The following is a 54499-nucleotide window of genomic DNA, read 5'->3' on the forward strand; positions in this document are numbered from 1 at the left end:
CTGGTAGTAGCGCGCGGCGCTCATCCCCAGCTGCGTGCGGATGACCTCTTCTTTCGCCCCGTCATGCCGGGGCCAGGTCCCTTCCAGGGCGAGGATCGCGCGATCGCGCTCCGTGAGGTCTCCGATCATGGGTACAGGTTAGGACGCGTTCGCAGGCAGAGCCGCTCGCCACTCCCACCAGCGCCCGAGCGGATCCGCGGCAGCGCGCACTCGACCGTCCAGCGCGACCACGAAACCCGGCCAGTCGTCTGCATCGATGGGCGGCTCCCAGACGTCGAGCACACCCGGCGGATCGATCGTGATCCAGCGCGCGTCCAGGCCGTGGATGGTCGCGACGAGCGCGTTCCGGGACGCCCGCGGGATGTGCACGAGCACCCCCGGCGTCGTGATGACGAGGGTGGCGTCGTGCGGGGCGGACGCGGCGAGCGCCTCGATGGACGCCAGCGCATCTCCGGCGACGAGCTTCGGAGGATCGGCCGCGACGATGTCGAGGGCGGCGGCGATGCGCTCATCGCGCCCCGTCTCGCCGGGCCACACGAGCCCCCGCAGCCAGCGACGGTCACGCTCGTCCCCCGCGTCGAGCGGAGCCAGGTCGATTCCGGCACGCCAGACCACCTCCGGTACCCGCAGGGGCGGCAGGGGCCCGGACACGCGGGTCTCCAGCACGACCGAGGACGGTCCGTCCACCGGATCCAGTGCGACACGCACCTCCCCGTGCTCATCGGCGACGCGGTACGAATACCGATCCGGATAGAGACAGAGCCCGGCTGCCGCGCCGACCTCGAGCAATGCCACCGGGCCGGGTATCTCGGAGAGCACGGGAAGGAGGGCGGCGAGTCGAAGCGGCTCGTTGGTCTGCAGCGACCGGCGGGCGCACTCGGCGACGATGGCATCCGCATGCTGCAGCACGAAGCGCCGCCACTGCGGGTATGCGGCCAGCGGTACGCCGAGCATCCGGGTGACGGCGAACACCAGCGGCGGCTGCCTCCTCGTCTCCGGGATCCGGCGGAGGACCGCACGCACCGCATCGTCCTCCGCGACGCCGCTCGCCCATTCGACGTAGAGGGCGCTGCGACCCGGCGCCTCGTCACGAGCGAAGCGCGCATACCGCTCCTGGACAGCATCCGTCATCCGTCCATTCTGACGCGAAGCACCCGAGAGGCCGTTGCAGGAGGGAGAATGGAGGCGACTCAGGAGGACACATGTCGTACAGCGTGGACAAGACCGAAGACGAATGGCGCGAGGAGCTCGGCGATGAGCGATACGCCGTGCTGAGGAAGGCCGCCACCGAGCGCGCGTGGACGGGAGAGCTTCTCGACGAGGAACGCGCGGGTCTCTACACCTGCGGCGCCTGCAACGCCGAGCTGTTCAAGAGCGGGACCAAGTTCGACTCCGGCTGCGGCTGGCCGAGCTTCTACGAGTCGATCCGCCCCGATGCGGTGGAGCTCCTCGAGGACGACAGCCTGGGCATGGTGCGCACAGAAGTCCGCTGCGCCAACTGCGGCTCGCACCTCGGCCACGTGTTCCCGGACGGGTTCGGCACGCCGACCGGCGACCGCTATTGCATGAACTCGATCGCGATGAACTTCACCCCCGACGCCTCGTGAGCGCCCTGGACGCCGTTCGCGCGCGTCAATCTTGGTCGAAGGTGGAAGACACGGCCCCCGGCCGCGAGGAGTTGCTGACCTTCGTGGCCGCCGCCGGTCGCGTGGCCGATCATTCCTCATTGCGCCCGTGGCGGCTCGTCGAGCTCCGGGGCGCGGACCGCGAAGTCCTCGGCGCCGCCATCGCGAAGGCCCAGGGCGACTCCTCCCCCTCCACTAAGCCGCTGAGAGCTCCGCTGCTGATCGCCGTCGTCGCGAGCTACCGTAAGAGCGAGAAGGTGCCGCGCTGGGAGCAGGAGGCCGTCGCCTCCGGCGTCGCGCACATGCTGAGTCTGCTGCTCGATGAGGCCGGGTGGGGCGTGATCTGGCGCACGGGTCACTACACCCGCACCAAAGCAGTGGCGAAGGCTCACGGCCTCGGCAAAGACGAAGAACTTCTGGGCTGGCTCTACGTCGGTGGCAAGCCGGAGGGCAAGAAGGCGGGACGCCGCAAGATGGTCGATGCGCGGAAGCTGCTCACGCGCATGCCCGCGCCCGGGTCGGCTTCCCCGAAGAAGTCGAGCAAGAAGAAGAAGGCCGAGAAGAAGAAGTAACGCGTCAGCGGCGCCACAGCCGCGGGACCGCGACGAGTACCGATGCGACCGCGACGGTGACCATCGCGATGACCTGCCAGAGGGCGGGCCCCGCCGCAGCCGGCCAGATCAGGTCTATCGCGACCGAGGTCAGAAGCTGTCCGAGCACGGACCCCAGCCCCATCAGGAGCACTCCGGTGTGCCCGACGATGAACGCCCCGAGGAGGATGTAGCCGGCACCGAGGAACCCGCCCAGATACAGCCACGGCTCGGCGGGGAGGGCATCGGGCATTCCCCGGAACGCGATGCTCGCTCCGGCCGCGAGCATCAGCACGACCGTTCCCGTGATGAAACTCATCAGAGTCGCCGCGAGCGGCGAGCGCACGCGCTGAGCGAGGCGTCCGTTGGTGGCCGCCTGCCACGCGATGCCGACGCCCGCGGCGAACGGCAGCAGCAGCATCCACAGCGGAGCGGCGGCGAGCACGTCCCCGGACAGGGAGATTCCGACGGCGGCGAGCGCGAGCACCCCACCGGCGACGCGCCCCGGCGTGACCGCCACGACACCGGCCGGCCCGAAGCCGATCCGATCGAGCACGAGTCCGTGCAGCGTCTGGCCCGCGACGACGCCGACGCTGAACAGGGAGACCCCCAGCACGCCGGCAGTCAGCCCTTGCGTCGAAACCGTGAGCGCTCCGCACGCGCCGCCCAGCAGCATCCAGAACGGGATGGTGTTCTCACGGATCCCGCGCCACAGACGCCCGACACCACGACGGGCCGACGGGATGCAGGAGATCACCGCGACGAGGGCCAGCAGGCCCACCGAGAACGAGAGCAGTCCCGCGACGATGCCGTCATCGACGCGCACCCCGAGCACACCGTTGATCCGCGCCTGGACGGCTGTCATGACCCCGATCGCGACAGCTCCGCCGAGTGCCAGCGGAGCGGGGAGGCGGCGGGGTTCTGGCACCCATCGACCCTACCCGAGCACGCACGCCTCGCCCGGTCGCCAGCGCGATGTCGGAGCCCGGGTCTACGCTGACGGCATGTGCGCGAGCTATGGCCTCGATCCCCGGTTCACCGACGACGCCTATCGGGATGCGCTCGATGCCGACGTCCTCGAGGGGCTCCGCTCGTGGGCAGCGGGCAACGACGGCGAGATTCTGCGCCCCACGGGAAAGAACCTGCGCAACCTGAACCCGATCATCACCGCCCCCTCCACTGTGCAGCTCGCCTGGTGGGGGTATCTGGTCAACGGTGCGCCCGCGAGCTTCGCGTCGATCAACACCCGATCGGAACGACTCGCCACTGCCAAGGGAGCACTCCCCGATCGCGCGATCGTGCCGGTCTCGTTCTGGCGAGAGATGGCCAAGCCGTCCCGCATCTGGCACCACTTCACCGCACCCGATGACGGTCTCCTCGGGCTGGCAGCGGTCACTCGGCCCGGACGCACCGCCGACGGTGTCGACTACACCTGCTACAGCATCGTGATGCAGCCCGCTGCGGGGCATCTGGCGCACATCCACGACCGGATGCCCTTGCTCATCAATCCGGGTTTCGCCGAAGAATGGCTCACGACGCCGAACGCACCCAGGGAGTTGATCAACGCGGCCGTCGCGGCTGCCGCTCCGATCAATGACCGGATCCGTGTGGAACCGGCCGACGGGCGATCCTCGTGATCTGACCGCCACGGTGACGAACAGGTGAACTCTTCCGGCATCGATTGCGCTTGATATCGACAGGCGTCAATATAGACACATGTCGATTCAAGAGGTTGAACTGGTCATCATCGGGTCCGGCCCTGCCGGATACACTGCCGCCGTGTACGCGGCGCGCGCGGGACTCACCCCCGTGGTGCTTGCCGGTTCCGTGACGGCCGGCGGCGCGCTGATGACCACGACGGAGGTCGAGAACTTCCCCGGGTTCGTCGACGGCATCCAAGGACCCGAGCTGATGGAATCGATGCGCGCGCAGGCCGAGCGCTTCGGTGCCCGCATCCTTCTCGACGACGCCGTTCTGGTCGACCTCGACGGCCCCATCAAGACGGTCGAGACGGGGGCTGGGGAGACATTCCTCGCTCGCGCAGTCATCCTGTCCATGGGCTCCGCGTACCGCAAGCTCGGCATCCCCGACGAGGAGCGACTCACCGGACGCGGGGTCTCTTGGTGCGCCACTTGCGACGGTTTCTTCTTCCGTGAGCAAGAGGTCGTCGTGGTCGGCGGCGGGGACTCCGCCATGGAGGAGGCGCTGTTCCTCACCCGCTTCGCGTCGAAGGTCACCGTCGTCCACCGTCGCGCCGAGTTCCGGGCCTCGAAGATCATGGCACAGCGCGTACTCGACCACCCGAAGATCGAAGTGGCATGGAACAGCGAAGTCGCGAGCCTCATCGGCGCCGAGAAGGTCGAAGCAGTCGCACTGCGCGATACCGTCTCGGGCGTCGAGCGGGAGCTGGCGGCAACGGGAGTCTTCGTCGCGATCGGTCATGACCCGCGCTCCGAGATTGTCACCGGCCTCGTCGGCACCGATGCTGACGGCTACGTGCTCGTCGAGCACCCCTCGACCCGCACAAACCTCGCGGGAGTCTTCGCCGCCGGCGATCTCGTCGACCACACCTACCGTCAGGCGATCACCGCCGCAGGTACCGGCTGCGCGGCAGCGCAGGATGCTCAGCACTACCTCGCCGCGCTTGACGAAGTCGCCCCCCTTTCGCGCCGGACCGAGGAGGTCTTCGCGTGATCGCGCCGATCGCTGAGGCCACCCTGCCGGCCTCCACGCCAACCGCCCGCCGACTGTCGACCCTCGATCGGTGGCTGCCACTCTGGATCGGGCTGGCCATGATCGGCGGCATCGTCATCGGCCGCTTCATCCCCGGGGTCTCCGACCTCCTGGCCCGCCTCGAGGTCGGTGGGATCTCGATCCCGATCGCCCTCGGCCTGCTGGTGATGATGTACCCGGTGCTCGCGAAGGTCCGCTACGACAAGGTCGCCGCCGTCACCGGCGACAAGAAACTCCTCATCTCGTCGCTGGCGCTCAACTGGCTCGTGGGCCCGGCGCTGATGTTCGTCCTCGCGTGGGCTTTCCTGCCCGATCTGCCCGAGTACCGCACCGGCCTCATCATCGTGGGGCTCGCGCGCTGCATCGCGATGGTCGTCATCTGGAACGACCTCGCCTGCGGCGACCGCGAAGCCGCAGCCGTGCTCGTCGCCATCAACTCGGTCTTCCAGGTCATCGCCTTCTCACTCCTCGGCTGGTTCTACCTCACCGTCCTCCCCGGCTGGCTCGGACTCGACTCGCAGGGCTTGGACATCTCGATCGGACAGATCGCGCTCAATGTCCTGATCTTCCTCGGCATCCCCCTCGTCGCGGGATTCGCCTCCCGCTTCTTCGGAGAGCGCACGAAGGGACGCGACTGGTACGAAGACAGCTTCCTCCCGAAGATCGGCCCCTGGGCGCTCTACGGCCTCCTGTTCACGATCGTTCTGCTGTTCGCTCTCCAGGGGGAACAGGTCACGAGTCGTCCCTGGGACGTCGCCAGGATCGCGCTCCCACTCCTGGTGTACTTCGGCGTCATGTGGTTCCTCGGCCTCCTCACGGGGAAGACTCTCGGCCTCGGATACGCACGATCGTCGACCCTGGCTTTCACCGCCGCCGGCAACAACTTCGAACTCGCGATCGCGGTCGCCATCGGCACCTTCGGCGCGACATCCGGCCAGGCGCTCGCCGGCGTCGTCGGCCCGCTGATCGAAGTCCCGGTTCTCGTCGGGCTCGTCTATGTCTCGCTCTGGGCGGCTCGCCGCTGGTTCCACACCGACCCGTACACCGCTGAGAGGATTCGGTCATGAATGTCACCCTGACGACCGCAGACGACACATGCAGTCCTGTCGCCACGCACGCCATCGGACTGGAGGCTGCCTCCTCGGTTGCCGCGACGTTGAAGGCTCTCTCGGATCCGCTGCGGCTGCGGATGCTGTCGGCCATCGCCTCCGACCCGCGCGGGGAGTCGTGTGTCTGCGACCTCGCCGAGCTCGCCGAGGTCTCTCAGCCGACCGTCTCCCACCATCTGAAGGTGCTCAAGGACGTCGATGTCCTCACCTCCGAGCGGCGAGGAACCTGGGTCTGGTATCGGATCACCCCGAACCGCCGCAGCGCGGTCACAGCTCTGCTGGAGTCGTTCGCGCCCGCGACGCTCGCACCCGGGGGTGTCACCGGCGACCACGATCACCCGCGACCGGACTTCGACGCCCGCGTGACCCGTCTCGCGGACGAGCTCGCGGCGGAAATCCCCGACCTCGACCCCGACGTGGTGCTCACCATCGTCCGAGAGTCGTACACCGCGCTCGCGCGCACCGCCAGGGTCACTTCCGCCCTCGTTCCTCTGACCGAGCGCTTCGCGCGTCAGCGACTCGCGGACCTCACTCGTGACCGCGATGCGTCCGTCCCCCAGGTGCTCTTCGTCTGCGTCGCCAACGCCGGACGCTCGCAGCTCGCCGCCGCGCTCGTCAACACGCTCGCCGCCGGCAAGGTCGTCGCACGCTCGGCAGGATCCGCTCCCGCGGACATCATCCACCCGCACGTCCGCTCGATCCTCGCCGAGATCGAAGGCGACCGGGCTGCCGAGCGCTTCCCGAAGCCGCTCACCGACGACGCCGTCCGCGCGGCCGACGTCGTCATCACGATGGGCTGTGGCGACGTCTGCCCGATCATCCCCGGCGTGCGCTACGACGACTGGGCCGTCGGTGATCCCGCCCTCGCGTCGCGGGAGGGCGTCGAAGCCATCCGCGACGACATCGCCGCCCGAGTGCGCGCGCTCGTTGACGACCTTCTCTCTTGACCACCCCCCTCGCACCAGGAGCAACCATGACTGACACGACCACCGCCAAGCCCTCCGTCCTCTTCGTCTGCGTGCACAACGCCGGACGCTCGCAGATGGCCGCCGGGTTCCTCCGCGACATCGCCGGCGACCGCATCGAGGTCCGCTCCGCCGGCTCCATGCCCGCCGACCAGATCAACCCGATCGCCGTCGAGGCCATGAGCGAGCTCGGCATCGACATCACCGCTGAGCAGCCCAAGGTACTGACGACCGAGGCCGTACAGGCGTCCGACGTCGTGATAACGATGGGGTGCGGCGACGCCTGCCCGTTCTTCCCCGGCAAGCGCTACGAGGACTGGAAGCTCGACGACCCGGCGGGCCAGGGCATCGATGCTGTCCGTCCGATCCGCGACGACATCCGCGCGCGCATCGAGCAGCTGGTGAACGAACTGATCTAGGCGAGGCCCGAGCCCGGGGTGTCCTCCGCGGGGAGGACGTCCGGAGCAGAAGACGGTACCTGGGGCGGATGCGGAGTCCGGAGGATGCTCCGTAGCGTGGATGACATGATCACAGCAGAAGGCCTCACGAAGAGGTTCGGAGACAAGACCGCCGTCGACGACGTGTCGTTCACCGTCAAGCCGGGCAGCGTCACCGGGTTCCTCGGACCGAACGGCGCGGGCAAGTCCACCACCATGCGGATGATCGTCGGGCTGGATCGCCCGACCTCCGGCCGCGCCGCCGTCGCCGGTCGTGAGTACCGCAAGTTGCGCGCGCCCCTCACCGAGGTCGGCGTGCTGCTCGACGCGAAGGCCGTGCACACCGGGCGCACCGCGCGCAATCACCTTCGCGCGATGGCGGCGACCCACGGCATCCCTTCCTCGCGGGTGGACGAGGTCATCGACCTTGCGGGCATCGGCTCCGTCGCCCGCAAGCGGGCGGGCAAGTTCTCCCTCGGGATGGGACAGCGCCTCGGCATCGCCTCGGCGCTGCTCGGCGACCCGCACACGCTGATCCTCGACGAGCCCGTCAACGGCCTCGACCCGGAGGGTGTCCGCTGGGTGCGCCAGTTCGTCCGGCATGCGGCTTCCGAAGGACGCACCGTGCTGCTCTCGAGTCACCTGATGAGCGAGATGGCGCAGACGGCGGATCACGTCATCGTCATGGGTCGCGGTCGGGTGCTCGCGGATGCGGCCCTGGCCGACCTCGTGCGTTCCTGGACCAGGAACACGGTGCGGGTTCGCACGCCCCGACCGGCTGACCTGGCGGCGGCCGTGGGCGGCCCGGATGTGGAGATCGTGAGCTCCGCTCCTGATCTGCTCGACATCGTGGGACTGCCCGCCGCACGCATCGGCGACCTGGCCGCCGATCGTGGCATCCCGCTACACGAACTCACCCCCACCACCGGTTCGCTCGAAGACGCGTACCTCGCCCTCACCGGCGACTCCGTCGAGTACCGCACCAAGGAGATCTCATGACCACGACACAGGCACCCGCTCCCACGAGGCCGCGCGTCGACACCGGTCGACGCCTGACGTTCGTGCGCGCGCTGCGCGGCGAGTGGATCAAGCTCGCCACCCTGCGCTCCACCTGGTGGTCCATCGGGATCGCCGCGGCTCTCACCATCGGGATCGCCGTGCTCATCGCACAGGCGGTCGACATGCCGGGCTTCGAGCCGATCCAGGCCGTCATCATGCCGATCCAGTTCACCATGTTGCTCGCCGGCATCATCGGCGCGATCTCGGTCACCGGGGAGTACTCCACCGGCATGATCCGCTCGACCCTGACGGCCAACCCGATCCGCGGATCCGTGCTGGCGGCGAAGTCGATCGTGCTCGCCGTGTTCCTGTTCCTGTCGTCGCTGATCATCTTCGCCCTCGCGGCCGCCGCGGTCTCTCTCGTCGTGGCACCGCGTGACCAGAGCATCGATTGGTCAGACCCATCGATGTCGCTGCTCCCGATCGTCGTGGCCTCGCTCTCGATGGCGGTCTTCGCCCTGATCGGTGTGTCGTTCGGATTCATCCTGCGCTCCGGCGCGGGTGCGATCGCCGCGACCGTCGGTGTGCTGTTCGTACTGCCGATCGTGGCGAGCTTCTTCACCTTCGCCGGCGAGACCTGGGCATGGCTCGTCGATGCCGCGAACTACCTCCCGGTGGCAGCCGCGCAGAGCGCCATCCTGCCGAGTGATGGCGCCCCGCTCGATACTCCTGTGGCCTTCCTGACGCTGGCCTGTTGGGTCGCCGGCGGCGCCCTCGTGGCCTGGGCGGTTCTGCGCACCCGCGACGCGTAGAGTCGGGTCCGTGAGGAGAACGCGAAGCCGCAGCGACTCGATCCGTGAGGACGAGGAGCTGCGGCTTCCGCGTGCTCCCGGGCTCTTCCGGCGCTTCTGGGCGCGGCACCCGGTTCTCGCCGATGTGCTGCTCGCGCTTCTCTGCCTCCTCCTCTCGCTCGTCCCCGCCGGGCGACTCCTGGACGATTCGATCCCCGAGGCGACCGCCATCGCGATCAACATCGCCACGCTGTCGATGGTGGTCCTCGCCTGCAGTACCCTGCTCTGGCGGCGCCGGGCGCCGCTGGCCCCCTTCGTCGCGTCGGTGGTCCTGGGCACCGTGGGCCTGTTCACGGGGTTGTCCGGCGGGCTGATCCTTCTGCTCGTCGCCTGCTACGGTCTGGCGGTCTACCGCTCCTCCCGCGCCGCCTGGACCTGGTTCGGAATCGGGGCCGCGTGGTTCGTCGGCCTCACCACTCTGCTCATGCTCTCGGGCGGAATCGTGCTCCAGAGCGGGCTCGACACCGCCCTCAGCTACATCGTGCTCGGCTTGATCGGCACGCTCATCGGCGTCAACGTCGGAGGACGCAAGCGCTACCTCTCCGCCGTCATCGATCGCTCCCGACAGCTCCTCGTCGAACGCGATCAGCAGGCCAAGTTGGCGGCCGCCTCCGAGCGCGCACGCATCGCCCGCGAGATGCATGACATCGTGTCGCATTCGCTGACGGTGATCGTGGCGCTCTCCGAGGGCGGCGCGGCGACGTCGGACCGCGAGCAGGCGCGCAAGGCCGCGCTCTCGACGGCGGACACCGCTCGTGCCGCGCTCACCGAGATGCGGTCGATGTTAGGCGTCCTGCGTGGCGACGATTCACCGCTGCCTCTCGCGCCGCTGCATCCGGTACCGCCCCGGGACACCGTCGAAGCCGCGCAACGCGCCGGCTTTCCGGCCACGCTCACCGTGGTGGGGCAGCCCGATGTCTCCCCCGCAGTCGCACACGCGATCGGTCGCATCGTCCAGGAGGGCGTGACCAACGCGATGCGCCATGCACCGACCGCATCGGCGATCACCGTACGCCTGGACTATGGACCGGACACGGCGACGATCGAGATCGTGAACGACGGCGTCACGGGCGAGGTCGGAACCGCCGGTTTCGGTGTCCGCGGACTGTCCGAGCGTGCGGCCCATGTGCACGGCACGCTGCAATCGGGGCCGGCCGGTGAAGGACAGTGGGTGCTGCAGGCCGTGCTACCGACAGGAGGAAGCGCTCCCGGCGCCGGGAGCGAGTCGATGGAGGGCGACAGATGACAGACGCGATCAGAGTGCTCTTGGTGGACGATCAGGAGCTCATCCGAGTCGGGTTCCGCATGGTTCTCGAAGCCGAGGGCGACATCGTCGTGGTCGGTGAGGCCGCCGACGGGAGAGCCGCGATCATGCAGAGCAGGAGCCTCGCCCCCGACCTCGTGCTGATGGACATCCGCATGCCGGAACTGGATGGCATCGCGGCCACCGAGACGATCGTGCGCGAACATCCGCAGACGAAAGTGCTCGTGCTGACCACCTTCGACCTCGACGAATACGCCTTCGGCGCCATCCGCGCGGGCGCGAGCGGTTTCCTGTTGAAGGACGCGCAGCGACAGGAGATGATCTCCGCCGTGCGCGCCGTGCACCGCGGAGATGCCGCCCTCTCACCGCGCGTCACACGGATGCTGCTCGAGCACGTGACGCCGCACCTGGGACCCTCCGCGGCCCCGGCGCCCGACGCGGCGGAGAGCGCAGCGCTCGCCTCCTTGACCGAGCGAGAGCGCGATGTGTTCCTGGCGATCGGACGAGGCCTCACCAATGCCGAGATCGCCCAGACGCTCTACGTGGGCGAGTCCACCGTGAAGACGCATGTCGGCCGGGTGCTGACCAAGCTCGCCGCCCGCGACCGCATCCACGCGGTGATCCTGGCCCACAAGCTCGGTCTCGTCGGCGACTAGCGGCGTCGCGTCAGGCCTGGGCGGGACTCCACTCCGAGACCTGATCGAGCACGGCCACCTCTTCCGGGGAGAGTTCGAGGCGTGCTCCCGCGAGCAGGTCGGGCACCTGCTCGACCGAGCGGGCGCTGGCGATCGGTGCGACGACGGTGGGCTGCGCACGCAACCAGGCGAGCGAGGTCGCCGCGATCGACTCACCGTGGGCGTCGCCGATCTCCTCCAGCGCGTCGATGATCCGCAGGCCGGCCTCGGTGGCGTACTTCGCGGCACCCTGTGCGCGCGGAGAGGCCTGGCCCGCGGCATCCGTCGAACGGTATTTGCCGGTGAGGAACCCGCTCGCGAGAGAGTAGTACGGGACGAGCCCGAGCCCGAACTCCTCGGCGACCGGGATGATCGTCTCCTCGACCTCGTTGCGGTGCACGAGGTTGTAGTGCGGCTGCACGGCGACCGGCACGGCCGCTCCGGTGCGCCGGGCGATCTCGATCCACTCCCGGATCCGATCGGCGGAGTAGTTCGAGACGGCGACGTGCCGCACCAGGCCATCCGCGACGAGCTGGCCGAACGCGGCGACGGTCTCCTCCAGCGGGACGGTCTCGTCATCGAAGTGCGCGTAATACAGATCGAGCTCGTCGACGCCCAGGCGCATCAGCGATGCCTCGGCCGCCTTGCGGATGTTGCCCGCGGACAGCCCGCGGAACTGCGGGTGCTGGCTGACCTTGGTCGCGACGACGATGCCGGCGGGCTTGCGGGAGGCCAACCATTCGCCGACGATGGTCTCGCTCTCCCCGCCCTCATTTCCCGCCACCCAGGAGCTGTAGGAGTCGGCGGTGTCGATGAAGTCGCCGCCCCCGTCCACGAAGGCGTCGAGCACCGCGAAGGAGGTGTCGCGGTCGGCCGTCCAGCCGAACACATTGCCGCCGAGCGAGAGCGGGAGCACGTCAAGATCACTACTGCCGATACGAGTCATGTCGGTCATAACCGCCCGCGGTGCCTTGCGCATTCCCGCTCGCCCCCTCCTCCTCGAGCCGGACCTGCGACGGACGCCCGACGAGACGCGGATCGGGAGCATGAGCGATCAGGGGGTCCTTGCCGGGGTAGTCGAATCGGGCGAGAACGCATCTCATGGCTTCGAGCCGCGCTCGCTTCTTGTCGTCCGAGGCGATGACGATCCACGGGGCGGCCGATGTGTCGGTGTGGATGAACATCGCCTCCTCTGCCGCCGTGTACTCCGCCCGCCGATCGACGCCGGCGAGATCCGTCGGACTCAGCTTCCACTGTGTGACCGGATCCGCGCTGCGTCGCCGGAACCGCCGCCTCTGCTCCGTCTCACCGACCGAGAACCAGAGCTTGACGAGACGGATGCCGGACCCCACGAGCATCCGCTCGAACGAGGGAGCCGTCTGCAGGAACTCCTCGTAGTCGGCGGACGAGCAGTAGCCCATCACCCGCTCGACCCCGGCACGGTTGTACCAGGAGCGGTCCATCAGCACGATCTCGCCGCCGGACGGCAGGTGTGCGACATAGCGCTGGAAGTACCACTGGGTGCGCTCGACATCCGTGGGCTTGTCGAGAGCGACGACCCGCGCCCCGCGCGGATTGAGGTGTTCCATGAAGCGCGTGATCGCCCCTCCCTTGCCTGCCGCATCCCGCCCTTCGAAAAGGACGAGCACACGTTCGGAAGCGCTCTTGACATGGGATTGGAGCTTGAGGAGTTCGATCTGCAGCAGTCGCTTCTCGTATTCGTATGCCGCCGCGGAGAGCTTCTCGGTGGGCGGATAGCCGTGCTGCCCCTCCGTCGGGAACGCGGCCACGTCTGATGCGCTCATGAGGTACGTCCCTTCCGACCGGGCGATCCGAGCGCACCGCGCCTCACCGCGGCGCAGGTGGCCGGACCGGGGAGGCGGCCACCTGCGCCGTCTCCCCCGGTACGACTCCATCGGGCACCGGAGGATCGGCGTGGGTAACATATCACCCACTAAGGTGATATGTCAGGATACGAGATCACGCCGCAAAATCGGCGAACGGCGCGAATCGCGACTATCGTGCGGGGATGGGAACGATCCAGTACGGCAACGGCGAAGAGATCCACATCGAAGACCGCGCGCTCGCCCATCTGAAGGTGGTCATCGCGACCAAGCTCCGCCGCAACGAGAGCTTCACCCTGTCCTGGCGTCATCCCGATGGCGAACCCGCCGGACGCTCGACGATCTGGCTGCACCCGTCCATTCCGCTGCGTTTCACCTTCGAGGCACCCGAGGCACCGCAGCTGAATCCGACCTGGATCCAGAACCTGATGCACTCCGCGAGCTCGACGGGCGGGATCAGCCTCGTCGACGAGGTGCTCGACGTGCCGCAGGGGGTGTGACGCCATGGAATCTCGCGCACAGCACTTCAACAACGGCCACCCCACGGGGAATCCCGCGAATCAGGAGCGACACGTCGAGGTGAGACGACGAGCATTCCTGGCGGGTGCGGCCTGGTCGCTTCCTGTGATCGCCACGGCCGTCGCGACACCGCTCACCGCCGCATCGGTGGATGCCCGTGGGCGATTCGTGATCGAGTCGATGCAGGGCGGCACGTGGATCGACCCCCAGTACTACGGAGCCTCGATCCAGCTTCGCAACGACGATACGCGCGCGACCACGTTGCCTGTCGAGCCCATCACCAGCGGTGTCGTCGTGGTGACGTTCGCCTCGGTCGATGTCGGTGCGCTTCAGCCCGCCGTCATCGCGAACGCCGGAGGTAGCAGTCCTGTCGTCGCAGCACTGCCGGCGACCGACCCGACGTGGACGGCCGGAGGCGCGGTCGACAACGGCGACGGCACGACCTCCTACACACTGGTCTTCGCGGGGTCGGTGGCCGGGCAGGGCGTGACCCACGTCAGCTTCGGCATCCTCGGCTCGAGCCCGCTGCATTCAGGCATCACCGTGGAGGTCCGAGCCACGGGCGACCCGACGGACGGGACGACGAGCTCTCGCACGGTGACCCTGTTCTGAGTGCCATCGGGTGAGTGTGCCGCCGGTCACCCCGTCCGGGTGAGAAGAACGGCAGCGCCCGCGTCGAGGGCCGCAGAATCGGCTCATGCACAGAGGCGCCTCGGATGAGCCCACCCCCACGACACGTGTTCTGGACATCATCACGGTCGTCCTGCTCTCGGTGACCGCGGTCGTGACGGCGTGGTGCGGCTTCGAGGCCTCGAAGTGGGGCGGCGAGATGTCCATCGCGTTCAGCCAGGCATCCAGCGCTCGCGTTCAAGCGGCTTCCGCCCAGTCCACCGCCCAAGCTGCGCGACAGTACGACCTCACGCTGTACACGGAATGGGTTCTCGCGGAAGCCGACGGGCGGGACGATCTGGTGAGCTTCGTCGAGGAACGCTTCACCGAGGAGTTCGCGGTGGCTTTCGACGCGTGGACCGCAGAAGGACGCACCGCGCGCGGGCCGTTCGTGATGGAGGAATACGTGCCGCCGGGCACACGGGAAGCCGAGCAGTTGAGCGCGCGAGCGGATGCGAAGTTCGACGAAGCTCTCACAAACAATCAGCGCGGCGACAACTACTCCCTGCTCACCGTGCTGTTCGCACTCGTCCTGTTCTTCGCCGCGATCTCTCAGCACCAGGCGGTCCCCTGGCGACGCCGGGTGTTCCTCGGCCTGAGCGGCGTCATCGTGCTGTGCGGACTTGCTCTGTTGATCACGTTCCCGATCAAGATCTGACCCGGGTGGGCGCCGCCCCGACCAGAACCCCCGCCACCGCCGCCATCAAAGATAGGCGATGTGCACGTCGTCGATGAGGCCGTCGAAAGGAAACGGCATTCGATCCGCATACCGACGTGAGACGGGGCCGCCGTATGCACGCCCGATATCGAGGCAGTCGTTCGCACTGAACAGCAATGGCGCGCTGACCGGCACCACCCCGGACGCCACCTCGACGCCGTCGGCCCGGAGCACGACCTTTAGCGGACCGCCTGGTCGACGTTCCACGTAGTCCGTCACCACTTCGATCACCGACTCCCCTGGGGCGAGAGGCGACTCTGTCGCGATGGTGGTCCGTTGGATGAGGAAGAGGTTGTACTCATAGGTGAGGACACCGTCATCGAGGAAGCACGTCAGCCCGCCTCCCGAGCCCCCGAGCTTGTACAAAACCCCGTTCGCCCGCTCCGGAAGGGTGACGCCCAACCGGACCACGTTCGGCTTGTTGCCGAGGGCGGGAGCGCAGAACTCCGGAATGCGGAACGTGTCGCCGGTGAAACTCCACTCCGTGTACGGCGGCGCGATGCGCTGTTCCGGATGGAGGGCGACGACCCACAGTCCGCCCCCGACGGGCAGCACCTTGTTCTTGGCCGCTTCCATGGCGAAGAGCTCTTTGAGCTGCGCGAGCTTCTCCGGGTACTCCGACGCCACGTCGTGGGCCTGGCTCCAGTCGTGCTCGAGATCGTAGAGCTCCCACTGGTCCTCATCCGGGGTCCAGGTCCGGATACCCGCAGGCAGGCCTTGCACCCAGGGCAGACGCGGCCCGATCGCGGAGGCCATCCACCCGTCCGAGTAGATGGATCTGCTCCCCATGATCTCGAAGTACTGTGTGTGCCGGCGTCCTTCCGCCTCCGCATCGGCGAGCGAGTACGCGAAGCTGACGCCGTCGAGGGGCTCCTGGGGGATCCCGTTCACCACGTCGGGTTCGCTGATTCCCAGGATGTCGTAGATCGTCGGCACGACGTCGATGACGTGGTGGAACTGAGTACGCGGAGTCGCATCGGGCTGGAGCCGCGCGGGCCACTTCACGATGAGCGGGTTCCGAGTGCCCCCGAGGTGCGATGCCAGAAGCTTCATCCCTTGGTAGGGAGTGGAACCCGCCCAGGCCCAGCCTGCGTGATACTGGTTGTCGGTCGCGGGCGTGCCGATCGCATCCAGTCCTCCGAGCTCTTCGAGTGCGGCGATGTGATCGGAGACGTTGCTCGGGATGCCGTTCTGCGCGAGCAGCTCACTGATGGTGCCGTTCTGCCCCTCGCCGGACGAGCCGTTGTCGCCCCACAGGTAGAGGACGATGGTGTTCTCTCCGTAGCCGAGTCGTTCCACCTCGTCGATGACCCTGCCCGCCTGCACGTCGACGTGCTCGGCGAAACCGGCCGCGACCTCCATCAGACGACGTTGGAATGGCTTCTCGTCATCGGGAATGTCATCCCATGCGGCCATCTCGGGATGGCGGGGAGTGAGCTCGGCATCGGCGGGGATCCACCCTGCGCTCTTGGCCCGTTCATGGACGCGCTCACGGTACGCATCCCACCCGTCGTCGAACTTGCCCTTGTACTTGTCGGCCCAGTCTTTGGTGACGTGATGGGGACCGTGGATCGCTCCGCTCGCCCAATACATCAGGAACGGCTTCTCGGGCGCGAGCGCCTTGTGCGCGCGGAGCCAGCCGATGGCATCATCGGCGATGTCCTCGCTCAGGTGATAGCCCTCCTCCGGCGTCTTCGGCGGCAGCACGACCGTCGTGTTGCGCACCAAGTTCGGTTCATACTGCGACGCCTCCCCCGCGAGGAAGCCATAGAAGTACTCGAAACCGTATCCGGTGGGCCACCTGTCGAAGGGACCGGCAGCGGTGGTCTCCTCCGCGGGAGTGTTGTGCCATTTCCCCCACGCCGCGGTGGAGTAGCCGTAGTTGCGAAGCACCTCCGCGACGGTCGCCGTGCTCTTCGGAATGTGGCCAGAGTAGCCGTCCCAGTCGTTCGCCAGTTCGGCGATCTGGCCGTTCCCCACCCGATGGTGGTTTCGCCCTGTCAACAACGCCGCTCTCGTGGGCGAGCACATCGCCGTCGTGTGGAACCTGTTGTAGCCGACTCCCTCGTCACGCAGCCGGTCGAAAGTCGGCGTGCTCACCTCGCCGCCGAGCGAAGTCGGCAATGCGGGGCCCGCATCATCGATCAGAACGATCAGGATGTTCGGCGCCTCCGAGGGAAGATGCGACTCGACAGGCTTCGGAGAATACGTCGATTCCTGCATGATGCGCCCCGCGACGCTTCCCGATGGCGGCGGCGGAAAGGGCAGCACCCTCGCAGGCGGCAACGGTGCCGAACGAATCGGCCGAACTCCTTCGGATCCAGCAACCATCGACTTCTCCGAACTCCCGCCAGAGACGAAGGTCGGATCGATCCGAGCACCGCGCACTGGATGGCGCTCAAAGTAGCGCATCGCCCCCTCGGCGACAAGACCTCGTCGCGTCGACGGGAGGCCTCCCATCAGGGCTTTTCACTGCGTGTGCTGAGCCGACTACGGGACTCGAACCCGTAACCCCCGTATTACAAGTACGGTGCGCTACCAATTGCGCCAAGTCGGCGGATGCCATCAGCTTAGCGATGGCATCGACCCCCTCCGAATCAGGGGGCGGGTGTGGAGGTCGGTGTCGGGGTCGGCGTTTCGCGCGACGCGTCGCTGGCGACGCTGAGGACGAACTGCGAGAACTCGGCGGGATCGTCCATGGCGCCGACGTAGGCCTCGCCGTTCGCCACGATCATCGGGGTCGCGGTCAGCACCAGGTCATCGGAACCGGCGAGCGGGCCGTCCAGTGCCCGGGTCGTGGCTTCCTTGGCCCAGCCGACGAAGTCGCCGTCCTCGATGCACGAGCGGACAGCCTTGCCGTTGTCGACGCCGACCGCGAGAGCGAGATTCGCGAGGTCTTCGTCGGAGAGGCCGTCGCTGCCGACCTCGGGCTGATCGTCGAGCAGCTCGTGGTTGAACGCGTAGAACTGCTCGGGCGAATGCGTGGCGACGCACGCCGCAGCCGCAGCCGAACGCAGCGAGAACTTGGTGCCGTTCGAGCTCGCGGTGAGCAGGGCCACCGGGTGGTAGCTGACCGTGACCGCGCCTTCCTTGATCCATCCGGCGAGCTGGCGGGCGTTGGCACGCTCGAACATTCCGGCGTCGGGCGAGAGGTAGTCGACGTAGACGTGGATGTCGACCTTCTCGGACGCCGTCGGCTCCGGCGTCGGAGATTCGGAAGCGCCCGCGTCGGTCGACTCGGGCGTGGGGGTCGTGGGTACCGCAGCGGATCCGGCGAAGGCCTCGACGTCGGTGACGACGACGCCGTCCGATTCCATGCCGGTCGGCGTGAGCCGCGGCTTGGACACCTGCGATGACACCGCCAGCGTCACCGCCGTGCCGATCGCGCCCACCGCGACCAGCGCCACGGCGCCGATGATGATCCGTCGCATGAGGCGCGCCCGCGACTGCTGGGCGTGCACTCTCTGGGCCTTCTCCCGCACGACCTCGCGGGAATTGCGTGGCGTGGGGACGTTCGGCGTTTCGTCGCTCGACATCGTTCCTCTTGTAAGTCTCCAGGGGGGTCCGGGTTGGCCCCGACCGCCGCTCGGCGACGATCGCCGCAGCGCGCGGCCGAGTTCGATGCTAGCGATTCAGGCTGAGAAATACCCAGGTACCCCGGTTCATGCCATACTGATTCCGACCCAGAGTCGGGTCACGGCGGGTTCACTCCGCCGCTTCATCACTACGGATCGTCCGGCACGTACCTGCCGGTGAAGGAGAAACAACGATGGCATCTGTGACTTTCGACGAGGCCACCCGCCTGTACCCCGGCGGAACCCGTCCCGCTGTCGACAAGCTGAACCTCGAGGTCGGTGACGGCGAATTCCTCGTCCTCGTCGGTCCTTCCGGGTGCGGTAAGTCGACCTCCCTCCGCATGCTGGCCGGCCTCGAAGAGGTCAACGCCGGCCGCATCCTCATCGGCGACCGCGACGTGACCGACGTCCCGCCGAAGGACCGCGACATTGCGATGGTCTTCCAGAACTACGCGCTGTACCCGCACATGACGGTCGCCGAGAACATGGGCTTCGCCCTGAAGATCGCGGGCGTCGGCAAGGAAGAGCGTGCGGCCCGCGTGCTCGAAGCCGCCAAGCTGCTCGACCTCGAGCCCTACCTGACCCGCAAGCCGAAGGCCCTCTCGGGTGGTCAGCGTCAGCGTGTCGCCATGGGACGCGCCATCGTGCGTCAGCCCCAGGTGTTCCTCATGGACGAGCCGCTGTCGAACCTCGACGCCAAGCTCCGCGTGCAGACGCGTACGCAGATCGCCTCGCTGCAGCGCCGTCTCGGTGTCACCACGGTCTACGTCACCCACGACCAGACCGAGGCCCTGACCATGGGCGACCGCATCGCGGTCCTCAAGGACGGCCTCCTCCAGCAGGTGGGCTCCCCGCGCGACCTGTACGAGAAGCCGAACAACGTCTTCGTGGCCGGCTTCATCGGTTCGCCCGCGATGAACCTGTTCGCTGCTGACCTCGCCGACGGCGGCATCCGCTTCGGGTCGGAGATCGTCCCGCTCGACCGCGACACGGTCGGCCGCGCCAACGGCAGCCAGGTCACGGTCGGTGTGCGTCCCGAGGACATCACGGTCGGACCGGCCGACGGCAAGGGTCTTCCCGTCGTCGTCGACCTGGTCGAAGAGCTCGGCGCCGACGGCTACCTCTACGGCCACACCGAGATCAACGGCAAGCGCAGCGACATCGTCGCCCGTGTCGACGGCCGCAACCACCCGAACGCCGGCGAGACGGTCACGCTCGCAGCGAACCCGGGCCACGTGCACGCGTTCGACATCGAGTCTGGCGACCGCCTGAACGACAAGCCGGTCGTCTCCGTCTGATCGGATCCACAGACGCGGCGCAGGCTGACTTCGGTCGCCTGCGCCGCGTCTCTTTCTGTCTCCGTCGTCACCCCGCGTTCAGGGAGCACCATGCACGATTCACTGCGGATCACCGCGAGCAAGATCGATCCGGGTCTCCTGGCCCTCCCCTGGTCCACCACGCTCGCGAAGTGGCCCTCGGAGTACATCGTGTCGCTCCCGAAGGGTCTTTCCCGCCATCTCGTGCGCTTCGCCGACCTCTCCGGCCGCGTCATCGCGGTGAAGGAGACCACGGCCGAGATGGCCCAACGCGAATACGAGATGCTGGGCAACCTCGCTCGGCTCGATGTCCCCTGCGTCGACCGCGTCGCCGTGATCGCCGGACGTACGGATGCCGACGGGGAGCCGCTGCCGGCAGCCCTCGTGACAGCGCATCTGCGCTTCTCCATGCCCTATCGCGCGCTGTTCACCCGCGTCCTCCGTCCGGATACGGCCACCCGGCTCGTGGACGCCTTGGCGCTCCTCCTGGTGCGCCTGCACAACGTCGGCTTCTACTGGGGCGATGTCTCCCTGTCGAACACGCTGTTCCGTCGCGACGCCGGAGCCTTCGCGGCGTATCTGGTCGACGCCGAAACCGGGGAACTGCACGAGGAGGGGCTGACCGACGGCCAACGCGCCTACGACCTCGACCTCGCCCGCACGAACATCGCCGGGGAGATCATGGACCTCGCCGCCGGGGGCCGCCTGGAGCACGGTGTGGACGCCATCGCGATCGCCGACGGCATCGTGTCCTCGTATCGGTCCCTGTGGGCGGAGCTGACCGCCCAGGAGTCGTTCTCGGCCGCAGAGACGTGGCGCATCACGGAACGCGTCGAGCGGCTCAACGCTCTGGGCTTCGACATCGACGAGATGTCCATGTCGACGACGGCGGATGGCACGGTCGTCGAGATCCAACCGAAGGTGGTGGACGCCGGTCACCATCAGCGCCGCCTGATCCGCCTGACGGGGCTCGACGTCGAAGAGAACCAGGCACGGCGCCTGCTCAACGACCTCGACGAGTTCCGCGCCCGTTCGACGAAGCAGTGGTCCGACGAGGAGATGTACGCGCACGAGTGGCTCACGCGGGTCTTCGAGCCCGTCGTCCGCGCGATCCCGTACGAATTGCGCTCCAAGCTCGAGCCCGCGGAGGTGTTCCACCAGGTACTGGAGCACCGGTGGTACCTGTCACAGGCGCAGGGGCGTTCCGTGCCGCTCGCGGAGGTCCTGACGAGCTACATCAACGAGGTACTGCGCCACCGCCGTGACGAGGCCACCATCATGGGTCCGCCCACCGAGACGATGAGCCTGCCCGTCATCACCGGGGTGACTCCCGTCACCGACGACGACGAGGACATCGACTGGCGGGACCTGGTCTGAGCGCCGAAACCCCTCTTCATCGTCGATACCCCCGGTGGTCGGCGCCGGAGCCCGGGGGTTTCGACACGGCAGGGGGGTTTCGACCGCCCGAGACGGGGTCGCGCCCGGTACGCGCGGTTGCGCCGGTACGCGCGGTCAGTAGCCGACCGTGAAGCGCTCGCGGTGGTGATTCCCCTGCTCGATCTCGTCGACCAGAGCCATCGCGAAGTCCGCACCGGAGATGAACGACTTCCCCTCGGCATCGCGGACGATCACGTCACCGCCGTCGCGGTAGTGTCCGGTGCGCTCGCCCTCGGCCCAGGGACCGAAGACCTCTGCGGGGTGGATGAAGAACCAGTCGAGATCGTCGTCCGTGCTCTCCAGGAGCGCGAGGGAATCGATGCCGACCTGCGCTTCGTGCTTGTACTCCTCGGGGAAGTCCTGATCGAACAGACGCGGTCCGCCCGGAGCGACGAGGCTGCCACCTGCTCCTCCGACCACACCGAGACGCGTCGGCGTACCGGCGAGCTGAGAGACGACATTGGTCAACGCCTCCAACGCCCGATCGGCCATGTCCCCGCGCGGTGAGAGCGCCGAGACGACGGCGTCCGCACCGACGAAGGCGTCCGCGAGCGACGCCGGCTCCAGCGCGGAGCCCTGCACGTAGGCTGCGCCCGCCACCGGATCAGTCGCCTCCGAGCGCGAGATCGCGATCACGGCATGTCCTCGACTCACCGCCTCGGCGACGATATGACGACCGGCGTACCCGGTTCCTCCGAGGACGATGATGCGAGCCATGGTGAACCTCTCTCTGGACGTGCGCTAGGACTGCTTCGCGGCGCGGACCGTCGCCACCTGATACAGCGCGACCGACGTCGCGATACCGGCGTTCAGCGACTCCGTCGCGGCAGAGATCGGGATCGAGACGATCTGGTCGCACGTCTCGGTGACGAGCCGCGACAGCCCCTTGCCCTCCGAACCCACGACGATCACCACGGGACGATCGGCGAGCTGCAGGTCGGGAAGCGACACATCGCCGCCACCGTCGAGTCCGAGCACGAACACGCCCTGCTTCTTGAACTCCTTGAGCTGCGTCGTGAGGTTCGTCGCGAGTGCCACCGGGATCCTCGCGGCGGCGCCCGCACTGGTCTTCCAGGCCGCGGAGTTCACCCCGGCGGAACGGCGCTGCGGCAGGATGATGCCGTGACCGCCGAACGCGGCAGCGGATCGAATGATCGCTCCGAGGTTGCGGGGATCGGTGACACCGTCCAGCGCCACGAACAGCGGCACCTCGCCCTGGTCGATGACCTTCTCGAGGAGGTCCTGCGGGTGGGCGTACTCGTACGGGGGCACCTTGACCGCGACGCCCTGGTGCACGCCGTCGAAGCCGGCCATGCGGTCGAGCTCCTGCCGGGTGACCTCCATCACGGGGATTCCGCGATGGGTCGCGATCGACAGCATCTCCTTGACGCGGTCATCCATCTCCACGCGCTGCGCGATGTAGAAGGCCGTCGCGGGGATCTTCGCCCGCAGCGCCTCGAGCACCGAGTTGCGCCCGGTGACCGTCTCGGTGTCGGTGGTGTTGTCCTTCGCCCTGGCGGAGCGGTTGGGATTGCCGCCCGAGGTCTGGCGCTGTCCACCGGGCTTTCCCTTGCCCCCGGAGGCGGCATAGCGCTCAGCCGCTGCCTTGCGCTTGCCCGCGGGGTGCCAGGCGCGGTCCTCCGCCTTCGGGGTCGGACCGCGGCCCTCGAGTGCCTTGCGCCCGAGTCCACCCGTGCCCTTGGTCGGGCCCTTCTTCTTACCGTTGCTCGCGCCGGGGCGCTGTGGCTTAGCCATCGATACTCCAATGAGTTCCGGCCGGAGTGTCCTCCAGCGTGATTCCTGCGGCGGCGATCGCGTCTCGGATGCGATCCGCCGCCGCCCAGTCCTTGTCAGCGCGAGCCTGCGCGCGCTGGGTGATCATCGTCTGGACGAGGGCGTCCAGAGTGCGGTGCTCGGCGCGGTCTGCCCCACCGGACGGGAGTTCGTCGAATCCGAGGAGGCGGACCATCGCGTCCACCTGGACGAAAGCGGTCCAGGCCTCCTCCTTGGACCCGGCGTCGAGTGCCGAGTTGCCGCGGCGCACGGTGTCGTGCAGCACGGCCAGCGCCTGGGGGACCCCCAAGTCGTCGTCCATCGCGTCGGCGAACGCATCCGGAACAGCATCACCCGCGTCATCCGTCATGCCGGGAACGGCGCGGCGGACGCGAGCGGCGAAGGTGTCGATGCGCGCCAACGCGGCCTCGGCCTCCGCCCAGGACGATTCGCTGAGGTCGAGGCTCGATCGGTAGTGCGCGGCGGCAAGCGCATAGCGCACCACCCGAGGGTCATGCGCCGACAGCACGTCCGCCGCCAAGGTGAAGTTACCCAGCGACTTGGACATCTTCTGCCCGGCCACGGTCACGAGACCGTTGTGCACCCAGTAGCGGGCGAAACCGTCGCCCGCCGCCGTCGACTGCGCGAGCTCGTTCTCGTGATGAGGGAATCGCAGGTCGAGCCCGCCGCCGTGGATGTCGAACTCCGCTCCGAGGTAGCGCTTCGCCATGGCGGAGCACTCGATGTGCCACCCTGGACGGCCGGCGCCCCACGGGGAGGCCCACGTCGCGTCCGCCGGTTCCTCCGGCTTGCTGCCTTTCCAGAGCGCGAAGTCCTGCGGGTTCCGCTTGCCTCGGGGGTCGGCGTCCTCCGCGGGCTCCATGGCGTCGATCGACTGATGCGTGAGGGATCCGTACTCCGACCAGGAGCGCACGTCGAAGTACACGTCTCCCGAGTCGTCGGGGGCGGGGTAGGCGTGTCCGCGGGTGATCAGACCAGCGATCAGTTCCTGCATCTGAGGAACGGATGCCGTGGCGCGAGGCTCGTAGGTCGGAGGAAGGATGCCGACACCGGCATACGCGGCCGTGAACTCCTGCTCCATGCGGTAGGCCAGTGCCCACCAGGGCTCCGCATCCGTCGCATTGGCGAGCACCTTGTCGTCGATGTCGGTGACGTTGCGCACGAAGGTGACCCGACCATAGCGGTGGGCCAACCAGCGACGCAGCAGATCGAAGCTCAGGGCTGCTCGGACGTGCCCGATGTGGGGTCCGGATTGCACCGTGGGTCCGCACACGTACATCGTGATGTTCTCGGGATCGAGAGGCACGAAGTCGCGCAACACCGCAGCGCGGGTGTCGTAGAGGCGGAGAGTCACCGCTCAAGCCTACTCGGCGACTGCTGAGCGACCGCCCCGCGATGACGATTCATGCGGCGTGTGACGTTCTGAGCGTGGTGGACCGTCACCCGTCGCGCGGATCGACGGCCACCACGACCGCGACCGCCGTCACCGCGATGCCCTCGCCCCGCCCCGGAAAGCCCAGCCGGTCGGTCGTGGTCGCTGTGACGGACACGGGAGCGCCCAGCACGGAGGACAAGACACCTTCCGCCTCGCGGCGACGCACGCTGAAGCGCGGCCGGTTCCCCTGCAGCTGCACGGACACGTTGCCGATCTCGAAGCCCGCGTCTGCCAGCAGCTCACGGGTGCGCGCGAGGAAGACGTCCGCATGTGCGCCCGCGTACTCCGGGTGCGAGGTGCCGAAGTGCTCGCCGATGTCCCCGAGGCCGGCGGCGCCGAGGAGAGCATCGACGATCGCGTGAGCGACCGCATCCCCGTCGGAGTGTCCGGAGAGGGGCTGCTCCCCCGGCCATTCCACGCCGGCGAGCCAGAGGTTCCCCTCGCCGCCGAACGCATGCACATCGGTGCCGATGCCGATTCGAGGGATGACGGGACGAGTGATCGGCGCCTCCTGCGGTGCGTGCGCCGGCGTTGCGAACGCACCGAGCAGGTGCCGGGCGCGCTCGAGGTCATCGGGTGTGGTGATCTTGAACGCTCGAGCGGAACCGTCGATGTGCCGCACCGTGTTCCCGGCCGCGGCGAACAACGCCGCGTCGTCGGTGTACTCGACCCCCGCGGAGACGGCTGCCGCGTAGGCCGCTTCGAGCGCAGCGCGGGGAAAGCCCTGCGGCGTCTGCGCCGCGGCGAGCTCGGAACGGTCGACCGCGGCCACCACGGCACCTTCCGCCACCTTCTTGAGCGTGTCGACCACGGGGAGCGCGGGCACGACTCCTTCCTGCGCGGTGACGGCACGCGCGACCGCATCGATCTGAGAGGGTGGCGTGAGGGCGCGCGCCGCGTCGTGCACGAGCACGGTCTTCACGTCGCCCCAGAGAGCGTCGAGCCCCGCGGCGACGGACTGCTGCCGCGTCGCGCCGCCCGTCACGACGCGACCGAGGTCTCGCCGGTCTCCTGCGGCGGCTTCGAGTTCCGCCAACGCGTCGCCTTCATGCCCGGCGGGTGCGACGACGATCACCTGCGCAGGCAGGGCTGCGAACACGCCGTCCAGGGCATGTCGGAGGATTGAATGCGCGTCGATCCCCACGAGAGCCTTCGGCGCCCCCGCCTCCAGCCGAGTGCCGGAGCCGGCGGCGACGACGATGATCGCGATGTCGGGGACAGGAAGCAGGGTCACCCTCTCACGCTACCGCGTGGCAGGGACGACGAAGGGGCGGATGCCGCAGCATCCGCCCCTTCGTCGAGAACTCAGGAAGCGAGGACCTCGTCGAGCAGTGCGCCCGCCTTGTCCTCATCGGTCTTCTCCGCGAGCGCGAGCTCGGAGATGAGGATCTGACGGGCCTTCGCCAGCATCCGCTTCTCGCCCGCCGACAACCCGCGGTCCTGATCGCGACGCCACAGGTCGCGGACGACCTCGCTCACCTTGATGACATCGCCGGAGGCGAGCTTCTCGAGGTTCGCCTTGTACCGGCGGGACCAGTTCGTGGGCTCCTCCGTGAAGGGTGCGCGCAGCACCTCGAACACGTGGTCGAGGCCCTCTTTCCCGATCACATCGCGAACGCCGACCAGGTCGACGTTCTCAGCAGGAACCTCGATGATGAGATCGCCCTGGGTGACGTTGAGCTTCAGATATTTCTTCGCCTCACCCTTGATGATGCGCTCCTTGACCTCGATGATGGTCGCAGCGCCATGGTGGGGATAGACGACGGTTTCGCCAACCTCAAAAAGCATAAAAACGTGTCCTTTCGGCAACCTCAAGGATACCACAGGGCAGATGCGCTAAGGTTCGCGCCCCAGGGCCGCAGAGTCGCTCACGACTTACCCATAGAATGGATGCGGATATCCCGCCGGACCTCAGGAGGACCCGTGAAATCGCGCCTTGTTGCGTCTGCAGCCCTCAGCGCCTTCGTTCTGCTCGGCGCGACCGGGTGCACGTTCATCACCCCGCAGTCGACCAAGATCGAGTATCCGGCGTCCGACGGTGTGAACATCTCCGACGCCGACGGCCCGATCGACGTGCGCAACGCCCTCGTGATCGCGACGGAGGACGGATCGATCGGCAACTTCATCGCCGCCGTCGTGAACCCCACCGAAGAGAGCGCCACACTCACGATCTCCCTCGGAGACGGCAACGATTTCAAGGTCACGGTCCCCGCGGGCGAGACGAAGAGCCTGGGCGCCGACGAGGAGCCGCTGCGCATCGTCGGACTCGACACCAAGCCGGGCGCGACCGTCGAGATGCACTTCCAGTCCGGAGACTCCACCGGCGTCAAGGCCGACGTTCCCGTGCTCGACGGCTCTCTCCCCTACTACTCGGACCTCGTCCCCTCGGAGTCGGTGCGCACATCGGCACCGACGCCGATGCCGACCGACACGGCGGCGCCTGCTCCCTCGGAGTGACCCCCGCGTCGAACACAGAGGAGGCCGGCACCTTACGGGGTGCCGGCCTCCTCTGTGTTCAGCCCTCGAAGCGGTAGCCCAGGCCGCGCACCGTGACGAGCATCACCGGTTCGCTCGGGTTCTCCTCGATGCGCGAACGGATGCGCTTGATGTGCACGTCGAGCGTCTTGGTGTCGCCGAAGTAGTCGCTCCCCCAGACCCGGTCGATGAGCTGACCGCGGGTGAGCACGCGTCCGGAGTTGCGCATCAGGACCTCGAGGAGCTCGAACTCCTTCAGCGGCATGTTGATCTGCTCACCCGCGACGGACACGGTGTGCCGGTCGATGTCGAGTGAGACCCTGCCGCCGTCGAGCACGCGCTCGTCGAGCTCGCCGTCGGCCTGCACGACCCGGCGCAGCACGGCGCGCATCCGCGCGAGCAGTTCGCGCGACGAGTACGGCTTGGTGATGTAGTCGTCGGCGCCCAGCTCGAGCCCGACCACGATGTCGACCTCGGAGTCCTTCGCCGTGAGCATGATGATCGGCACGGCCGACGTCGAGCGGATCTGACGGCACACCTCGGTGCCCGGCATCCCGGGCAGCATCAGGTCGAGCAGCACGATGTCCGCGCCCCGCTCCCGGAACGCGGAGAGCGCGCCGGGGCCATCCTCCGCGATCTCCACCTCGTAGCCTTCACGGCGGAGCAGATACGCGAGCGGGTCGGCGAGGTCGGGCTCGTCCTCGACGAGAAGGATTCGGGTCATGTTCTCTCTCCGTTTCGAGCGCGCGCGGATGCCGCAGCCTTGGCAGCCTTGCGCGCACGCTTCTTCTTGCTCTTCTTGCCCGAGTCGCCGTGCTCCGGGGCGTCGATCCGAGGAAGCCGGATCGTGAAGGTGGAGCCGCGTCCGGGGCGGGACCACAGCCGCACCTCCCCACCGTGGCGCTGCGTGGCGTGCTTGACGATCGACAGCCCGAGTCCCGTGCCGCCCGTGCGCCGGGAACGGGCCTCATCCGCTCGGTAGAACCGCTCGAAGATGCGCTCACGGTCCGCTTCCGCGATACCGATGCCCTGGTCGGACACCGCGATCTCGACCACACCGTCCTCGGCGCGCACGCCGACGCCCACCCGGGATCCCCGGGGCGAGTAGACGATGGCGTTGGCGATCAGGTTGCCGACCGCCTCGATGAGGATCTGCGCGTCGCCGCGCACCCAGACGCCGCGGTCCCCGCCTCTGGCGAGCTCGACGCCGGCGGAATCGGCCTGTACCACGTGGCCCTCTATCGAGGACGCGATAACCTCGTCGATCGCCACGGGACCGACCTTGGTCAGACCGTCCTCGGCCTGGAGGCGGGACAGGCTCATGATCCGGCCCGTGAGCTGTCCGAGTCGACCGGCCTCCGCCGCGATGCGGGCGGCGAAGATGCGGACCTGGGCGGGGTCGTCGGCGGCGGACTCGATCGCTTCCGCCAGGAGGCTCACTGCGCCCACCGGTGTCTTCAGCTCGTGACTCGTGTTGGCGACGAAATCCCGGCGCATCTGATCGAGGCGTTCCTGCTCGGTGACGTCGCGGATGATCAGCAGCACCAGGCGCGTGCCGATCACGCTCGCGCGCGCCGACACGAGTCGCGGATCGAGGCTCAATCCTCCCCGCGTGATGCGCATCGACTCGGTGACGGAGCCTCCGGTGTCCCGCACGCCACGAACGAGCTGACGGAGCTCCGGGTTGTCGAGCGTCGCGCCGACCTCGATACCGAAGCGGGTCGCGGCCTGCGAGGAGGCGAGAACCATGCCGGAGCTGTCCACGATCGCCGCTGCATCGTCCATGCTGCGCAGAACGTCGGTGATACCGGCCGGGACGGCCAGCGACGTCTCCTCCTGCACACGTGCGCGTGCCCGGTATGCCCAGGCCACGAGCAGGGAGAGGCCGACACCGATCACCAGCCCGATGGCGAGCGAGGACAGCGCGAGCTGCGGCAAGGTCATGTCACAAGCGTAGAGTGCGTTCACCGTCCGTCCGGCGGGTTTCCGCGCCCTGGCGGGAACAGGGGAAGTACTATTCACGTGCTGGGCACCGTTCGTTAACCTTCGAAGCGGACAATCGCTTCGGGCTTGTGCGGGAGCACAGACCTGCTCTCGTGCGGACGACCCGCCGTCTCGCGCTGACACAGCCGAGATCCGAATGAAAGGTTGCGCCCCAACATGCGCGAAGTGTTCCACCAGTCCCTCGAGGATCTTCAGAACCGCCTGGTCGAGATCGCCGACCTCGTCACGGTCTCCATCGACAAGGCCACCCGGGCATTCGCCACGAGCGACGTGGCACTGGCCGAGGAGGTCATCGCCGACGACGCGAAGATCGACGAACTGGCCGTCGCCCTCGACGAGCAGGCGATCGAGATCCTCGCCCGCCAGCAGCCGGTCGCACGCGACCTGCGCATCGTCGTGACGGCTCTGCGCGTGAGCGCCTCGCTCGAGCGCATGGGCGACATGTCGGAGCACATCGCCCAGCTCGCCCGCCTCCGTTTCCCCGAGCGCGCCATCCCGAAGGGCCTCAAGGGCACGTTCGTGAAGATGGGCGAGCTCGACGTCGAGGTCGCGCGCACGCTCTCGGAGCTGCTGCGCACACAGGACCTGCGTTTCGCCGACGCCATCCGCAACGCGGACGACGATGTCGACGAACTGCACGCCACCGTCTTCGAGAAGGTACTCAGCGACAACTGGAAGGGCGAAGCCACGGCGACCGTCGATGCCACACTCGCCAGCCGCTACCACGAGCGTTTCGCCGACCACGCGGTGGCCGTCGCGAAGAAGGTCGTCTACCTCTCGACCGGCGACTGGGCGGTCGAGGAGGAGGACATCCCCCTCGCCGTCGAACAGCAGGAGCTGGAGCAGCAGGAACACGGCCACGCCTGACGCGTCGTCCCTCCAGTTCCTCCCCCTCCGGACATTTCGGTCGAGACCCCCTCTGCACGTCGGCGCCCCTCCTGATTCGCGTGAATCAGGAGGGGCGCCGACGGTGGGTGGGGGTCTCGACCTACTTCTTGCCCTGCGCGGCGACGGCGGCCGCGCCGGCAGCCGCAGCCTCGGGGTCGAGGTAGCGGCCGGGACCGGTCGGAACGTTGTTCTCATCGAGCTCGTACACCAGCGGGATGCCGGTCGGGATGTTCAGCTCGGCGATGTCTTCGTCGCTGATGCCCTCGAGGTGCTTCACCAGGCCGCGCAGCGAGTTGCCGTGCGCGGTGACGAGGACGGTCTTGCCGGCTTCGAGGTCGGGGACGATCGCGCTCTCCCAGTACGGCAGCAGGCGGTCGATGACGAGCTTGAGCGACTCCGTGCGGGGCACCTCGCCGTCGATGCCCTGGTAACGGACATCGTGCACCTGGCTGAACTCGCTCTCGTCGTCGAGCACGGGCGGAGGCACGTCGAACGACCGGCGCCACAGCTGGAACTGCTCGGGCCCGAACTCCTCGAGCGTCTGCGCCTTGTCCTTGCCCTGGAGCGCACCGTAGTGACGCTCGTTCAGACGCCAGGAGCGCGTCACGGGGATCCACAGACGGTCGGCGGCGTCCAGAGCGATGTTCGCCGTCTGGATCGCCCGGCTCAGCAGCGAGGTGTGCAGCACGTCGGGCAGGATGCCGGACTCGGCGAGCAGCTCGCCGCCGCGACGCGCCTCCTTCTCGCCCTGAGCGTTGAGTCGGACGTCCACCCAACCGGTGAAGAGGTTCAGTTCGTTCCACTCGCTTCGGCCATGGCGGAGCAGGATGAGGGTACGCGTCGCAGTCATGCCGCCAGTTTATCCACCTGGGACGTCCCGCCGAGTCGGATCCTGGGAGGATGGTGACATGGCGTCATCTCCCCTCGGCCGGCCGACCCGCGGCACGACGGGGACGAACCGACTCCGGCGCAACGACCGTTGGATCGCGCAGAGCGACGCGCTGCGCCGCGCGCACGATCCCCTGGTCGTCGACCTCGGCTACGGTGCCAGCGGAGTCACCGCGTTCGAACTCGCCACACGTCTCGTGCGCGTCCGCGACGATGTCGAGGTGCTCGGGCTCGAGATCGACCCCGCCCGCGTCGCCACGGCCGAGGCTCAGCTCGCGGAGGTGCGGGCCGGACGGACTCCTTTCGCCGCCGATCTCCCCGTGTCGTTCGCGCGGGGTGGCTTCGAGGTCCCCCTCCCCCGAGGACGCAGCGCTGCGGCGATCCGGGCCATGAACGTCTTGCGCCAGTACGACGAGGAAGACGTGCCGGATGCCTGGGCACGCATGACCGCACGCCTGTCCCCCGGAGGCCTGCTCTTCGAAGGGACCTGCGACGAGATCGGGCGCGTGTCGAGTTGGATCGACGTCGATTCGCAGGCCACACCGCTGCGCTTCACGATCTCGCTCCGTCTCGCCGATCTCGAACGTCCGAGCGTCGTCGCCGAGCGTTTGCCGAAGGCCCTGATCCACCGCAACGTCGCCGGGGAGCGCGTGCACGATCTGCTCATCGACCTCGACCGGGAGTGGGACCGCGCGGCTCCCCTGTCGACGTTCGGTGCCACGCAGCGTTTCCTCGCCGCGGTGACCGGACTACGGGATCAGGGCTGGCCGGTGCTCGGCGGGCGCACCCGCTGGCGTCTCGGCGAGCTCACACTGCCGTGGGCCGCGGTCGCGCCGCTGCCCGGCTGAGCTCAGCCTCCGGGGACGGCGTCACGCGGGTCCGGCGCCGTAGGTCTCCGAGACAGCCGGGTCAGGCGCGGGACGTCTGCCGTGGCCCCCGCGTCGGCCGGGACGATGACCTGCTGCGATGCGGCGATGTCGATGCCGTCGGCGCGAACCACCAGGTCGCCGACGGGCGCGCGCCGGGAGAGGATCGCGAGGGCGATCGGACCGTCTTCATGATGACGCGCCACCGAGGTCAGATGCCCGACCTCGTCGTCACCGGCGAAGACCGCGGTACCGGGCTCAGGCAGGACCGCATCGCTGCCGTCCAGGTGGAGCGCGGCGAGACGACGCGGCGGGTGCCCGAGGTTGTGGACCTTGGCGACGGTCTCCTGTCCGCGGTAGCAGCCCTTGCTCAGGTGCACCGCGCTGCGAATCCAGTCGGACTCATGAGGAAGCGAGCGCTCGTCGACCTCGGTCGTCCAGCGCGGGCGCCACGCCGCGACCCGCAGAGCCTCTGCGGCGAGAACGCCGGCGAACGCCTCCCGGTCGAGAGAAGCGGCGAGAGCGTCGGCCTGCTCCGCGGTGAGGATCGCCACCCGCCAGGCGTAGTCGGCTGCCGGATGCTCGATGACCTCGGAATACTGGTGTCCGCCGACGCTGATCCGCTGCCACGGGTCGGACCACACGAGTGCGGTGCCGTTCGGGGCGAACGCCGCTGCGGTCGCCGTCGCGGAGATGACCCCACCGTCGATGTATCCGACCAGCACGAGGTCGGAGCGGAGATCGACGGTCGCCTGTGTGCGGAACTTCATCCGCGTCAACCAGCCGGCAAGCGCCTCGGCGTCTCCGTCGTCGGCGATGAGCCACGTGGATGCACCGTCGTCGACGACACCGGCCGCGTGCTCCACCCGGCCCTGCGGGTCGAGCACCAGAAGCTCGGTGCTGTCACCGGGGGCGAGGCGTCCCACGGCCTGCGACGTGATCGAATCGAGCCAGCTCAACCGCTCCGGACCCGCGACCTCGATCACGGCGCGATCACCGAGCGGGGCGAGAGCCGCGCCCTCGGCGAGACGCCGCTGCTCTCGGAACACATCGCCGAAGTGGGCGATCAGATCGCCCTCGGCGACGGCACCGTCGACCTGGTCGAAAGCGGACATCTCAGACCTTGGCCAGCCGGGCGGAGGCATGGGAGCGCAGCGGGGTGCCGAGCGCGGCGATGTCCCACGCCCACAGCAGGTGTCCGTCGACGAGGCCGTACATGCGCGATGACGCGGAGTGCACCTTGGCACCGGCGCTGCGCACGACGGCGTCGGAGCCGATGTCGATGCGCGGACCGTTGATCTCGCCGATGTACAGCTCGAGAGCACCGTCTGCGTGCGCGAGCGACACCTCGATGGGGAATCCGCCGCTCGGCGCGCGCAGTTCCTCCACGTCGTCGACCGTGCGTGCGACGGCGGGCGCGGTGGGCGGGAGCAGCGCGGGACCGGGATCCGAGTCCGTCGCCGGTCGCGCGAGTCGCCAGAATCCCGTCTCGGCGAGCAGTGCCGCCGCCGGCGCACCCTCGTCGGTGAGGAAGGTGGCTGAGCCGGAGTAGTTCAGGAACGGGCCGCCGTCATGGCTGAAACTGACCCGATGGGTGAACTCACCCTGCAGGCGTTCATCGCCGACCGGGTAGTCGATGACACCGGTACCCTCCCAGACGCCGATCAGCCACGCGAAGGGGACGAGATCGGCCGGAAGGTCGACGGGCAGCTCGATCACGATCGCGTCAGCGCTGGCCGCGGAAGAGGTTGCGCAGCACCACTGCCGAGACGAAGACGATAGCGAGGCTCGCGAGGCCCAGCAGGCCGATGAAGAAGATTTCGAGCGCCATGAGGTCCATGTCCCCCACCTTACCGCGCCCCGCCGTCGTCAGGACGGGATCAGCGCCGCGAGACCGAAACCGACCGAGATGAGCCCCATCAGCATCAGGGCGCCGATCACGCTGCTCGCCACCCGGAAGATGAATCCCTGGGTGCGGCCGTACCAGAGCTGCACGGCGAAGGAGAGCAGGACGACGCCTCCGAAGCCCACCAGCATCCAGGGGACACGCCACTCCTCCGGCACGAAGATACCGATCGCGACGGTCGCGACGAATGCCGCCGCCCACACGACGATCACACCGACGAACGCGTTGCGTGGTGCGAGTGCTGGTTCCGTCATGACAACCATTGTTGCGCATCCGCCCCGGTATCATGGCGGCACGACGTCGATCCCCCGTCGGTGAGGAGTGCGCGTGGCCCTGGTCCTGGTTCTGACCAATGCTCCGCTCTCGGAGCAGGTCCTGCCCGCCCTTGAGCTGCTGAGCCATAGAGCGCGCCAGATCCCTGCGGAACCCGCACAGCTGGTCAACGCTCCGGAGTACGACGTCGTGATCGTCGACGGACGTCATGATCTGGTCGCCGCGAAGTCGCTGTGCCGGCTGCTGCGCGCCACAGGTCAGGACGCTCCCCTCCTCCTCGTCGTCACGGAGGGCGGCATGAGCGCTCTCTCGGGCGACTGGGGCATCGACGACGTACTGCTCGCAACCGCGGGCCCGGCGGAGATCGACGCGCGCCTCCGCCTCGCGCTGGCCCGACGCGATGAGGTCGCCGAGCCCGCGAGCGTGCAGGCTTCCGGAGTCACGATCGACGAGCAGTCGTACTCGGCGAAGCTGCGCGGCAGGCCGTTGGACCTCACCTACAAGGAGTTCCAGCTGCTGCACTTCCTGGCCACCCATCCTTCGCGTGTCTTCACGCGGGAGCAGCTGCTCAGCGAGGTGTGGGGCTACGACTACTTCGGCGGAACCCGCACGGTCGACGTGCACGTGCGGCGCCTCCGGGCGAAGCTCGGCGACCAGGAACAGATCATCGGCACGGTGCGCAACGTCGGCTATCGCTTCAACGTCAACGAAGAAGAGAGCGTCGCCGCGGGCCACTGAGGATCGACACCGTTCACACGAGCGTCACCTGGCGGTGCTTAGATGTACCCCATGATCGATCCCGCACTCGCCGACGCCGGTCTCGGTGACGCCGAAGACGACGACTTCGACGCCATCGAGTCCCCGGACTCGTTGCTGCCCGACCACCGCTACCTGGATCGCGAGCTGAGCTGGCTCGCGTTCAATCAGCGCGTGTTGGAGCTCGCGGAAGACCCGTCGCTCCCCGAACTCGAGCGGGCGAACTTCCTGGCCATCTTCGCCAGCAACCTCGACGAGTTCTTCATGGTGCGCGTCGCAGGCCTCAAGCGGCGCATCATGACCGGTCTCGCGGTGCCGACGAACATCGGCCGCTCCCCCGTCGACGCGCTGGCCGACATCTCCCGTGAGGCGCACGCACTGCAGCTGCGCCACGCGGACGCGTGGAACTCGCTCGTGCGCCCCGCCCTCGCCGAATCCGGTATCGAGATCACGGACTGGTCCGAGCTCACGGACGGCGAGCGCTCCGCGCTGTCCGACTACTTCCAGGCGCAGGTGTTCCCGGTGCTGATGCCCCTCGCGGTCGACCCGGCGCACCCGTTCCCCTACATCTCCGGACTCTCGCTGAACCTCGCGATCCGCATCCGCAACGCCCGCACCGGGCGCCAGGAGTTCGCGCGCATCAAGGTCCCGCCGATGCTCCCCCGCTTCGTGGAGGTTCCCGGCGCCGGCGAGATCAAGCGCTTCCTGCGCCTGGAGGAACTCATCGCCAACCACCTGGGCGACCTGTTCCCGGGCATGGAGGTGCTCGACCACCATGCGTTCCGCCTCACCCGCAACGAAGATGTGGAGATCGAGGAGGACGAGAGCGAGAACCTCATCCAGGCGCTGGAGGCCGAGCTCCTGCGCCGCCGGTTCGGTCCGCCGATCCGGCTCGAGATCACCGATGACATGGATGACGTCACGATGGATCTGCTGGTCCGCGAGCTCGACATCACGGACCTCGAGGTCTACCGCCTCCCCGGGCCTCTCGACCTCCGCGGACTCTTCGACCTCTCGCGCATCGACCGGCCCGATCTGCGCTACCCGCCGCACCTGCCCACCACGGCGGTGGCCTTCCAGCCCGCGGGATCGAGCGCACGGGCCGACATCTTCAAGGCGATCCGCAAATCGGACGTGCTCGTCCACCACCCGTACGAGTCGTTCACCACGAGCGTGCAGGCCTTCCTCGAGCAGGCCGCCCGTGACCCGCATGTGCTCGCCATCAAGCAGACGCTGTACCGCACCTCCGGAGACAGCCCCGTCGTGCAGGCCCTGATCGACGCCGCTGAGGCCGGCAAGCAGGTCCTCGCGCTGGTCGAGGTGAAGGCCCGGTTCGACGAGGCCAACAACATCGTCTGGGCGCGCAAGCTCGAGAAGGCCGGCGTGCACGTCGTGTACGGCCTCGTGGGACTCAAGACACACTGCAAACTCGCCCTGGTCATCCGCGAGGAAGAAGGGATGCTGCGGCACTACTCCCACGTCGGGACCGGCAACTACAACCCCAAGACCAGCCGCATCTATGAGGACTTCGGGCTCTTCACCGCCGACGCACAGGTCGGCAAGGACCTGACGCGCCTGTTCAACGAGTTGAGCGGGTACGCCATCGAGAAGAAGTTCAAACGACTCCTCGTCGCCCCGCTCCACCTCCGCAAGGGACTGATCCGCCAGATCGATGCCGAGCGCAAGAACGCGGAGGCCGGGATCCCCGCCCACATCCGCATCAAGGTGAACTCGATGGTGGACGAGGAGATCATCGACGCGCTGTACCGTGCGAGCGCCGCGGGCGTGAAGGTCGACGTCTGGGTGCGTGGCATCTGCAGCCTGCGCACCGACCTGGACGGCATCAGCGACAACATCACGGTGCGCAGCATCCTCGGCCGCTATCTCGAGCACTCGCGGATCTTCGCGTTCGAGAACGCCGGCGACCCGCAGGTGTACATCGGCAGCGCGGACATGATGCACCGCAACCTCGACCGTCGCGTCGAGGCACTGGTGCGCGTGACCGACCCCGCACATCTCAAGGAGCTCCGGACCTTCTTCGACCTGGCGATGAACGACGGCACCTCGTCGTGGCACCTCGGCGCCGACGGCGTCTGGGAGCGCCACGCCGTGGATGCCGACGGAAAGCCCCTGATCGACCTGCAGGATAAGACCATGGGGTTGATCCAGCGGCGCCGCCGCGCACGGGCGGTTCGATGATCCGGCGGCAGCTGCAGCTCCCGCCCGACTCCGAGACGGGGTCGAAGTGGGCCGACAAGGCGGTGTACGCCGCAGGCGCCGTGGTCTGGCGGATCATCGACGGCAAGTTGCGGATCCTCCTGATCCATCGCACCAAGTACCGGGACGTCACGCTGCCCAAGGGGAAGGTGGATCCGGGAGAGATGCTCGCCGAGACCGCCGTGCGCGAGGTGCACGAGGAGACCGGCATCCGCGTCTCCCTCGGTGTTCCCATCGGAGTGAGCCGCTACCACCTCGCCTCCCGCAAGCAGAAGGTCGTGCACTACTGGGCGGCCGAGGCGACGGAGGACGCGATCCGCGAGTCCACGTTCGTGCCCAATCGGGAGATCGCGGCGCTCGAATGGGTCAGCGTGAAGAAGGCACGCAACCGACTGAGCTACCCGGTCGACCTGGAGATCCTCGACTTCTTCTCCAACCTGGTCGATGACGGCGTGCTGCGCACCTTCCCCGTGATCGTGCTGCGCCACGCGAAGGCGCTCTCGCGCTCGGACTGGGACCGCTCGGACGCCGCACGCCCGCTCACCGAACGTGGCCGCACCCAGGCGAAGTCCATCGTCGGGCCGCTCCGCGCCTTCGGTGTGCGCAAGATCGTCACGAGTGATGCCGTGCGTTGCGTCGCGACCGTCACCCCGCTCGCGAAGGCCCTTGGCCGGAAGCCGGTGCAGACGGAGAAGATCAGCCAGGACGCCTGGGAAGACGGCGCGGCCGATCTTCGATCCGTGGTCGGCCGACGAGTGCGGTCCGGAAAGCCGGCCGTGCTGTGCAGTCACGGTCCCGTGCTCCCCGGGCTGCTGTCGGAGATCGCCCTCGCGACCGGCACCGTCACCGGGTCGTATCTCGGCAGCGCCGCCGACCTTGAGCCTGCCGCGTTCTCGGTCGTGCACCTGTCGTCCACGAACCCCGGTTCCGGCATCATCGCGATCGAGACGCACATCCCGAAGGTCTGATGCGTCGACGGATTCCGGACACCACAGCCGGAATCACGCGGGAGCACCCCAGAGAGTCGCCCGTCGTTCACCTGCCGTTCACCTGCTCGGGAGAGTCTCGTTAACCGTCGCCCATAGCGTCACTGTGTGCCCTGCACCGGGCCCCACCCATCCAAGATCGAAGGATCCACAGTGAAGATCTCCCGAATCGCACGAATCGGCGCCATCGGCGCCGTCGCCGCTCTCGCTCTCGCCGGTTGCGCCGCGAACGAAGGCGGCTCCGGTTCCACCGAAGCTCCCACCGATTCCACACTCTCCGGAACGATCGACGCCACCGGTGCGTCCTCGCAGGCGGCCGCTCAGGAAGCCTGGGTCGCCGCGTTCCAGACCGCGAACCCCGACGTGACCGTCAACTACGAGCCCACCGGATCCGGTACGGGTCGCGAGAACTTCCTCGAAGGCGGCAGCAACTTCATCGGCTCCGACCGCGCGTTCAACGACGAAGAGGTGGCCGCCGGCGGCTTCGGCGCCTGCACAACCGACGACATAGTCGAGGTCCCGCTCTACATCTCGCCGGTTGCCGTCGCGTTCAACCTCGAGGGCGTCGACTCCCTCAACCTGGACGCCGCGACCATCGCGGGCATCTTCGCCGGCACCATCTCCAACTGGAACGCCCCGGAGATCGCCGCGCTGAACGACGGCGTCGAGCTGCCTGACCTGGCCATCTCGCCCGTGCACCGCTCCGACCCCTCGGGGACGCAGGAGACGTTCACCAAGTACCTCAACGCCACGGCGGGTGACGTCTGGACCTACGAGCCGGCCGACGTGTGGCCGATCCAGGGTGGCGAGGCAGCGCAGGGCACCTCCGGCGTGAAGCAGGCCATCACGGCGGGCAACGGCGCCATCGGCTTCCTCGACGCTTCGCAGGCCGAGGGCCTCGGACAGGTCGCTGTCGGCGTGGGCGGGGACTTCGTCGCCTACTCGGCCGAGGCTGCCGCCAAGCTCGTCGAGAACTCGCCGCTGGTCGAAGGCCGCGGCGCAGGGGACCTCGTCTTCGACGTCGACCCCGCCACCGCTTCGGACGGCGCCTACCCGATCGCCCTGGTCAGCTACCTCATCGGCTGCGAGCAGTACGAGGACAGCAACGTCGCGGAGCTCGTGAAGGAGTACTTCACCTACATCGCGAGCGCTGAGGGCCAGGACGCTGCGGCCGAGAACGCCGGCAGCGCACCGATCTCGGACGGCCTGCGCGATCAGGTCCTCGCCGCGATCGACCTGATCCAGGTCGGCTGATCACGCCGACACGCTGACACGGTGCCCCCGCGTCCCGACGGGGCGCGGGGGCACCTCCCGGTCAGTATCCGATCCATATCGACCCGGCCCGAAACAGGGAGATCATGAGCACGACAGCCCAGGCGCCGACACCGACGCCGACCAAGGCGCCACCTGCCCCTATCAAGGCGAAGCAGCGACTTGGCGACCGGGTCTTCTCCGGCACCGCGCTCGGGGCGGGGATCGTCATCCTCGTCGTCCTCGCGCTCGTCGCCGCCTTCCTCTTCATTCAGAGCCTCCCCGCCTTCGAGCTCGACACCAGCGACAACCACATCCTCAAGGGTGAGTCCTTCTGGTCGTACGTGTGGCCGCTCATCTTCGGAACGCTCTGGGCCTCATTCATCGCGCTCCTCATCGCCGCTCCCATCGCGATCGGCATCGCGCTGTTCATCTCCCACTACGCCCACCGACGTCTCGCCGCGGTCCTCGGCTACATCATCGATCTGCTCGCCGCCGTCCCCTCCGTCGTCTTCGGGCTCTGGGGCGGTCTCGTGCTCGCCCCGCTCCTGCAGCCGATCTACGCCTGGCTGAACGAGAACGCCTCCTGGGTCCCCTTCTTCGGGGGCCAGGTGTCGTCGACCGGGAAGACGATCCTCACCGCGGCTCTCGTGCTGGCAGTGATGTGCATCCCGATCATGACCGCCATCTGCCGCGAGGTCTTCCTGCAGACCCCGAAGCTCCACGAGGAGGCAGCCCTCGCCCTCGGTTCCACCCGATGGGAGATGGTGCGTATGGCCGTCCTGCCCTTCGCTCGCGGCGGCATGGTCTCGGCGGCGATGCTCGCCCTCGGCCGGGCACTCGGCGAGACCATGGCTGTGACCATGGTGCTCTCCCCGTCCGCGGTGGTCACCTTCCTGGTACTCACCGCGACGAACCCCACGCCGATCCCGGCCAACATCGCCCTGGCCTTCCCCGAGGCACACGACACCGGAGTGAACACGCTGATCGCCACCGGCCTCATCCTCTTCGTCGTGACCTTCGCCGTCAATGCGCTGGCGCGATGGATCGTCGCCCGCCGCGCCGAGTTCTCGGGAGCCAACTGACATGACCGTCCTGACAGCCGCTCCCGCGAGCACCGCGTCGCTCACCTCGGGCAAGCTCCCCAAGTGGGCTCCGTGGGCGCTGCTCGCGGCATCTTTCGCCATCTCGGCCGCGATCTTCGCCGTGGCCGCTGCCGGTTCCAGCCTCGCCGACTTCAACATCGTCGGTACCGTGATCTGCGGGATCCTGATCTACATGGTGATCATCACCGTGATCTCGTCTATCGCGGAGAGTCGCCGCAAGGCGATCGACAGGCTCATGACCGCACTGGTCGCGACAGCCTTCCTCATCGCGCTCCTGCCACTCATCTCGTTGCTCTGGACGGTCGTCGCCAACGGCATCGAGCGCTTCGACCTGGAGTTCTTCTCGTACTCGATGCGCAACGTCGTCGGCGAAGGCGGCGGAATCGTCCACGCCATCTGGGGCACTGTGCTCATCACGCTGACCGCCACCGTCATCTCCGTACCCATCGGCCTGATGACCTCGATCTACCTCGTCGAGTACGGCCGCGGGAAGATCGCGAAGGCGATCACCTTCTTCGTGGACGTGATGACCGGCATCCCCTCGATCGTGGCGGGTCTGTTCATCTACGCTGTGTTCTCGCTGCTGGTGCGCCCGGGCATCTCGATGGGATTCATGGGAGCTCTCGCTCTTGCCGTGTTGATGACCCCCGTGGTCGTGCGAGGCAGCGAAGAGTTGCTGCGCATCGTCCCCAATGAGCTGCGTGAGGCGTCCTACGCCCTCGGAGTGCCGAAGTGGCTCACCATCCTGAAGGTCGTGCTGCCGACGTCGATCGCGGGCATCATGACGTCGATCATGCTGGCCATCTCGCGGGTGATCGGAGAGACGGCGCCGCTTCTGCTCACTGCCGGCTTCACCCAGAGTCTGAACACCAACATCTTCAACGGGCAGATGATGACGCTGCCGGTGTTCGCCTACAACCAGTACATGAACCAGGGCACGAACCCGGACGCGGCAATCGCCCGTGCCTGGGCCGCGGCCCTCACCCTCATCCTCATCGTCATGCTGCTGAATCTGCTCGCCCGACTCATCGCGAAGCTGTTCGCACCCAAGCTCGCCGGCCGCTGAGCGGCGGCCCACCCGGAATAGGAAACACGTGTCCAAGAGCATCGAAGTCAACGACCTCAACGTCTACTACGGCGACTTCCTCGCCGTCGAAGGCGTCTCCCTCGACATCCAACCGCGCAGCGTCACAGCCTTCATCGGCCCCTCGGGCTGTGGCAAGTCGACGTTCCTTCGCACCCTCAACCGCATGCATGAGGTCATCCCCCGCGCACGCGTCGAGGGCGAGGTCCTGCTCGACGGCAAGGACCTCTACGGGCCCGGAGTCGACCCGGTGCTCGTGCGCCGCCAGGTGGGCATGGTGTTCCAGCGGCCGAATCCGTTCCCCACCATGTCGATCAAGGAGAACGTACTCGCCGGGGTCAAGCTCAACAACAGCCGCATGTCGAAGAGCGACCAGGATGCCCTCGTCGAGAAGTCCCTCACGGGTGCGAACCTGTGGAACGAGGTCAAGGACCGGCTCGACAAGCCGGGTTCCGGGCTCTCCGGCGGCCAGCAGCAGCGACTGTGCATCGCCCGCGCGATCGCCGTGTCGCCGCAGGTCCTGCTGATGGACGAGCCGTGTTCGGCCCTGGACCCCATCTCGACCTACGCGATCGAAGAGCTCATCAGCGAACTCAAGAACGAGTTCACGATCGTCATCGTCACGCACAACATGCAGCAGGCCTCGCGCGTGTCGGACAAGACGGCGTTCTTCAACATCGCCGGCACCGGCAAGCCCGGCAAGCTCATCGAGTACGACGACACCATGTCGATCTTCACCACACCCTCTGTGCAGGCCACAGAGGACTACGTCTCCGGCCGCTTCGGCTGACCCCTCGCGCGGAGACTTCGAAAACCCAGACCATTCGCGCTCGTGACGGCGTGTCCCCCAACGACACGCCGCTCTGAGTCCCGATGGTCTGGGTTTTCGCATATCCGAGGGTCGTGTGCGACGACTGCACCGGAGGGAACACAGCGACTTGTTCACTTCCGTTCACCACGTCTGGATGGGGAACGCGGGAACCCCCCGGTCGGCGTGCGAGGACTGCGTGATGCACTGGGATGAGGGCCGGGTCCGTGTCGGCGAAGCCGCGCCGGGTACACGACTCTCCGGTTCACCTACGAGCTCATCATCGACGACTGGCCGCTCGTGGAGACCGCGATCCGGGGTGCTCTCGCACGCGGAGCACACCTCGCCCCGGCTCTCCTCTGACGACTGCGTGGCTCGCCGACACGGGGTGTGGCGTGCCAAAACAGAGACGTCTCGCGCACGTCACGGCGTGTCTGGTGGGGCACACCGCAGTGCGGACGGATGCTCTCCGTTTCGGCCCAGCGAACCGGACCGAGGAGAGGCTTCAGTCGCGGGGAGAGAGCAGGTAGCGGTTCAGGTCGGCTGTCAAGCTGGGGTCCACCGGGAGAGAGGCACCGTCGATCGCGGTGATGGCCGCGGCGAGGCGGACGCTCGACACCAGCCAGGCCGCATCCGCTCGCGGGAGATCCGCTGCCGGGATACGGTCGTAGGCGGTCTCGAAGCCCTGCGCCGCGAGGTGCTCGTACACGCTGAGCTGGGTCGTCCCGTGCAGGATGCCCCCGTTCGGCGCCGGGGTCACGAAGCGGTCCCCGAACCGCAGGATCAGCGAAGCCGTGGGTGCCTCGAGCACGAAGCCGTCGCTCGAAAGGAAGATCGCATCGTCCGCGCCGCGGCGGTGAGCCTCACGCAGGGCCGCCATGTTCACGGCATACGACAGGGTCTTGGCGCCCAGCAGCAACCACGGTGCCCGCTCGGCCGCGCCGAGGTCGTAACCACGGTCCAGAGTGACGACGCGCACCCCGTTCTCCCGCACGGCGGAGAAGTCGGGCGCCGGTGCAGCCGTGACCCAGGCCGTGGGAGTGGGCCCGTGCTCGACGCCACGACTGAGGATGAGCTTGATGACGGACTCACCGGATCCGAGCTGTGCCGCCGCCTCGTCGATGGCCTGATGCCACTGCTCGAGGTTCGGTGCGGGGAGATCGCACAGGCGCGCGGAGTGCGCGAGCCTCTCCAGATGCGGGACCACTTCCTGCGCGTGCCCGTCGACGACGCCGATGGACTCGAACACGCCGTCACCCCGCTGGGTACTGAGTTCACCGACGCTGAGCGCCGGCGCCGCCGCATCCACCTGGGTGAACGTGTCGGCGTAGTCGGAGCGCTGCTCCTCGATGTCCACGGGATCGATCATGAATGCGAAGCGCCCGGTCATGATCCGAGCCTAGAGGGCGGGAATACCCACGGCTGCATCGCGTTACAATTGAATGGCCGGGCCGCATAACCCCGGGCTCCATTTTTTGCCGCTACGAGCGGCCTTCCGCCGAGAGGCGTTCTTGCGGCCCGGTCTTTTCTTGTCCAGGCGCGCCGAACGCTGCGGAAGCACCAGCGCTCCCCCGGTGAGGATCCGCTCAGCTGAGGGCTCCTGTGCGCCACAGCACGGCCGAAGCTGCCAGATCCTGCGCATAGCTGCTCAAGCGGAGTGCCCGCGTCGTGAGCTCGCTGGCGCGCGCAGGCTCCGTCGGCTCGTAGTCGTCGGCGGTATGGGTCGCACCGGACGCCTGCACACGACAGAAAGCGGCGGCGCGATCGAGTGCCACGGCGAAGTCGCCGCGGAAGACCCCGCGCAGGATGGTGTCGATGAGGGCGACGAGTTCCTCCGGCCCCGCCGGCACCGGAGCACCCGCGATCACGGTGTCCGCCGACGACAGCTCGACACGGCCCCGGTCGTAGAGCAGTGCGGCCGTGCGAGCGTCCGCGTGGATCGCGAGCTGCAGCACGTAGAGACGCCACAGTGCTCCGGGAAGCGTGCGCGATGGTGCCTTCGACCAGAGCTCGGCGATCTCGTCGATGCCGTGCTCTGCGGTGAAGGCCACGAGTCGCTCGGCGCTCGCGCCGCTCTCGTCCGCTCGTACACGGGTCAGCAGCGCGGAAGCCGTGGCGTGCGCGACACGGGTCTCCTCGGCGGGATCGTGCGAACCGACGATGTTGTCGAAGGCGGTGGTGGGGCGACGCACGGGGCGGTGGTGCTGCTCGGGCATCCCTCCAGGGTACGCGCGATCGACGACGGTCAGGCCGTGGGGATGACGATGACCGGGTCCGTGGTCGGCTGGCCCGTCGGAGATCCACCGGCCTGCTCGACGGTCACGGCGATCGCGTCGCCCGCCTGCATCTCGCCCGTCAGGAGCGCCGTGGCGTCGCCGCCGTCCACATCGAACACACCCGCCGAGACCGGGGCATCACCGCGGACGAACCAGAGCTCGTATGTCTCCCCCTCTGCAGGGGTGGGGATGCCGTCGGCGACCAGCACGGCCTTGCCGACCGAGGCGGACCAGTGCGCGGTCGCCGATCCCCCGTCATCGAGGGCGACGGTCGCCTGCTCGGCGTCTCCCGCGGCCTCGATCTCCTGCAGCGCGACCACGCTGGCGGGAGTATTCAGTTGCTGGTTGAGGGCGACCGCACCGATTCCGACGCCGACCAGCACGGCCAGGCACGCCGCCAGGGCGAACACGCTCCGCGTCCAGCGGCGCTGCTTCGGCTTCTGCTCGGCACGAGTGTCGATGGCATCGCTCTGGGTGGCGACGGGGGCGTCCGTGATCGCCGAGGTGGCATCCGGATCGGACCGCGTTCCGCCGTCCTGGGGCAGGTCCGCGATCTGTGCGAGCAGCGCGGATCGGATGTGCGCGGGAGCGGCGACCGGTTCGACGGGGTCCGCGAGTGACGCAGCGGTGGCAGCATCCTCATCCACGGTGTCCTCCCATTCCGGGTGCTCCGCGAGGGCAGCGAGGTACCGACGCTCGTCGTCTGCAGACAGCGAGTGCAGCGCGGCACCTGCCGCGAGCTCTGCGAAGTCCTTCTCGTTCATGCCGTCACCCCCATCGCCGTGCGCAGACGGGTCAACCCGTCTCGCATCCGTGTCTTGATCGTCCCCAGCGGCGCGCCCACGAGGGCCGCGATCTCGTTTTGACTGTAACCGCCGTAATACGCGAGGACGAGTGCTTCGCGCTGCGCTTCCGGAAGCCCCGAGAGCGCTTCGACGACCTTCCCTCCCTCTATCCCCAATTCGACCTGCTCCGCGACACTGTCGTGCGCGACGCCGATGTCCTTGAATCCTGCTCGTACGTCTCGGTCGGCGCTCGACTGCGATGCACGCACCCGATCAACGGCCCGGCGATGAGCGATCGTCATGATCCATGCTCGTCCCTGACCTCTGTTCGGAGCGAAGCGCGAAGCGGATTGCCAGATCTCCAGAAAGACCTCTTGAAGCACTTCTTCGCTCTGCGAGCGGTTGACCAGCACACGGAGGATGAGGCCGAACACGCGAGAGGAGAGCAGATCGTAGAGAGTCGCGAAGGCAGCTTGATCACCTGACGCGACGCGGACGATGAGGTCGGCGACAGCATCCTGCGTCGCTCCGTCCTCGGGAACGTCGAACCCATCGATGACCATCCCTATAAGCATGCCGTATCTCCGCCCCGGTCTCGCGCAGACGAGGCCGCTGCCGGAGCGATTTCAAAGATTTCTGAGATTCTTCCCATCCGATGCCGCAGGGGCTCCGAACAGCACTCGACGCCACGGAGAGGCCGTGGCTCAGTTCTGAAGGAGCTCGACATGTTCAGCACCAAGAAGAAGGTCACCGCGGCAATCACCCTCGGCCTGGCGAGCGCATTCCTGCTCTCGGCCTGTTCCATGGGCAGCGGCAGCACCACGGACGAGTCGTCCGAGCCGAAGGCACCGGAGACGTCGGAGTCGACGCCGACGGAGATGGACCCGGCGGCGAACCTGGTCGGTCCCGGCTGCGCGGCATACGCCGACGCCGTGCCGGACGGCGCAGGATCCGTCGAGGGCATGGCCCAGGACCCGGTCGCGGTCGCGGCTTCGAACAACCCGCTGCTGACCACGCTGGTCTCGGCGGTGAGCGGACAGCTCAACCCCGACGTCGACCTGGTCGACACCCTGAACGGCGGCGAGTTCACCGTGTTCGCACCGGTGGATGACGCCTTCGCGAAGATCGACCCGGCCACGATCGAGGCCCTCAAGACCGACAGCGCCACGCTGAGCTCGATCCTGACCTACCACGTGGTCCCCGGCCAGATCGAGCCGGCCGACATCGACGGCATGCACAAGACCGTGCAGGGCGCCGAGCTCGAGGTCACGGGCAGCGGCGACGACCTGATGGTCAACGACGCGAAGGTCATCTGCGGTGGAGTCCAGACCGCGAACGCGACCGTGTACCTCATCGACACGGTCCTGATGCCCCCGGCATCCTAAGCCGGGCGCTGTCGGGTGGGAGGACACCCGACGCACGCCCTTCTCGGGAGTAGGGGGAGGATCCTGAGAAGGAGAGAAGGGCCGTCAGCGGAGTCATGTCGCTGACGGCCCTTCTTCTTGCGCACTACACTTGACGCAGGGGCCTCTAGCTCAGTCGGCAGAGCATCGGACTTTTAATCCGCGGGTCGTGGGTTCGAGCCCCACGGGGCCCACCGCAGCACGAGCGCACCGAACCCGTTCAGGATTCGCCGTCGTGCACTCCTGCCAGCAGCTCGTCACGGATCTCGGCCACGCCGCTCGGCAGCGTCTCGCCTTCGAGGTCGAACACCGGAGCGTCCGGGGTGCCGCCGATCGCGCACACCGCGACGCTGTCCTGCCCGTCCAGGGTCTTCGGGATCACGACGAACCAGAGCGACTGCCCGCCGAGCCATTCCGTGGTCGCCATGTCGGCGAAATAGGTCGCATCCGGCGCGAGACTCCGGGTCTTCTGCGTGCACAGCTCCACCAGTTGGGCGGTCGCGAATGCCGTCGCAGACTCGGTCGGCTGTGGTGTCGCCGTGTCGATCGGAGATGACGTCGGCGAAGGCGAGGCGGTCGACGCGGTCGGCGAGGGGCTCGGCGCGGGCTCAGGAGCGCAGCCGGCGAGCAGCACGAGCACCGGCACGAGGACGAGGGCAGAACGGAAGCGCATGGCTGGATGCTACTGCCTCCCCGCTCCGATCCGACGGGAGCGCTCCGCGACCGCCCGACTCCGCCTCTAGCATCCTCCCCCGCTCCCCGGCCACCCCCTTCACTCCTCGCTCGTTCCGGTAGAAGGTCGACTCGTCCGCATCCGCGGGCGACTCCCCACGAAAGGATGAACGATGACCCTCACCGGCAACCGAGTGGCGTTCCTGGCGACCGACGGATTCGAGGACAGCGAGCTCACCAGCCCGTGGGAGGCGGTCACCGCCGCGGGCGCGAGCGCGACACTGATCGCCCCGGCGGGAGCGGCGATCACAGGGAAAAACGGTCACGAGCAAGCCGTCGACCTGCTCGCCTCCGAGGCGGCGGCCGACAGCTTCGACGCCCTCGTCCTTCCCGGCGGTGTCGTCAACGCCGACCACCTGCGCCTCGACAAGCCGTCGATCGCGCTCGCCCGCGCCTTCTTCGACCAGCACAAGCCCGTCGGCGTGATCTGCCACGGCGCCTGGATCCTCATCGAGGCGGACGTCGTGGACGGCCGGACGCTCACGAGCTACCCGAGCCTGACCACCGACCTCCGCAATGCCGGAGCGACCTGGGTCGACGAAGAGGTCATCGTGGACGAAGGACTCGTCTCCAGCCGCACACCCGATGATCTCCCGGCCTTCAACGCGAAGCTCGTCGAGGAGATCGGTGAAGGGAAGCACGCGGGCCAGACGGCCTGATGCCGCGCCTCTGAGGCCGAAACCTCGGCCTCAGAGGCGAGCCCGATGCCGACGAACGGCCGCACGGTTGGCGCAGCGCACGGAGCAGAACCGTTGGCGACCGTTGCGCGTCACGTCCGCCACGACATTCGTGCACGGCGCGGCCTGGCAGCGCCCGAGCCTGCTCATTCCCCGGGTGACGAGATGCAGCGACGTGCCGAGGCTGATGATCGCCCGGAGCACGTAGGGCAGCGACGGCACGTCATCGCGGTAGTGCAGGTGCCAGCCCTCGCCGTCGTGGTTGGTCAGCCGCGGGTACGCGGCGGCGGCGGCGAGCTGTGCGTTCAGCAGCAGCGCCCTCGCGTCGGCATCGGGCTCGTCGACGATCGTGAGCCAGTCGTCGATGACCGCTCGGACTTCCGCATGGTCCTCGGGCGCGGGTGGGAATGTCTGCGTCATCCCGAGGGCGAGGGTGCGCTCCTCGATGCCGGCGCGATCCTCGGGCCAGTCGTTCGCCAACGACGCGGCCAGCAGGACCGCATACTCGCCGTAAGGGTTGAGATGCATAAGACCATTACATCACGCTGGATGCATGACCTCGCCGAACACTCTCCCGATCCCCCGCCTCCGACCGGAGACCGCGACCCATGAACACGGCTGGCGGGTGGAATCCCGACACCCGACGAGCGAGGGCGTCGTGCTCTACGTGCGCTGTGCGAACTGCGGATCCCGACGTGTCGACCTGCAGGCGCACCCTCACACACCGCCGGTCGGGGTGAGCGGGGAACTCGGTGGTGCAGGGCGCTGAGGCTCAGACGTCGACGATCTCACCGTTCCGCGGTATCCACGGGCCACCGGTCGGTCGAGCGAAGACGAGGGGGACGCCACGGGCATTCCCCAGGAGCGAGTCCGACACCTGCACGTGCAGGTGAGGCTCGGTACTGTTCCCCGAGTTGCCGCACTCACCCAACTTCGCGCCCTGGAGGATTCTCTGTCCCCCACGCACTTGGATGCTTCCCCTCCGCAGGTGGGCGAGCAGCACCACTCCCTCAGGCACGCGGAGGACCACGTGGTTGCCTGCGATCGCCGGCGCCCCCGCACGGATGCGCGAAGACTGCGTGAGTGCATACCCCAGCAGCGACAGCGGGGATCGCCTCGCCACGTGATCCGGTTCGCCATCGTGGGTCGCCAGCACCTCTCCCGTGACCGGGCTGAGGATCGGCCGCCCGAAGCCCCCGAAGGTCTCCGGTCTCTCGGTTCCGATCAGACTCGCGAGCGTACGGGGGGCGCTGCGCCCATCCGCACCGACGGGCACGAAGTCGATCGCGTGGGAGGTTCCGAACAGCTCGGTGCCATGGCTGGGCACGCGGGACGCCGGGCTGTTCTGCGCCTTCCAACGCCCCTCGAAAGGCAACGCGAGTTCGACGGCGCCCGCGGGGATCACGCGGTCAGCTCGATGAGCGCACGGATCGTGCGGAGGTTGCGCGCTGTGCCCGCCACGCCGAGCGCACGATCGAGCACCGCCTTCGTCAGCTTCGTGGAATGCACGCCGCCTTCGCCGTAGTCGATCCACAGGTCGTCGTCGACGAGAGCGAGGCGCTCTGCAGGGAGCAGGCGTTCCTCCAACGCTGCGAGCGCACCACTCGCAGCCCGCCCCTCCAGGAACATCGCGTGCACGAAAGTCACATCCCCTTCGGGAAAGGGCTGCGCGGACTCCGACGAGACCAGTTGCGCATGGGTCCGATGGATCACGGGGGTGTCCACCCCGAACTCGCGGTGGATCACGGAACGGACAGCAGCGCGTGCGGTCTCGGGATCCGGTGGAGTCGCGCAGAGGATGTTCCCGCTGGCGATGTAGGTGGAGATATCGGCGAGGTCCGTCTCGGCTGCCAGCACGTCGCGCAGCCGCCCCATCGGAACCCTGTTGCGCCCGCTGACGTTCACGGCCCGCAGCAGGAGGACGCTATGACTCACGCGTCCGCGCTCACGACCAGTTCCGCGCCGGCATGCACGAGCTCGGCCAACGCGGTCTCACTCGCCTCCGGAGCGACCCCCGCGACGAGGTCGGTCAGGATGCGGACGTGGACACCGTGGGCGATCGCGTCGAGGGCTGACGCACGGACACAGTGATCCGTCGCGATCCCGACGACATCCGCGCTGAGCACCCCGGCCGCCGCCAGTACCTCACCGACGGTCTCCTGTGCTTCGGTCTCCCCCTCGAACATCGAATAGGCGGGCTTGCCCTGGCCCTTGCGGACGTGGTGGGTCACGGAATCGGTCACGAGGAGCGGATCGTAGTCGGCCCCCGGGGTCCCGGCGACGCAGTGCACCGGCCAGGAGTCGATGAAGTCCGGCGTCTCGGCGAAGTGACCCCCGTTGTCCCCCTCGGCGTCATGCCAGTCGCGGGAGGCGATGATCACCTCGTAATCCGTGGCGTGCGCGGCGAGGTAGCCCGTGACGGCGGAGGCCACCGCATCACCGCCCACGACCTCGAGCGCACCGCCCTCGGTGAAGTCGTTCTGCACATCGACGATGAGAAGCGCTCTACTCATACTTCGAGGTTACGCCGTGCGGACGGGAAAGGCCCCGTGATGTTCTTCGCATCACGGGGCCTTCGGAGCCGCTTGTCAGAATCGAACTGACGACCTTTTCATTACGAGTGAAATGCTCTGCCGACTGAGCTAAAGCGGCGTGCGACGCGTGAGCGGCGCGATCACCGATATTACCCTGTCTCGCGCTCGCTCGCGAATCGGGCCGGTCTCACTCGCAGCGGAGGCCGTCTTCGGGCACCACGTCGTCGAGCAGGAACGCCTCGACCGCGTCGTCGACGCAGATGTTGCCCTTGTTGTAGCCGGTGTGCCCCTCGCCCACGCGAGTGATGAGAACGCCCTCCTCCAGCTGATCCGCGAGCGATTCGGACCACTCGTACGGCGTCGCCGGGTCGTTGGTCGTCCCGATCACGAGGATGGGTCCCGCGCCTTCGGCCGCGATCTCACCCCGGGTTCCGGTCGGCGGATAGGGCCAGACCTCGCAGGAATCCGGACCGCTCCAATACGGCGCGATGGTCGGGGCGCCCTCGGCGATCTTGGCATCGATGGCGGCTTCCGCGGCGGGGTCGTCCTCCACCGGGTAGTCCATGCAGTTGTATGCGCGGAACGCCTCGGTGGAGTTGTCGATGTAGACGCCGTCTTCGCGGCTGTTGTAGAAGTCGGCGAGGAGCAACGCCGAGGTCGGGTCGCCCTGCAGAGCCTCATCGAGCGCCTGCGTGAGGAATCCCCAGTTGTCCTGCGAATAGAGCGCCGCGATGATGCCCGTCAGCAGGGTGTCCGCGCCCATGAGTCGACCGTCTCCGCTCTGCAACGGCGTGCGATCGACGCTCGCCAGCAGCGCTCCGAGATCGGCCATCGCTTCATCGACCGTTCCGGCGAACGGGCACTCCCCGGAGTCGAGGCAGCTCTGCATGTAGGCGCGCAGCGCCGATTCGAAACCGAGTGCCTGCGTCGCGCCGACCTCGAGGCCGGGGACAGCGGGATCGATCGCACCGTCGAGCACCAGACGCCCGGCCTTCTCGGGGTAGAGCTTGGCGTAGGTCGCGCCGAGGAATGTGCCGTACGAGTAGCCGAGGTAGTTCAGCTGCTTGTCGCCCAGCACGGCACGGATCAGATCCATGTCGCGGGCGGCGTTGACGGTGGTGATGTACGGCAGGATCCCGCCGCTGTTCGCATCGCACGCTTCGGCGAACGACTTGTGCGCGTCGAGCAGTTCGGCCTCCCACTCCGCGGTACCGCGGGCGGCGGCGGGGATGCCGTAGAGATAGTCATCCATCTCTGGGGCGTCGTAGCAGGTCACCGCGGTCGAGTCGCCGACTCCGCGCGGGTCGAAGCCGATCACGTCGAAGTTCTCGATGAGGTCGGCCCCGACGGCGAATCCGAGGTTGTTCAGGACGAGGTCCACACCGCTGGCGCCCGGGCCACCGGGGTTGGTCAGCAGCGAGCCGACCGGGGTCCCCTCCGCCCTGTGGCGCACGACCGCGAGCGTGATGTCGCCCGCTGCCGGGTTCTCCCAGTCGAGCGGCGCCGTGACGTCGGTGCAGTCGAAGCCGGTGCCGCACTCGGTCCAGGTCAATTCCTGCGAGTAGAACGGCAGTAGGTCTTCTGCCACACCCTCGGTATCGGGAGCGGCGGTCGTGGACGGCCGCGAGGACTGCTCGGGGATCATCGCGTAGAGGCAGCCGGAGAGGGCGACGGAAGCCGCGGCGAGGCCGGCGATGACCCCGAGGGCACGCCGGAAGCGGGAAGTCGATCGGTTGTTCACGGTTTCCTCCCGCTCGTGATCGTCACGAGCAAGCTCTCCAGGGCTAGCAGCGGAGCGACGTTGCGCTCCAGGGACTGCCGCGTCTCGGCTAGGTGGTCAAGTACGACAAGAGTACGGGTCACGGGCCAGACGGCCGCGAGCTCCTCGAGTTCGGGACGGAGTTCTCGGTTGATGAGGTCGCCGCCACGGTCGAACTGCAGCATCACGACGTCACGGAACAGCGATTGCAGGTCGGTGAGCACCCGGTCGATCCCGTCGCGCAGGCTCCGGGTGGCGCGCTTCTTCTGATCGTCTTCGAGCGCGGACAGCTGGGTGCGCAGCGCCGGCGGCACCGCCTGCCCCTCCGCGATGCCGATCGTGCGCAGCAGCGAGGCGCGCTCGCTCGCATCGCGCTCGGCCGTGAGCGCCTTCGCATCCTCCGTCGCGGCCTGGATGATCCGGCCGGCGACCTCGACGGCATCGCCGACGCCGCGTACACCGAGGACGGATCGCAGCGTCTCGTCGCGGCGACGGCGCGCCGCATCGTCGGTCGCGAGCCTCTGGGCCATGCCGATGTGGCGCTGCGCGTGCCGAGCGGCCTGCTCGGCGATGGCCTCGTCCGCCCCCGTGCGCAGGCTGATGAGACGCGCGACATCGTCGACGTCCGGTTCCGTCAGCCGCAACGACCGCACGCGAGAGCGGATCGTGGGCAGGAGGTCGGCCTCGCTGGGGGCGCACAGGATCCAGACCGTCTGCTCCGGCGGCTCCTCGAGCGCCTTCAGGAGCACGTTGGACGTGCGCTCGACCATGCGGTCGGCGTCTTCGACCACGATCACGCGATATCGCCCCGCGGAGGGGGCGAAGTAGGAGCGCTCCACCAGGCCTCGGGCCTCGGCGATCGTGATGATGACCTTGTCGGTGCGCAGCGCGGTGACGTCGGGATGCGTGCCCGCCAGCACTTGCCGCATCACGTTCTCGTCGTCGGGGTGATCGGCGATCAGCGCGGCCGCGAAGGCATAGGCCAGGGTCGATCTTCCTGATCCGGGTGGACCGGTGATCAGCCAGGCGTGCGACAGCGCAGCGGGATCGGAGGCGGCGGCACGGAGCGTGTCGACCGCGGCGTCCTGCCCCCACACATCCACCCACGGGAACGGAGCGGGAACGGTCTGGGGCATGTACTCAGCCTAATCGGGACCACCGACCTCGTCGGGACCCTGACCTCCCCGCGCGGAGAGCCGCGGCCTGATCAGCCGAGCAGCTCTCCGACCCGCGCGCGGATCCGTTCGGCGATGCTCTCGGGAGAGGCAGCGGCGTCCAGAACCAGGAACCTGTCGGGCTCGGCGTCGGCGAGGGTGAGGTAGGCGTCGCGGACCCGGCCGTGGAACTCTTCCTGCTCGGCCTCGAGGCGGTCGAACGGCTTGTCCGCCGAGTCGAGACGGGTGCGTGCTGCCGCAGGATCGAGGTCGAGAAGCACGGTCAAGTCGGGAAGGGCACCTTCTGCCGCCCAGAGCGACAGGTCGCGGATCTCTTTCGCATCGAGCACGCGCCCGGCCCCCTGATACGCCACGGACGAATCGAGGTAGCGGTCCTGCAGCACGACGTCGCCACGCTCGAGCGCCGGTCGCACGACGGTCGCGACGTGATGCGCGCGGTCGGCCGCGTACAACAGCGCCTCCGCGCGCGGTGCGATGTCACCGCGGTGATGCAGCACGATGTCGCGGATCAGCTGGCCGACCTCGGAGCCGCCCGGTTCCCGCGTGCGCACGACCGTGCGACCCGCAGCCACCAGCCACTCGGCGAGCAGGTTCGACTGCGTGGTCTTGCCGGACCCGTCGCCGCCTTCGAGTGTGATCCACACCCCGCGGCCTGAGGTCACGAGTCCGCCTTCTCGGCGGCCTTCGCGGCCGCGTTCGCCGCACGGGTGGCCGCCGCCTTCTTCGCCGCCGCCGACCGCGCGGCCGATGTCGCCGCTGTCGTCTTCTTCGCCGGGGTCTTCTTCGCCGGGGTCTTCTTCGCGGAGGCCTTCTTCGCCGAGGTCGCCTTGGCCGCCGTCTTCTTGGCTGGCGCGTTCTTCGCCGGAGCCTTCTTCGCTGCTCCCCGCTTGGGGGCCGGCCCCTTGGCGCGCTTGTCGGCGAGCATCTGCACCGCGATCTCGAAGGTGATGTCTTCGACGGTCTGACCACGTGGGATGGTCACGTTGGTCTCTCCGTCGGTGACGTACGCCCCGAAACGACCGTCGCGGATGCGGATCGGCTTGCCGCTGACGGGATCGGCCTCGAACTCGGCGAGCGCGCTCGACGCCCGTCGACC

General features: G+C 68.1%; 60 protein-coding genes and 3 tRNA genes (2 of these 63 running past the window's edge). 30 read left to right on the top strand and 33 right to left on the bottom strand.

From position 1 onward, the window contains the following. A protein-coding gene (locus tag LRQ07_RS12775) for a DUF3263 domain-containing protein (protein WP_047521479.1) crosses the window boundary here: on the bottom strand, positions 1-129 show its 5' end (the start). 129 nt of this gene lie to the left of the window's left edge; the window shows 129 of its 258 coding nt (coding positions 1-129); it begins with the start codon at positions 127-129; its stop codon lies off the left edge, out of view. A 9-nt stretch (positions 130-138) separates the two neighbouring features. Further along, positions 139-1131, bottom strand: coding sequence for a DUF2332 domain-containing protein (locus LRQ07_RS12780; RefSeq protein WP_232763780.1), 993 nt, complete (start codon positions 1129-1131; stop codon positions 139-141). 71 nt (positions 1132-1202) lie between these two features. Between LRQ07_RS12780 and msrB the strand changes: the two genes are divergently transcribed. Together msrB and LRQ07_RS12790 are read left to right on the top strand one after the other, a co-directional pair. Next, entirely contained in the window at positions 1203-1607 is a 405-nt protein-coding gene (msrB, locus tag LRQ07_RS12785) for a peptide-methionine (R)-S-oxide reductase MsrB (protein WP_047521486.1), read from the top strand. Beyond that, the gene (locus LRQ07_RS12790) at positions 1604-2197 is read left to right on the top strand and encodes a nitroreductase family protein (RefSeq protein WP_256534830.1); all 594 of its coding nucleotides are present in this window, start codon (positions 1604-1606) and stop codon (positions 2195-2197) included. Before msrB ends, LRQ07_RS12790 begins: the two co-directional genes overlap by 4 nt. A gap of 4 nt (positions 2198-2201) precedes the next feature. Here the strand turns inward: LRQ07_RS12790 and LRQ07_RS12795 are convergent, their stop codons facing one another. Then, the gene (locus LRQ07_RS12795; RefSeq protein WP_232763837.1) at positions 2202-3113 is read right to left on the bottom strand and encodes a DMT family transporter; all 912 of its coding nucleotides are present in this window, start codon (positions 3111-3113) and stop codon (positions 2202-2204) included. A 106-nt stretch (positions 3114-3219) separates the two neighbouring features. On the opposite strand from LRQ07_RS12795, the gene LRQ07_RS12800 reads away from it, so the two are divergent. The 9 genes from LRQ07_RS12800 (at position 3220) to LRQ07_RS12840 (ending at position 11229) form a co-directional block, all read left to right on the top strand. Beyond that, complete coding sequence (locus LRQ07_RS12800; RefSeq protein ID WP_256534831.1) at positions 3220-3852, top strand: SOS response-associated peptidase family protein; 633 nt, start codon at positions 3220-3222, stop codon at positions 3850-3852. Between the two features lie 79 nt (positions 3853-3931). Beyond that, on the top strand, positions 3932-4909 hold the full coding sequence (gene trxB, locus LRQ07_RS12805; protein WP_232763783.1) for a thioredoxin-disulfide reductase: 978 nt from the start codon (positions 3932-3934) through the stop codon (positions 4907-4909). Beyond that, positions 4909-6015, top strand: coding sequence for an ACR3 family arsenite efflux transporter (gene arsB / locus LRQ07_RS12810; protein WP_319944143.1), 1107 nt, complete (start codon positions 4909-4911; stop codon positions 6013-6015). The genes trxB and arsB overlap by 1 nt, the downstream gene beginning before the upstream one ends. After that, positions 6012-7004 (top strand): metalloregulator ArsR/SmtB family transcription factor, encoded by a 993-nt coding sequence (locus LRQ07_RS12815; protein WP_256534832.1) that lies wholly within the window; start codon positions 6012-6014, stop codon positions 7002-7004. The genes arsB and LRQ07_RS12815 overlap by 4 nt, the downstream gene beginning before the upstream one ends. A 26-nt stretch (positions 7005-7030) precedes the next feature. Next, positions 7031-7441: an arsenate reductase ArsC gene (locus LRQ07_RS12820; protein WP_256534833.1), complete on the top strand. Its 411-nt coding sequence runs from the start codon at positions 7031-7033 to the stop codon at positions 7439-7441. Between the two features lie 105 nt (positions 7442-7546). Then, positions 7547-8458: an ABC transporter ATP-binding protein gene (locus LRQ07_RS12825; RefSeq protein WP_047521497.1), complete on the top strand. Its 912-nt coding sequence runs from the start codon at positions 7547-7549 to the stop codon at positions 8456-8458. Further along, positions 8455-9270, top strand: coding sequence for an integral membrane transport protein (locus LRQ07_RS12830; RefSeq protein ID WP_047521499.1), 816 nt, complete (start codon positions 8455-8457; stop codon positions 9268-9270). Before LRQ07_RS12825 ends, LRQ07_RS12830 begins: the two co-directional genes overlap by 4 nt. Positions 9271-9280: 10 nt before the next feature. Next, positions 9281-10555, top strand: coding sequence for a sensor histidine kinase (locus tag LRQ07_RS12835; RefSeq protein WP_256534836.1), 1275 nt, complete (start codon positions 9281-9283; stop codon positions 10553-10555). Next, positions 10552-11229: a response regulator transcription factor gene (locus LRQ07_RS12840; protein ID WP_232763786.1), complete on the top strand. Its 678-nt coding sequence runs from the start codon at positions 10552-10554 to the stop codon at positions 11227-11229. The genes LRQ07_RS12835 and LRQ07_RS12840 overlap by 4 nt, the downstream gene beginning before the upstream one ends. Before the next feature lie 10 nt (positions 11230-11239). On the opposite strand, the gene LRQ07_RS12845 is transcribed toward LRQ07_RS12840, so the two are convergent. After that, complete coding sequence (locus LRQ07_RS12845) at positions 11240-12193, bottom strand: aldo/keto reductase (RefSeq protein WP_256534837.1); 954 nt, start codon at positions 12191-12193, stop codon at positions 11240-11242. Then, positions 12174-13052 carry a polyphosphate kinase 2 gene (gene ppk2 / locus LRQ07_RS12850; RefSeq protein ID WP_256534838.1) on the bottom strand — a complete coding sequence of 293 codons (879 nt, stop codon included), beginning with the start codon at positions 13050-13052 and terminating at the stop codon, positions 12174-12176. The genes LRQ07_RS12845 and ppk2 overlap by 20 nt, the downstream gene beginning before the upstream one ends. Before the next feature lie 224 nt (positions 13053-13276). On the opposite strand from ppk2, the gene LRQ07_RS12855 reads away from it, so the two are divergent. From LRQ07_RS12855 to LRQ07_RS12865, 3 genes are all read left to right on the top strand, one after another. Next, positions 13277-13591 (top strand): hypothetical protein, encoded by a 315-nt coding sequence (locus LRQ07_RS12855; protein ID WP_232763788.1) that lies wholly within the window; start codon positions 13277-13279, stop codon positions 13589-13591. A 4-nt stretch (positions 13592-13595) separates the two neighbouring features. Next, positions 13596-14222 (top strand): hypothetical protein, encoded by a 627-nt coding sequence (locus tag LRQ07_RS12860; RefSeq protein ID WP_256534839.1) that lies wholly within the window; start codon positions 13596-13598, stop codon positions 14220-14222. Positions 14223-14307: 85 nt separating this feature from the next. Next, positions 14308-14937 (top strand): hypothetical protein, encoded by a 630-nt coding sequence (locus LRQ07_RS12865; protein WP_134351933.1) that lies wholly within the window; start codon positions 14308-14310, stop codon positions 14935-14937. A gap of 45 nt (positions 14938-14982) precedes the next feature. Here the strand turns inward: LRQ07_RS12865 and LRQ07_RS12870 are convergent, their stop codons facing one another. The 3 genes from LRQ07_RS12870 to LRQ07_RS12880 form a co-directional block, all read right to left on the bottom strand. Then, positions 14983-17220: an arylsulfatase gene (locus LRQ07_RS12870; protein WP_256534840.1), complete on the bottom strand. Its 2238-nt coding sequence runs from the start codon at positions 17218-17220 to the stop codon at positions 14983-14985. A 261-nt stretch (positions 17221-17481) separates the two neighbouring features. Then, positions 17482-17554: transfer RNA gene (locus tag LRQ07_RS12875), tRNA-Thr, on the bottom strand. Positions 17555-17594: 40 nt separating this feature from the next. Beyond that, positions 17595-18533, bottom strand: coding sequence for a DsbA family protein (locus LRQ07_RS12880; RefSeq protein WP_256534841.1), 939 nt, complete (start codon positions 18531-18533; stop codon positions 17595-17597). Between the two features lie 233 nt (positions 18534-18766). Here LRQ07_RS12880 and LRQ07_RS12885 point away from each other — a divergent pair, with 233 nt between their 5' ends. Both LRQ07_RS12885 and LRQ07_RS12890 read left to right on the top strand, forming a co-directional pair. Further along, complete coding sequence (locus tag LRQ07_RS12885) at positions 18767-19870, top strand: ABC transporter ATP-binding protein (RefSeq protein ID WP_047521512.1); 1104 nt, start codon at positions 18767-18769, stop codon at positions 19868-19870. Between the two features lie 90 nt (positions 19871-19960). After that, positions 19961-21265, top strand: a complete 1305-nt coding sequence (locus LRQ07_RS12890) for a DUF4032 domain-containing protein (RefSeq protein WP_232763811.1) — start codon at positions 19961-19963, stop codon at positions 21263-21265. 135 nt (positions 21266-21400) lie between these two features. Here the strand turns inward: LRQ07_RS12890 and LRQ07_RS12895 are convergent, their stop codons facing one another. From LRQ07_RS12895 to LRQ07_RS12915, 5 genes are all read right to left on the bottom strand, one after another. Continuing rightward, positions 21401-22042 (bottom strand): NAD(P)-dependent oxidoreductase, encoded by a 642-nt coding sequence (locus LRQ07_RS12895; RefSeq protein WP_256534842.1) that lies wholly within the window; start codon positions 22040-22042, stop codon positions 21401-21403. A gap of 24 nt (positions 22043-22066) precedes the next feature. Next, positions 22067-23080: a 23S rRNA (guanosine(2251)-2'-O)-methyltransferase RlmB gene (rlmB, locus tag LRQ07_RS12900; protein WP_047521519.1), complete on the bottom strand. Its 1014-nt coding sequence runs from the start codon at positions 23078-23080 to the stop codon at positions 22067-22069. Next, on the bottom strand, positions 23073-24473 hold the full coding sequence (gene cysS, locus LRQ07_RS12905; protein WP_256534843.1) for a cysteine--tRNA ligase: 1401 nt from the start codon (positions 24471-24473) through the stop codon (positions 23073-23075). The genes rlmB and cysS overlap by 8 nt, the downstream gene beginning before the upstream one ends. Before the next feature lie 85 nt (positions 24474-24558). Next, the gene (ispD, locus tag LRQ07_RS12910) at positions 24559-25788 is read right to left on the bottom strand and encodes a 2-C-methyl-D-erythritol 4-phosphate cytidylyltransferase (RefSeq protein WP_256534844.1); all 1230 of its coding nucleotides are present in this window, start codon (positions 25786-25788) and stop codon (positions 24559-24561) included. Between the two features lie 71 nt (positions 25789-25859). Next, positions 25860-26342 (bottom strand): CarD family transcriptional regulator, encoded by a 483-nt coding sequence (locus tag LRQ07_RS12915; protein ID WP_017201416.1) that lies wholly within the window; start codon positions 26340-26342, stop codon positions 25860-25862. A gap of 135 nt (positions 26343-26477) precedes the next feature. On the opposite strand from LRQ07_RS12915, the gene LRQ07_RS12920 reads away from it, so the two are divergent. Then, positions 26478-27011 (top strand): DNA modification methylase, encoded by a 534-nt coding sequence (locus tag LRQ07_RS12920; protein WP_256534845.1) that lies wholly within the window; start codon positions 26478-26480, stop codon positions 27009-27011. A gap of 58 nt (positions 27012-27069) precedes the next feature. Here LRQ07_RS12920 and LRQ07_RS12925 read toward each other — a convergent pair whose 3' ends face one another. Further along, entirely contained in the window at positions 27070-27753 is a 684-nt protein-coding gene (locus LRQ07_RS12925) for a response regulator transcription factor (RefSeq protein WP_047521528.1), read from the bottom strand. After that, on the bottom strand, positions 27750-28973 hold the full coding sequence (locus LRQ07_RS12930) for a sensor histidine kinase (RefSeq protein WP_256534846.1): 1224 nt from the start codon (positions 28971-28973) through the stop codon (positions 27750-27752). Before LRQ07_RS12930 ends, LRQ07_RS12925 begins: the two co-directional genes overlap by 4 nt. 216 nt (positions 28974-29189) lie before the next feature. On the opposite strand from LRQ07_RS12930, the gene phoU reads away from it, so the two are divergent. Further along, positions 29190-29900, top strand: a complete 711-nt coding sequence (gene phoU, locus LRQ07_RS12935) for a phosphate signaling complex protein PhoU (RefSeq protein WP_047521531.1) — start codon at positions 29190-29192, stop codon at positions 29898-29900. Between the two features lie 121 nt (positions 29901-30021). Here the strand turns inward: phoU and LRQ07_RS12940 are convergent, their stop codons facing one another. Then, a complete protein-coding gene (locus tag LRQ07_RS12940) occupies positions 30022-30771 on the bottom strand; it encodes a phosphoglyceromutase (RefSeq protein ID WP_047521533.1) in 750 nt (249 codons plus the stop codon). 58 nt (positions 30772-30829) lie between these two features. Here LRQ07_RS12940 and LRQ07_RS12945 point away from each other — a divergent pair, with 58 nt between their 5' ends. After that, a complete protein-coding gene (locus tag LRQ07_RS12945) occupies positions 30830-31657 on the top strand; it encodes a class I SAM-dependent methyltransferase (protein ID WP_047521535.1) in 828 nt (275 codons plus the stop codon). 2 nt (positions 31658-31659) lie between these two features. On the opposite strand, the gene LRQ07_RS12950 is transcribed toward LRQ07_RS12945, so the two are convergent. From LRQ07_RS12950 to LRQ07_RS12960, 3 genes are all read right to left on the bottom strand, one after another. Then, entirely contained in the window at positions 31660-32790 is a 1131-nt protein-coding gene (locus LRQ07_RS12950; protein ID WP_256534847.1) for a YgfZ/GcvT domain-containing protein, read from the bottom strand. A 1-nt stretch (position 32791) separates the two neighbouring features. Then, the gene (locus LRQ07_RS12955) at positions 32792-33394 is read right to left on the bottom strand and encodes an FABP family protein (RefSeq protein WP_256534848.1); all 603 of its coding nucleotides are present in this window, start codon (positions 33392-33394) and stop codon (positions 32792-32794) included. Between the two features lie 150 nt (positions 33395-33544). Further along, positions 33545-33835 (bottom strand): hypothetical protein, encoded by a 291-nt coding sequence (locus tag LRQ07_RS12960; protein ID WP_047521540.1) that lies wholly within the window; start codon positions 33833-33835, stop codon positions 33545-33547. Between the two features lie 73 nt (positions 33836-33908). On the opposite strand from LRQ07_RS12960, the gene LRQ07_RS12965 reads away from it, so the two are divergent. The 7 genes from LRQ07_RS12965 (at position 33909) to pstB (ending at position 42044) form a co-directional block, all read left to right on the top strand. Then, entirely contained in the window at positions 33909-34592 is a 684-nt protein-coding gene (locus LRQ07_RS12965; protein ID WP_047521542.1) for a winged-helix domain-containing protein, read from the top strand. A gap of 51 nt (positions 34593-34643) precedes the next feature. Continuing rightward, positions 34644-36809 carry an RNA degradosome polyphosphate kinase gene (locus tag LRQ07_RS12970; protein ID WP_047521544.1) on the top strand — a complete coding sequence of 722 codons (2166 nt, stop codon included), beginning with the start codon at positions 34644-34646 and terminating at the stop codon, positions 36807-36809. Next, entirely contained in the window at positions 36806-37795 is a 990-nt protein-coding gene (locus LRQ07_RS12975) for an NUDIX hydrolase (RefSeq protein WP_131491420.1), read from the top strand. Before LRQ07_RS12970 ends, LRQ07_RS12975 begins: the two co-directional genes overlap by 4 nt. 171 nt (positions 37796-37966) lie before the next feature. Then, on the top strand, positions 37967-39067 hold the full coding sequence (locus LRQ07_RS12980) for a phosphate ABC transporter substrate-binding protein PstS (protein WP_047521546.1): 1101 nt from the start codon (positions 37967-37969) through the stop codon (positions 39065-39067). Positions 39068-39171: 104 nt separating this feature from the next. After that, on the top strand, positions 39172-40149 hold the full coding sequence (pstC, locus tag LRQ07_RS12985; RefSeq protein WP_047521548.1) for a phosphate ABC transporter permease subunit PstC: 978 nt from the start codon (positions 39172-39174) through the stop codon (positions 40147-40149). A gap of 1 nt (position 40150) precedes the next feature. Further along, positions 40151-41236, top strand: a complete 1086-nt coding sequence (gene pstA, locus LRQ07_RS12990; RefSeq protein ID WP_047521550.1) for a phosphate ABC transporter permease PstA — start codon at positions 40151-40153, stop codon at positions 41234-41236. Between the two features lie 28 nt (positions 41237-41264). Beyond that, positions 41265-42044 (top strand): phosphate ABC transporter ATP-binding protein PstB, encoded by a 780-nt coding sequence (gene pstB, locus LRQ07_RS12995; RefSeq protein WP_047521552.1) that lies wholly within the window; start codon positions 41265-41267, stop codon positions 42042-42044. A 523-nt stretch (positions 42045-42567) separates the two neighbouring features. Here pstB and LRQ07_RS13000 read toward each other — a convergent pair. The 4 genes from LRQ07_RS13000 to sigK form a co-directional block, all read right to left on the bottom strand. After that, entirely contained in the window at positions 42568-43452 is an 885-nt protein-coding gene (locus tag LRQ07_RS13000) for an aminodeoxychorismate lyase (RefSeq protein ID WP_134351961.1), read from the bottom strand. A 196-nt stretch (positions 43453-43648) separates the two neighbouring features. After that, positions 43649-44278 (bottom strand): DNA-directed RNA polymerase subunit beta, encoded by a 630-nt coding sequence (locus tag LRQ07_RS13005; protein WP_256534849.1) that lies wholly within the window; start codon positions 44276-44278, stop codon positions 43649-43651. A 29-nt stretch (positions 44279-44307) separates the two neighbouring features. Beyond that, on the bottom strand, positions 44308-45102 hold the full coding sequence (locus LRQ07_RS13010; protein WP_256534850.1) for an anti-sigma factor domain-containing protein: 795 nt from the start codon (positions 45100-45102) through the stop codon (positions 44308-44310). Then, a complete protein-coding gene (gene sigK / locus LRQ07_RS13015; protein ID WP_208526474.1) occupies positions 45099-45698 on the bottom strand; it encodes an ECF RNA polymerase sigma factor SigK in 600 nt (199 codons plus the stop codon). Before sigK ends, LRQ07_RS13010 begins: the two co-directional genes overlap by 4 nt. Before the next feature lie 150 nt (positions 45699-45848). Between sigK and LRQ07_RS13020 the strand changes: the two genes are divergently transcribed. Together LRQ07_RS13020 and LRQ07_RS13025 are read left to right on the top strand one after the other, a co-directional pair. Next, a complete protein-coding gene (locus tag LRQ07_RS13020; RefSeq protein WP_248541178.1) occupies positions 45849-46508 on the top strand; it encodes a fasciclin domain-containing protein in 660 nt (219 codons plus the stop codon). Positions 46509-46647: 139 nt separating this feature from the next. Further along, a tRNA-Lys gene (locus tag LRQ07_RS13025) sits at positions 46648-46720 on the top strand. Positions 46721-46746: 26 nt separating this feature from the next. Here the strand turns inward: LRQ07_RS13025 and LRQ07_RS13030 are convergent. Further along, complete coding sequence (locus LRQ07_RS13030; RefSeq protein ID WP_256534851.1) at positions 46747-47199, bottom strand: hypothetical protein; 453 nt, start codon at positions 47197-47199, stop codon at positions 46747-46749. 172 nt (positions 47200-47371) lie between these two features. On the opposite strand from LRQ07_RS13030, the gene LRQ07_RS13035 reads away from it, so the two are divergent. Next, on the top strand, positions 47372-47917 hold the full coding sequence (locus LRQ07_RS13035) for a type 1 glutamine amidotransferase domain-containing protein (protein WP_047521566.1): 546 nt from the start codon (positions 47372-47374) through the stop codon (positions 47915-47917). Between the two features lie 30 nt (positions 47918-47947). Here the strand turns inward: LRQ07_RS13035 and LRQ07_RS13040 are convergent, their stop codons facing one another. After that, positions 47948-48463, bottom strand: coding sequence for a CGNR zinc finger domain-containing protein (locus tag LRQ07_RS13040; RefSeq protein WP_256534852.1), 516 nt, complete (start codon positions 48461-48463; stop codon positions 47948-47950). A 25-nt stretch (positions 48464-48488) separates the two neighbouring features. On the opposite strand from LRQ07_RS13040, the gene LRQ07_RS13045 reads away from it, so the two are divergent. Beyond that, positions 48489-48704, top strand: a complete 216-nt coding sequence (locus LRQ07_RS13045; RefSeq protein ID WP_256534853.1) for a hypothetical protein — start codon at positions 48489-48491, stop codon at positions 48702-48704. 3 nt (positions 48705-48707) lie between these two features. On the opposite strand, the gene LRQ07_RS13050 is transcribed toward LRQ07_RS13045, so the two are convergent. The 8 genes from LRQ07_RS13050 to topA form a co-directional block, all read right to left on the bottom strand. Continuing rightward, on the bottom strand, positions 48708-49340 hold the full coding sequence (locus tag LRQ07_RS13050) for a M23 family metallopeptidase (protein WP_256534854.1): 633 nt from the start codon (positions 49338-49340) through the stop codon (positions 48708-48710). Then, positions 49337-49870 (bottom strand): DUF1697 domain-containing protein, encoded by a 534-nt coding sequence (locus LRQ07_RS13055; protein WP_256534855.1) that lies wholly within the window; start codon positions 49868-49870, stop codon positions 49337-49339. Before LRQ07_RS13055 ends, LRQ07_RS13050 begins: the two co-directional genes overlap by 4 nt. After that, complete coding sequence (locus tag LRQ07_RS13060) at positions 49867-50448, bottom strand: isochorismatase family protein (protein ID WP_256534856.1); 582 nt, start codon at positions 50446-50448, stop codon at positions 49867-49869. Before LRQ07_RS13060 ends, LRQ07_RS13055 begins: the two co-directional genes overlap by 4 nt. A 66-nt stretch (positions 50449-50514) precedes the next feature. Further along, a tRNA-Thr gene (locus LRQ07_RS13065) sits at positions 50515-50587 on the bottom strand. A 69-nt stretch (positions 50588-50656) separates the two neighbouring features. Continuing rightward, on the bottom strand, positions 50657-52210 hold the full coding sequence (locus tag LRQ07_RS13070) for an alpha/beta hydrolase (protein WP_256534857.1): 1554 nt from the start codon (positions 52208-52210) through the stop codon (positions 50657-50659). Beyond that, complete coding sequence (locus tag LRQ07_RS13075) at positions 52207-53364, bottom strand: DNA polymerase III subunit delta' (RefSeq protein ID WP_047521576.1); 1158 nt, start codon at positions 53362-53364, stop codon at positions 52207-52209. Before LRQ07_RS13075 ends, LRQ07_RS13070 begins: the two co-directional genes overlap by 4 nt. A 71-nt stretch (positions 53365-53435) precedes the next feature. Next, entirely contained in the window at positions 53436-54065 is a 630-nt protein-coding gene (tmk, locus tag LRQ07_RS13080) for a dTMP kinase (protein ID WP_256534858.1), read from the bottom strand. Beyond that, positions 54062-54499 carry the final stretch of a type I DNA topoisomerase gene (topA, locus tag LRQ07_RS13085; protein ID WP_256534859.1) on the bottom strand. 2439 nt of this gene lie beyond the right edge of the window, so only the last 438 of its 2877 coding nucleotides appear in the window; its start codon lies beyond the right edge, outside the window; it ends in the stop codon at positions 54062-54064. The genes tmk and topA overlap by 4 nt, the downstream gene beginning before the upstream one ends.

The sequence above is a fragment of the Microbacterium sp. J1-1 genome (genome assembly GCF_024498615.1).
GTDB lineage: Bacteria > Actinomycetota > Actinomycetes > Actinomycetales > Microbacteriaceae > Microbacterium > Microbacterium aurugineum.

What these genes read in the sequence shown, in the direction of transcription:
- trxB (WP_232763783.1), top strand. Translation starts at nt 3,932, where the DNA reads ATGTCGATTCAAGAGGTTGAACTGGTCATCATCGGGTCCGGCCCTGCC.
- LRQ07_RS12800 (WP_256534831.1), top strand. Translation starts at nt 3,220, where the DNA reads ATGTGCGCGAGCTATGGCCTCGATCCCCGGTTCACCGACGACGCCTAT.
- LRQ07_RS13005 (WP_256534849.1), bottom strand. Translation starts at nt 44,278, where the DNA reads ATGCCCGAGCAGCACCACCGCCCCGTGCGTCGCCCCACCACCGCCTTC.
- pstA (WP_047521550.1), top strand. Translation starts at nt 40,151, where the DNA reads ATGACCGTCCTGACAGCCGCTCCCGCGAGCACCGCGTCGCTCACCTCG.
- LRQ07_RS12830 (WP_047521499.1), top strand. Translation starts at nt 8,455, where the DNA reads ATGACCACGACACAGGCACCCGCTCCCACGAGGCCGCGCGTCGACACC.
- pstC (WP_047521548.1), top strand. Translation starts at nt 39,172, where the DNA reads ATGAGCACGACAGCCCAGGCGCCGACACCGACGCCGACCAAGGCGCCA.
- ppk2 (WP_256534838.1), bottom strand. Translation starts at nt 13,052, where the DNA reads ATGAGCGCATCAGACGTGGCCGCGTTCCCGACGGAGGGGCAGCACGGC.
- LRQ07_RS12780 (WP_232763780.1), bottom strand. Translation starts at nt 1,131, where the DNA reads ATGACGGATGCTGTCCAGGAGCGGTATGCGCGCTTCGCTCGTGACGAG.
- LRQ07_RS13040 (WP_256534852.1), bottom strand. Translation starts at nt 48,463, where the DNA reads ATGCATCTCAACCCTTACGGCGAGTATGCGGTCCTGCTGGCCGCGTCG.
- sigK (WP_208526474.1), bottom strand. Translation starts at nt 45,698, where the DNA reads ATGCTTATAGGGATGGTCATCGATGGGTTCGACGTTCCCGAGGACGGA.
- LRQ07_RS13060 (WP_256534856.1), bottom strand. Translation starts at nt 50,448, where the DNA reads ATGAGTAGAGCGCTTCTCATCGTCGATGTGCAGAACGACTTCACCGAG.
- LRQ07_RS13075 (WP_047521576.1), bottom strand. Translation starts at nt 53,364, where the DNA reads ATGCCCCAGACCGTTCCCGCTCCGTTCCCGTGGGTGGATGTGTGGGGG.
- LRQ07_RS12815 (WP_256534832.1), top strand. Translation starts at nt 6,012, where the DNA reads ATGAATGTCACCCTGACGACCGCAGACGACACATGCAGTCCTGTCGCC.
- LRQ07_RS12855 (WP_232763788.1), top strand. Translation starts at nt 13,277, where the DNA reads ATGGGAACGATCCAGTACGGCAACGGCGAAGAGATCCACATCGAAGAC.
- LRQ07_RS12890 (WP_232763811.1), top strand. Translation starts at nt 19,961, where the DNA reads ATGCACGATTCACTGCGGATCACCGCGAGCAAGATCGATCCGGGTCTC.
- LRQ07_RS12840 (WP_232763786.1), top strand. Translation starts at nt 10,552, where the DNA reads ATGACAGACGCGATCAGAGTGCTCTTGGTGGACGATCAGGAGCTCATC.
- LRQ07_RS12930 (WP_256534846.1), bottom strand. Translation starts at nt 28,973, where the DNA reads ATGACCTTGCCGCAGCTCGCGCTGTCCTCGCTCGCCATCGGGCTGGTG.
- LRQ07_RS12895 (WP_256534842.1), bottom strand. Translation starts at nt 22,042, where the DNA reads ATGGCTCGCATCATCGTCCTCGGAGGAACCGGGTACGCCGGTCGTCAT.
- LRQ07_RS12970 (WP_047521544.1), top strand. Translation starts at nt 34,644, where the DNA reads ATGATCGATCCCGCACTCGCCGACGCCGGTCTCGGTGACGCCGAAGAC.
- LRQ07_RS12885 (WP_047521512.1), top strand. Translation starts at nt 18,767, where the DNA reads ATGGCATCTGTGACTTTCGACGAGGCCACCCGCCTGTACCCCGGCGGA.
- LRQ07_RS12825 (WP_047521497.1), top strand. Translation starts at nt 7,547, where the DNA reads ATGATCACAGCAGAAGGCCTCACGAAGAGGTTCGGAGACAAGACCGCC.
- LRQ07_RS12950 (WP_256534847.1), bottom strand. Translation starts at nt 32,790, where the DNA reads ATGTCCGCTTTCGACCAGGTCGACGGTGCCGTCGCCGAGGGCGATCTG.
- LRQ07_RS12880 (WP_256534841.1), bottom strand. Translation starts at nt 18,533, where the DNA reads ATGTCGAGCGACGAAACGCCGAACGTCCCCACGCCACGCAATTCCCGC.
- LRQ07_RS12945 (WP_047521535.1), top strand. Translation starts at nt 30,830, where the DNA reads ATGGCGTCATCTCCCCTCGGCCGGCCGACCCGCGGCACGACGGGGACG.
- rlmB (WP_047521519.1), bottom strand. Translation starts at nt 23,080, where the DNA reads ATGGCTAAGCCACAGCGCCCCGGCGCGAGCAACGGTAAGAAGAAGGGC.
- LRQ07_RS12865 (WP_134351933.1), top strand. Translation starts at nt 14,308, where the DNA reads ATGCACAGAGGCGCCTCGGATGAGCCCACCCCCACGACACGTGTTCTG.
- LRQ07_RS12860 (WP_256534839.1), top strand. Translation starts at nt 13,596, where the DNA reads ATGGAATCTCGCGCACAGCACTTCAACAACGGCCACCCCACGGGGAAT.
- LRQ07_RS12975 (WP_131491420.1), top strand. Translation starts at nt 36,806, where the DNA reads ATGATCCGGCGGCAGCTGCAGCTCCCGCCCGACTCCGAGACGGGGTCG.
- msrB (WP_047521486.1), top strand. Translation starts at nt 1,203, where the DNA reads ATGTCGTACAGCGTGGACAAGACCGAAGACGAATGGCGCGAGGAGCTC.
- LRQ07_RS12820 (WP_256534833.1), top strand. Translation starts at nt 7,031, where the DNA reads ATGACTGACACGACCACCGCCAAGCCCTCCGTCCTCTTCGTCTGCGTG.
- LRQ07_RS12960 (WP_047521540.1), bottom strand. Translation starts at nt 33,835, where the DNA reads ATGACGGAACCAGCACTCGCACCACGCAACGCGTTCGTCGGTGTGATC.
- LRQ07_RS13020 (WP_248541178.1), top strand. Translation starts at nt 45,849, where the DNA reads ATGTTCAGCACCAAGAAGAAGGTCACCGCGGCAATCACCCTCGGCCTG.
- LRQ07_RS13000 (WP_134351961.1), bottom strand. Translation starts at nt 43,452, where the DNA reads ATGACCGGGCGCTTCGCATTCATGATCGATCCCGTGGACATCGAGGAG.
- LRQ07_RS12940 (WP_047521533.1), bottom strand. Translation starts at nt 30,771, where the DNA reads ATGACTGCGACGCGTACCCTCATCCTGCTCCGCCATGGCCGAAGCGAG.
- LRQ07_RS13035 (WP_047521566.1), top strand. Translation starts at nt 47,372, where the DNA reads ATGACCCTCACCGGCAACCGAGTGGCGTTCCTGGCGACCGACGGATTC.
- LRQ07_RS12915 (WP_017201416.1), bottom strand. Translation starts at nt 26,342, where the DNA reads ATGCTTTTTGAGGTTGGCGAAACCGTCGTCTATCCCCACCATGGCGCT.
- LRQ07_RS13030 (WP_256534851.1), bottom strand. Translation starts at nt 47,199, where the DNA reads ATGCGCTTCCGTTCTGCCCTCGTCCTCGTGCCGGTGCTCGTGCTGCTC.
- LRQ07_RS13010 (WP_256534850.1), bottom strand. Translation starts at nt 45,102, where the DNA reads ATGAACGAGAAGGACTTCGCAGAGCTCGCGGCAGGTGCCGCGCTGCAC.
- phoU (WP_047521531.1), top strand. Translation starts at nt 29,190, where the DNA reads ATGCGCGAAGTGTTCCACCAGTCCCTCGAGGATCTTCAGAACCGCCTG.
- LRQ07_RS12925 (WP_047521528.1), bottom strand. Translation starts at nt 27,753, where the DNA reads ATGACCCGAATCCTTCTCGTCGAGGACGAGCCCGACCTCGCCGACCCG.
- LRQ07_RS13045 (WP_256534853.1), top strand. Translation starts at nt 48,489, where the DNA reads ATGACCTCGCCGAACACTCTCCCGATCCCCCGCCTCCGACCGGAGACC.
- LRQ07_RS12845 (WP_256534837.1), bottom strand. Translation starts at nt 12,193, where the DNA reads ATGACTCGTATCGGCAGTAGTGATCTTGACGTGCTCCCGCTCTCGCTC.
- LRQ07_RS12870 (WP_256534840.1), bottom strand. Translation starts at nt 17,220, where the DNA reads ATGCAGGAATCGACGTATTCTCCGAAGCCTGTCGAGTCGCATCTTCCC.